47 protein-coding genes, 1 tRNA gene and 1 pseudogene (1 of these 49 running past the window's edge) are annotated in these 57,671 nt (G+C 67.2%); 27 read left to right on the top strand and 22 right to left on the bottom strand.

The genetic code is table 11. From position 1 onward, the window contains the following. Together PNO31109_RS09660 and PNO31109_RS09655 are read left to right on the top strand one after the other, a co-directional pair. Positions 1-96 carry the end of a beta-keto acid cleavage family enzyme gene (locus tag PNO31109_RS09660; protein ID WP_150555399.1) on the top strand. Its footprint begins 747 nt before the window's first position, so only the last 96 of its 843 coding nucleotides appear in the window; its start codon lies beyond the left edge, outside the window; it ends in the stop codon at positions 94-96. A 276-nt stretch (positions 97-372) separates the two neighbouring features. Beyond that, positions 373-1,110 carry a glutathione S-transferase gene (locus PNO31109_RS09655; protein WP_150555398.1) on the top strand — a complete coding sequence of 246 codons (738 nt, stop codon included), beginning with the start codon at positions 373-375 and terminating at the stop codon, positions 1,108-1,110. Positions 1,111-1,193: 83 nt separating this feature from the next. Here the strand turns inward: PNO31109_RS09655 and PNO31109_RS09650 are convergent, their stop codons facing one another. The 9 genes from PNO31109_RS09650 to PNO31109_RS09610 form a co-directional block, all read right to left on the bottom strand. Then, entirely contained in the window at positions 1,194-1,709 is a 516-nt protein-coding gene (locus PNO31109_RS09650; protein WP_150555397.1) for a GNAT family N-acetyltransferase, read from the bottom strand. 329 nt (positions 1,710-2,038) lie between these two features. Continuing rightward, entirely contained in the window at positions 2,039-3,460 is a 1,422-nt protein-coding gene (locus PNO31109_RS09645) for a TAXI family TRAP transporter solute-binding subunit (RefSeq protein ID WP_241014038.1), read from the bottom strand. An 83-nt stretch (positions 3,461-3,543) separates the two neighbouring features. After that, positions 3,544-5,046 (bottom strand): M81 family metallopeptidase, encoded by a 1,503-nt coding sequence (locus PNO31109_RS09640; protein WP_150555396.1) that lies wholly within the window; start codon positions 5,044-5,046, stop codon positions 3,544-3,546. Continuing rightward, complete coding sequence (locus PNO31109_RS09635; protein ID WP_150555395.1) at positions 5,043-6,305, bottom strand: Zn-dependent hydrolase; 1,263 nt, start codon at positions 6,303-6,305, stop codon at positions 5,043-5,045. The genes PNO31109_RS09640 and PNO31109_RS09635 overlap by 4 nt, the downstream gene beginning before the upstream one ends. A 120-nt stretch (positions 6,306-6,425) precedes the next feature. Continuing rightward, on the bottom strand, positions 6,426-7,127 hold the full coding sequence (locus PNO31109_RS09630; RefSeq protein WP_150555394.1) for an ABC transporter ATP-binding protein: 702 nt from the start codon (positions 7,125-7,127) through the stop codon (positions 6,426-6,428). Continuing rightward, positions 7,124-7,891 (bottom strand): ABC transporter ATP-binding protein, encoded by a 768-nt coding sequence (locus tag PNO31109_RS09625; protein ID WP_150555393.1) that lies wholly within the window; start codon positions 7,889-7,891, stop codon positions 7,124-7,126. The genes PNO31109_RS09630 and PNO31109_RS09625 overlap by 4 nt, the downstream gene beginning before the upstream one ends. Next, a complete protein-coding gene (locus PNO31109_RS09620) occupies positions 7,888-8,874 on the bottom strand; it encodes a branched-chain amino acid ABC transporter permease (protein ID WP_150555392.1) in 987 nt (328 codons plus the stop codon). The genes PNO31109_RS09625 and PNO31109_RS09620 overlap by 4 nt, the downstream gene beginning before the upstream one ends. Then, positions 8,874-9,731 (bottom strand): branched-chain amino acid ABC transporter permease, encoded by an 858-nt coding sequence (locus PNO31109_RS09615; RefSeq protein ID WP_150555391.1) that lies wholly within the window; start codon positions 9,729-9,731, stop codon positions 8,874-8,876. The genes PNO31109_RS09620 and PNO31109_RS09615 overlap by 1 nt, the downstream gene beginning before the upstream one ends. Before the next feature lie 142 nt (positions 9,732-9,873). After that, positions 9,874-11,079: an ABC transporter substrate-binding protein gene (locus PNO31109_RS09610; protein ID WP_150555390.1), complete on the bottom strand. Its 1,206-nt coding sequence runs from the start codon at positions 11,077-11,079 to the stop codon at positions 9,874-9,876. Between the two features lie 252 nt (positions 11,080-11,331). Between PNO31109_RS09610 and PNO31109_RS09605 the strand changes: the two genes are divergently transcribed. Further along, complete coding sequence (locus PNO31109_RS09605) at positions 11,332-12,399, top strand: FCD domain-containing protein (protein WP_150555389.1); 1,068 nt, start codon at positions 11,332-11,334, stop codon at positions 12,397-12,399. 60 nt (positions 12,400-12,459) lie between these two features. Here the strand turns inward: PNO31109_RS09605 and PNO31109_RS09600 are convergent, their stop codons facing one another. From PNO31109_RS09600 to PNO31109_RS09590, 3 genes are all read right to left on the bottom strand, one after another. Then, positions 12,460-13,083, bottom strand: a complete 624-nt coding sequence (locus PNO31109_RS09600) for a molybdopterin-dependent oxidoreductase (RefSeq protein WP_174966346.1) — start codon at positions 13,081-13,083, stop codon at positions 12,460-12,462. A gap of 180 nt (positions 13,084-13,263) precedes the next feature. Beyond that, complete coding sequence (locus tag PNO31109_RS09595; RefSeq protein WP_150555387.1) at positions 13,264-17,025, bottom strand: AfsR/SARP family transcriptional regulator; 3,762 nt, start codon at positions 17,023-17,025, stop codon at positions 13,264-13,266. A gap of 339 nt (positions 17,026-17,364) precedes the next feature. Then, positions 17,365-18,432 (bottom strand): aliphatic sulfonate ABC transporter substrate-binding protein, encoded by a 1,068-nt coding sequence (locus PNO31109_RS09590; protein ID WP_150555386.1) that lies wholly within the window; start codon positions 18,430-18,432, stop codon positions 17,365-17,367. Positions 18,433-19,069: 637 nt separating this feature from the next. Here PNO31109_RS09590 and PNO31109_RS09585 point away from each other — a divergent pair. Next, positions 19,070-21,295 carry a TonB-dependent receptor gene (locus tag PNO31109_RS09585; RefSeq protein ID WP_150555385.1) on the top strand — a complete coding sequence of 742 codons (2,226 nt, stop codon included), beginning with the start codon at positions 19,070-19,072 and terminating at the stop codon, positions 21,293-21,295. A 162-nt stretch (positions 21,296-21,457) separates the two neighbouring features. Continuing rightward, complete coding sequence (locus PNO31109_RS09580) at positions 21,458-22,144, top strand: Fe2+-dependent dioxygenase (protein WP_150555384.1); 687 nt, start codon at positions 21,458-21,460, stop codon at positions 22,142-22,144. 149 nt (positions 22,145-22,293) lie between these two features. Here PNO31109_RS09580 and PNO31109_RS09575 read toward each other — a convergent pair whose 3' ends face one another. After that, a complete protein-coding gene (locus PNO31109_RS09575; RefSeq protein ID WP_150555383.1) occupies positions 22,294-22,872 on the bottom strand; it encodes a Spy/CpxP family protein refolding chaperone in 579 nt (192 codons plus the stop codon). Positions 22,873-23,106: 234 nt separating this feature from the next. Further along, positions 23,107-23,514 carry a DoxX family protein gene (locus PNO31109_RS09570; protein ID WP_150555382.1) on the bottom strand — a complete coding sequence of 136 codons (408 nt, stop codon included), beginning with the start codon at positions 23,512-23,514 and terminating at the stop codon, positions 23,107-23,109. A gap of 411 nt (positions 23,515-23,925) precedes the next feature. On the opposite strand from PNO31109_RS09570, the gene PNO31109_RS09565 reads away from it, so the two are divergent. Together PNO31109_RS09565 and PNO31109_RS09560 are read left to right on the top strand one after the other, a co-directional pair. Then, complete coding sequence (locus PNO31109_RS09565) at positions 23,926-24,327, top strand: PaaI family thioesterase (protein ID WP_150555381.1); 402 nt, start codon at positions 23,926-23,928, stop codon at positions 24,325-24,327. A gap of 48 nt (positions 24,328-24,375) precedes the next feature. After that, positions 24,376-25,296 (top strand): patatin-like phospholipase family protein, encoded by a 921-nt coding sequence (locus tag PNO31109_RS09560; RefSeq protein WP_241014095.1) that lies wholly within the window; start codon positions 24,376-24,378, stop codon positions 25,294-25,296. Positions 25,297-25,369: 73 nt separating this feature from the next. Here PNO31109_RS09560 and PNO31109_RS09555 read toward each other — a convergent pair whose 3' ends face one another. Continuing rightward, the gene (locus tag PNO31109_RS09555) at positions 25,370-26,380 is read right to left on the bottom strand and encodes a D-2-hydroxyacid dehydrogenase family protein (RefSeq protein WP_150555380.1); all 1,011 of its coding nucleotides are present in this window, start codon (positions 26,378-26,380) and stop codon (positions 25,370-25,372) included. A 563-nt stretch (positions 26,381-26,943) separates the two neighbouring features. Here PNO31109_RS09555 and PNO31109_RS09550 point away from each other — a divergent pair. Further along, a complete protein-coding gene (locus tag PNO31109_RS09550) occupies positions 26,944-28,830 on the top strand; it encodes a phosphoenolpyruvate carboxykinase (GTP) (protein WP_241014096.1) in 1,887 nt (628 codons plus the stop codon). A 315-nt stretch (positions 28,831-29,145) separates the two neighbouring features. Here the strand turns inward: PNO31109_RS09550 and PNO31109_RS09545 are convergent, their stop codons facing one another. Together PNO31109_RS09545 and PNO31109_RS09540 are read right to left on the bottom strand one after the other, a co-directional pair. After that, positions 29,146-29,778 (bottom strand): response regulator, encoded by a 633-nt coding sequence (locus tag PNO31109_RS09545; RefSeq protein WP_150555379.1) that lies wholly within the window; start codon positions 29,776-29,778, stop codon positions 29,146-29,148. Further along, positions 29,775-31,157: a cache domain-containing protein gene (locus PNO31109_RS09540; RefSeq protein WP_150555378.1), complete on the bottom strand. Its 1,383-nt coding sequence runs from the start codon at positions 31,155-31,157 to the stop codon at positions 29,775-29,777. Before PNO31109_RS09540 ends, PNO31109_RS09545 begins: the two co-directional genes overlap by 4 nt. Positions 31,158-31,556: 399 nt before the next feature. Between PNO31109_RS09540 and PNO31109_RS09535 the strand changes: the two genes are divergently transcribed. Next, a complete protein-coding gene (locus PNO31109_RS09535; RefSeq protein ID WP_150555377.1) occupies positions 31,557-33,623 on the top strand; it encodes a carbon starvation CstA family protein in 2,067 nt (688 codons plus the stop codon). Positions 33,624-33,640: 17 nt separating this feature from the next. Then, a complete protein-coding gene (locus tag PNO31109_RS09530) occupies positions 33,641-33,850 on the top strand; it encodes a YbdD/YjiX family protein (protein WP_150555376.1) in 210 nt (69 codons plus the stop codon). Between the two features lie 104 nt (positions 33,851-33,954). On the opposite strand, the gene hemN is transcribed toward PNO31109_RS09530, so the two are convergent. Then, the gene (gene hemN, locus PNO31109_RS09525; protein WP_241014097.1) at positions 33,955-35,436 is read right to left on the bottom strand and encodes an oxygen-independent coproporphyrinogen III oxidase; all 1,482 of its coding nucleotides are present in this window, start codon (positions 35,434-35,436) and stop codon (positions 33,955-33,957) included. Between the two features lie 430 nt (positions 35,437-35,866). On the opposite strand from hemN, the gene PNO31109_RS09520 reads away from it, so the two are divergent. Continuing rightward, positions 35,867-36,835, top strand: a complete 969-nt coding sequence (locus PNO31109_RS09520; protein WP_150555375.1) for a LysR family transcriptional regulator — start codon at positions 35,867-35,869, stop codon at positions 36,833-36,835. Between the two features lie 150 nt (positions 36,836-36,985). Here PNO31109_RS09520 and PNO31109_RS09515 read toward each other — a convergent pair whose 3' ends face one another. From PNO31109_RS09515 to dprA, 3 genes are all read right to left on the bottom strand, one after another. Beyond that, positions 36,986-39,682: a DNA topoisomerase III gene (locus tag PNO31109_RS09515; protein WP_150555374.1), complete on the bottom strand. Its 2,697-nt coding sequence runs from the start codon at positions 39,680-39,682 to the stop codon at positions 36,986-36,988. Between the two features lie 230 nt (positions 39,683-39,912). Continuing rightward, on the bottom strand, positions 39,913-40,299 hold the full coding sequence (locus PNO31109_RS09510) for a thioredoxin family protein (RefSeq protein WP_150555373.1): 387 nt from the start codon (positions 40,297-40,299) through the stop codon (positions 39,913-39,915). Positions 40,300-40,503: 204 nt separating this feature from the next. Continuing rightward, the gene (dprA, locus tag PNO31109_RS09505) at positions 40,504-42,009 is read right to left on the bottom strand and encodes a DNA-processing protein DprA (protein ID WP_244958154.1); all 1,506 of its coding nucleotides are present in this window, start codon (positions 42,007-42,009) and stop codon (positions 40,504-40,506) included. A gap of 53 nt (positions 42,010-42,062) precedes the next feature. Here dprA and def point away from each other — a divergent pair, with 53 nt between their 5' ends. The 16 genes and pseudogenes from def to PNO31109_RS09430 all read left to right on the top strand — a co-directional run bounded on the left by def (position 42,063) and on the right by PNO31109_RS09430 (position 56,310). Continuing rightward, positions 42,063-42,566 (top strand): peptide deformylase, encoded by a 504-nt coding sequence (gene def, locus PNO31109_RS09500; RefSeq protein ID WP_150555372.1) that lies wholly within the window; start codon positions 42,063-42,065, stop codon positions 42,564-42,566. A 140-nt stretch (positions 42,567-42,706) separates the two neighbouring features. Then, a complete protein-coding gene (locus PNO31109_RS09495) occupies positions 42,707-44,428 on the top strand; it encodes an ArnT family glycosyltransferase (protein ID WP_150555371.1) in 1,722 nt (573 codons plus the stop codon). A gap of 61 nt (positions 44,429-44,489) precedes the next feature. Further along, the gene (fmt, locus tag PNO31109_RS09490) at positions 44,490-45,473 is read left to right on the top strand and encodes a methionyl-tRNA formyltransferase (protein WP_150555370.1); all 984 of its coding nucleotides are present in this window, start codon (positions 44,490-44,492) and stop codon (positions 45,471-45,473) included. Beyond that, positions 45,470-45,598, top strand: coding sequence for a hypothetical protein (locus PNO31109_RS22305; RefSeq protein ID WP_277396704.1), 129 nt, complete (start codon positions 45,470-45,472; stop codon positions 45,596-45,598). The genes fmt and PNO31109_RS22305 overlap by 4 nt, the downstream gene beginning before the upstream one ends. 88 nt (positions 45,599-45,686) lie before the next feature. After that, positions 45,687-46,547 (top strand): zinc metalloprotease HtpX, encoded by an 861-nt coding sequence (gene htpX, locus PNO31109_RS09485; RefSeq protein WP_150555369.1) that lies wholly within the window; start codon positions 45,687-45,689, stop codon positions 46,545-46,547. Positions 46,548-46,739: 192 nt separating this feature from the next. Further along, positions 46,740-48,053 carry a 16S rRNA (cytosine(967)-C(5))-methyltransferase RsmB gene (rsmB, locus tag PNO31109_RS09480; protein ID WP_150555368.1) on the top strand — a complete coding sequence of 438 codons (1,314 nt, stop codon included), beginning with the start codon at positions 46,740-46,742 and terminating at the stop codon, positions 48,051-48,053. Further along, positions 48,050-48,652 (top strand): annotated as a pseudogene (locus PNO31109_RS22140) (DUF4390 domain-containing protein); the annotation flags it as partial. The gene rsmB and the pseudogene PNO31109_RS22140, both read left to right, overlap by 4 nt. 352 nt (positions 48,653-49,004) lie before the next feature. Further along, entirely contained in the window at positions 49,005-51,290 is a 2,286-nt protein-coding gene (locus PNO31109_RS09470; RefSeq protein ID WP_277396705.1) for a sensor histidine kinase, read from the top strand. Next, positions 51,291-52,031, top strand: a complete 741-nt coding sequence (locus PNO31109_RS09465) for a response regulator (RefSeq protein ID WP_150555365.1) — start codon at positions 51,291-51,293, stop codon at positions 52,029-52,031. A gap of 141 nt (positions 52,032-52,172) precedes the next feature. Continuing rightward, positions 52,173-52,248 (top strand) — tRNA-Phe (locus PNO31109_RS09460). A 216-nt stretch (positions 52,249-52,464) separates the two neighbouring features. After that, on the top strand, positions 52,465-53,196 hold the full coding sequence (queC, locus tag PNO31109_RS09455; RefSeq protein ID WP_150555364.1) for a 7-cyano-7-deazaguanine synthase QueC: 732 nt from the start codon (positions 52,465-52,467) through the stop codon (positions 53,194-53,196). A 22-nt stretch (positions 53,197-53,218) separates the two neighbouring features. After that, positions 53,219-53,854, top strand: coding sequence for a 7-carboxy-7-deazaguanine synthase (queE, locus tag PNO31109_RS09450; protein ID WP_150555363.1), 636 nt, complete (start codon positions 53,219-53,221; stop codon positions 53,852-53,854). 12 nt (positions 53,855-53,866) lie between these two features. Further along, positions 53,867-54,307, top strand: coding sequence for a 6-carboxytetrahydropterin synthase QueD (gene queD / locus PNO31109_RS09445; RefSeq protein ID WP_420874503.1), 441 nt, complete (start codon positions 53,867-53,869; stop codon positions 54,305-54,307). A 200-nt stretch (positions 54,308-54,507) separates the two neighbouring features. Next, positions 54,508-54,966, top strand: a complete 459-nt coding sequence (locus tag PNO31109_RS09440; protein ID WP_150555361.1) for a hypothetical protein — start codon at positions 54,508-54,510, stop codon at positions 54,964-54,966. Between the two features lie 71 nt (positions 54,967-55,037). Then, positions 55,038-55,460: a DsrE family protein gene (locus PNO31109_RS09435; RefSeq protein ID WP_150555360.1), complete on the top strand. Its 423-nt coding sequence runs from the start codon at positions 55,038-55,040 to the stop codon at positions 55,458-55,460. 127 nt (positions 55,461-55,587) lie between these two features. Next, entirely contained in the window at positions 55,588-56,310 is a 723-nt protein-coding gene (locus PNO31109_RS09430; protein WP_241014098.1) for a tetratricopeptide repeat protein, read from the top strand. Positions 56,311-56,349: 39 nt separating this feature from the next. Here PNO31109_RS09430 and rodA read toward each other — a convergent pair whose 3' ends face one another. Continuing rightward, positions 56,350-57,498 carry a rod shape-determining protein RodA gene (rodA, locus tag PNO31109_RS09425; RefSeq protein WP_150555515.1) on the bottom strand — a complete coding sequence of 383 codons (1,149 nt, stop codon included), beginning with the start codon at positions 57,496-57,498 and terminating at the stop codon, positions 56,350-56,352. Between the last annotated feature and the right edge of the window lie 173 nt (positions 57,499-57,671).

Genomic DNA, 57,671 nt, shown 5'->3' with positions numbered 1-57,671 from the left:
GGCAACGAGGCTTCGCTGCGCGCACTCACTGCCGCCGCGGTGCCCCTGGCGCTCGCGCCCATGACGGCCGACGCGCTGCGCGAACTCACGCGCTGACCCCAAGCCCGCGCGGCCTTCGCCGCATCGTTTCAGACACGGAACGGAATACACGGCCTGCCCGGCGCCGCCCGACCAGGCCGCTGTAATAGAATCGGCGTAGCCTCGAAGAGGCTCGCGGCGCCGGGGCCGCGCGCGCACGGGGCATCGACTTCGCCCGTCGATCGGGTGATCGAGCCGGCGGATCTGGCGCTGTATCGCGCCAGGCGGCAGGGCAAGCACCGCGCGGAGATGCCGCCGGGCGGTTGGGGGCCGAGAGGGCTCCAGGGAGGACGCATGACCTTCGAGCTGTTCTACTGGCCGGGACTGCAGGGGCGCGGCGAATTCGTCCGCCTTGCATTTGAAGCCACCGGCACGCCGTATGTCGAGATCGTTCGCGGCACCGGGCCCGGACAGGGCCTGGACGGCCTGATGCAGACGATGGACGACCCCGACTGCGTCGATCCGCCCTACGCGCCGCCATTCCTGCGCGTGGGCGACGAACTCATCGGCCAGACGGCCAACATCCTCGCGTATCTCGGGCCGTTGCTCGGGCTCGTCGGCGAGTCGCCGCGCACGCGCCGCTGGGTGAATCAGCTGCAACTCACGCTTGCCGATCTCGTTGCCGAAGTGCATGACGGCCACCATCCGATCGCGAGCCGCCTGTACTACAGCAATCAACGTGCCGAAGCGCGCCGGCGCACGGCCGATCTCATCGAATACCGGCTGCCCAGGTACTTCGACTACTTCGAGCGTGTGCTGGCCCACAACCCCGAGGCCGGCGGCTGGCTCTCCGAAGGGGCGATGTCGTATGCGGATCTGTCGTTGTTCCAGGTCATCGCCGGGCTCTATTACGCATTTCCGCGCGCCATGTCGGGCTTCGCCCGGGCATACCCGCGATGTCGCGCCGTGCATGACGCCGTTGCCCGCCAGCCGCTCGTGGCGGCGTATCTGAAGTCGCCACGCCGCATCGCGTTCAACACCACGGGAATTTTCCGACACTACAAGGCACTGGACCGCACCACGCCGTTCTGAAGCGCGGCGTGGGCGGCGGCTGCCGGATTCGCCGGCAAGGCGGCGCCCGGCCGGTCTTGCCCGCGAGATACGCGCAAGTCGCCCTACTCGGGAAGTGTCGCGTCGCCGGCGTTGAGCGGGCGTTGCATGAGAACAGTATCGACCCAGCGGCCGAACTTGAAGCCGACCGACGCGAGCGTGCCGGCATGCCGGAATCCGCACGCGGCGTGCAGCGCCAGCGATGCGGCGTTGCCGCTGTCGCCGACGTTGGCGATGAGCTGCCGCCACGGCCCGTTCTCGCAGCGCGCGATGAGCGTGAGGAGGAGCGCCCGGCCAACGCCCTGCCCGACGGCGTCCGCGGCGACGTACACCGAGTCTTCGAGCGTGAAGCGGTAGGCCGAGCGCGGCCGGTAATGCGTCGCGTAGGCGTAGCCGAGCACCCTGCCCTCGCGTTCGGCGACGAGATACGGCAGCCCCGCCTCGCACACTTTTGCACAGCGCGCGCGCATCTGGGCCTCGTCCGGCGGCACCTCTTCGAACGACGCCGATCCCGTGAGCACGTGATGCGCATAGATCGCGGTGATCGCCGGCAAGTCGGCGTCGCGCACGGGGCGCACCATGCATGCGTTGCGCGCGAGTTCGGTGCCCGGGCGTTGCGCCGCGGCGGGCGCGGCGGGCCCGGCGGACGCAGGAGCGGAACGCGAGGACGGGGACGAGGACGAGGACGAGGACGGGGGCGAGGACATACGAACGGGCCGGCGTGTCGGGTTTCAGGAAGGTGTCAGGAAGGTTCCTGGACGAGTTCAGGACGATCGCGGGACGATCGGATGGCGGCGTTGCATGTGCCGCACGGTTGCCCGCGAATCCTCATTGGGGGCAGTTTGCACCCCGCCGACCCATAAGGGAAGCTTGTGTTCGTTATGAGATGCATAAGCTTTACTTTGAGACGTCAGACGGGTCTTTCACTGGCGGCGCCGGCAGACGCCGCCGCACGCGGCGTCTGCGCGTGTGCGTCGTCGGAAGACTGGCCCGCGTTCATGGCGTCGAGCCGCTGTCGCACAAAGCCGATGTGTTCGCGCAGCACGTAAAACTGGTCGGCATACGCGAGCGGAATCTTCAGGCGATTGACGGCCGCCTCGATGGCGTCGAGCCGATGACGCAGACTCTTGTATTCGATGTGAGCGTCGTCGGCGAGCGCTTCGCGTTCGAGCGCAATGAGCGCGCCGTACCAGCGATAGAGCCGCGACTTCACGCGCCAGCTATACAGCGACGGCACCAGCCGGAACGCCGGAATCAACACCACGATGATGGGCACGAGCAGCACGATGATGCGGTCGGCCAGGCTCGCGATCCAGAACGGCAGATGGCGGTACAGGAAGCCCTTGCCCGACTGGTAGTAGCGCGCGGCGTCGTCCGAGAGCGGGAATTCGTGCACTTGCGACGACGGAAATTCCCCGGCGCGCTGCAGCAGGTTCGCCTTGCCGTGCACCTCCCGAGCGGCTTCGATCAGCAGATCGGATAGCGCCGGATGCAGGCTGTCGCGCGCGACGAGCTCGACCGTGGGACTGATCACGTGCACCGGCTGCGCGGGCAGGTTGCGCCCGAGGTCGAATACGCCGCGAGGCAGCGTCAACGGGTTCAGATAGGTGAAGCGGCGCGTGTAGGCGTCGGCCTGCGCGAAGTCCATCAGGCGCACGCCCGGCGTGCGGATGAGCTTGCCCATCGTCGGGCCGGTCGCCGTGTCGCCGGTGAGCATCGCGGCGTCGACGCGGCCGTCGATGAGCGCCTGCGCGGCTTCCTGTCCGTCATACGCCGTGAGCGTGGTTGGCCCGCCCGGCTCGATGCCGTTGGCCTTGAGCAGCGTGAGGGCGAGCGCGCGAGCCCCGCTTCCTTCCCGGCCGATGGCGATGCGCTTGCCCGCGAAGTCCGACAGCTTGGTGACGCGCTCGCCGCGATAGAACACGGAGATCGGGGCGTAGAAGACGCTGCCGAGCGAGACGAGGCCGTCGACGTCGAGCCCGGCGGACACGCCGCCTTGCACGAGGCCCAGATCGACGTTCTGGCGGGTGTCCGCGAGGCGCTCGATATTCTGGCGCGAGCCCTCCGAACTCAGCACGTTGAGCGTGATGTCGTTGCGCGCGAGGATCTCCTTGTAACGCTGCGCGGCGTTCCAGAAGGAGCTGCCTTGCGGCCCTGCGCTTATCGTCACGGTGCGCGGCGGCGCCGGCTGCACGAGCCACACGGCGAGCCAGATGGCCGCGATCGCCACGAGCACGACGGGGCCGAACGAGACGGCGAGATCTCGCCACGAAATCGCCACGAAGCGCGCGCGCAATCGCCGGTGAGCGGGTGGAGTCGAGTCGGTCGTCATTGAGAAGGCGGGCTTGTCCAACACCCGGCTGATCATACGCCATCCGCGGACTTAACCGGACACGCGCGGCGCGAGCCGCCGCATCAGGAAAGATCGAACACCACGTCCCGGTCGAGCGGATACACCGGGCGTCTTACCCGCGAGAACGGAAACAGCGCGTAGTTCGAGCTCGTCACGCCGTTGCTGTCGCACTCGACCAGCCCCGCGGAAATGGGCACGAACACCGGCCGGCAGTACATGCGCGACTTGAGCAGCAGGAAGCGCTCGCTGCGCGGATCCAGCCCGACGCATGTGAACACGCCGTGATCCCACGGCTCGTGGGTGCGCTCCGTCACCACGATGCGAGCCGGTCCAATGTCGAACAGCACCGTGCGCCCCATGCAGCAGCGCTGGCCCGTGTACGTCGGTCCGGTGACGACGTATTCGCCGTTGCTGATCTTGCGCACGATGCCGGTGAGCACGGGCGGCGTCTTCGTGATGCCGAGCTGCGTGAGCGGCCGCTTGTTGCCGAGCGCGAGCGTGACTTCGGCGCCCTCGCCCGCGGCGATCAGCGTCGCCACGGCTTGCGGGTCGCACAGCGGGCCGACACCGATGCCCGTGAGGCCGCCGGCGAGCGCGGCCTCGAGCACGTCCATCGTGTCGCAGGTGCCGCCCGACATGCAGTTGTCGCTGTGATCGAGCAGCAGCACCGGCTTGTCGGCGCCGTCGGCCAGTCGCTTCGCTTCGGCAATCGATTCGGCGAGCGGTGCGCTGCGATAGACGAAGCCGTCGCGCTCGTCCCACGCCTGTGCCGCGATCCGGTCGGCCACCGCTTGCGCGCGCGCCACGCCGTCTTCGCCGTCCGGCGCAGTCACGACGACGCTGATGCAAGGCGCGGCAATGTCGGCGAGCGAGAAGCCCGAAAATACCGAGACGGCCGGGATACCCTCCTCGGTCTCGGCACGTCGCGCGGCGTCCAGCGCGCGCTTCATCGCTCCCCCGTGGCTCGTGCTGCGCAGCGAGTGCACCATCAGCGGCGGCTGGCGCCACACCACCTTCGGGCGACGCTTGCCCGCCAGCATTTCGAAGAGCAGCCGGGCGGCGTGCTCGCCCGTTTCGTACATGTCGACGTGCGGATACGTCTTGAAGCCAACGACGATATCCGCGTTCGCGACGATCTTCGGCGTGACGTTGGCGTGCAGGTCGAGCGCCACGGCAATCGGCGTGCCGGGCGCTGCCGCGCGCACGCGTTCGAGCAGGTCGCCTTCGCCGTCGTCGCTGTTCTCGGCGACCATCGCGCCGTGCAGGTCGAGCAGGATGGCGTCGACGCCGCGCGCGGCCGCCACGATGCGCCGGCACAGTTCGTCATAGGCGCTCGCCGCCACCGGACCGCTCGGGTTGGCGCTGGCGGAGACCGGCGTCACCATCTCGGCGCCCGCGGCGTGCGCGAGGTCGATGAAAGCCGACATTGCCGTGCGCATGCCCTTGTTGTCGCGATACGCCTGCTCGTCGTAGGCCGGCCCGTGGTTGCCGAACGCTTCGAGCGGCGTCGGCACCGGAGAGAACGTGTTCGTCTCGTGGTTCATCCGCGCGATCATCACTTTCATGCGACACCTCCCGCGCGTTGCAGCATGGCCTGCAGCAGCACGTTGCAGCCGGCCTCCAGGTGCGCCGGATCGGCGTCCTCGATTTCGTTGTGGCTGATGCCGTCCTTGCACGGCACGAAGATCATCGCCGCCGGCGCAATGCGCGCCAGGTAGACCGCGTCGTGCCCCGCGCCGCTAATGGCGTCCATCGACGAGAGGCCGAGGGCCTGCGCGCCCGCACGGACCGCCTCGACGAGCGCCGGCGCGAACGGCTGCGGCGCAAAGTACACCACCTGCTCGATGGCCACGTCGATGCCGTTCGCACTCAACGCCTTGCACTCGGCGCGCAGCTTGTCGTCGAGCGCGTCGAGCGTGGCGTCGTCCGCGGCGCGCAGGTCGACCGAGAGCTTCACGCGCCCCGGGATCACGTTGCGCGAGTTCGGATAGTTGTCGACCCAGCCGACCGTGCCGCGCGCATGCGGCGCGTGCTCGCACGCGATGCGATTGACGGCCTGAATCAACTGCGCGGCCGCGAGCAGCGCATCGCGGCGCAGCGCCATCGGCGTGGGCCCGGCGTGGGCCTCCATGCCGGTGACGGTAACGTCGTACCAGCGCTGGCCGAGCGCGCCCTGCACGACGCCGATGGTCTTGCCATGCGCTTCGAGCACCGGCCCCTGCTCGATGTGGGCTTCGAAGTACGCGCCCACGGCGCCCGGCTGGCCCACGGCCGGCACCTTGCCGGCATAGCCGATCGCGTTCAGCGCTTCGGACACGCTCACGCCGTCGCGGTCCTTCTGCGCGAGCGCATGCTCCAGGGTGAACGCGCCGGCGTAGACGCCCGAGCCCATCATCACCGGCACGAATCGCGAGCCTTCTTCGTTGGTCCACACGGCGACTTCCAGCGGCGCTTCCGTCACGATGCCGTTGTCGTCGAGCGTGCGCAGCACCTCGAGGCCGGCCAGTACGCCGTAGTTGCCGTCGAACTTGCCGCCGGTCGGCTGCGTGTCGATGTGGCTGCCGGTCATGACGGGCGGCAGCGCGTCGTTGCGGCCGGCGCGGCGCGCGAAGATGTTGCCGATGGCGTCGATGCGCACCGTGCAGCCGATCTCTTTCGCCCACTTCACGAAGAGGTCGCGCCCCTGCCGGTCGAGATCGGTCAGGGCCAGGCGGCAGACGCCGCCCTTGGCGGTCGCGCCGATGCGCGCGAGTTGCATGAGGCTGTCCCACAGGCGCGCGCCGTCGACGCGCACTGCGGCAGCCGGTTGATCGAGACGTTCCATGTTCATGAGTCCTTCAGGGCACGCGCGGCGCTCTCGCGTTGCGCCGACGCATGCGTTGGCCAATGGCGCGCCCGCCCTACGGCTGGAAGCGGCGCGCCGGGGAAGCGACAAGCGCGCGGATCACGCAACGCCCACGCCCAGGTAACGGTCCTTGACGACCTCGTCGGCGAGGAACGCGGCGTTGTCCGCGCCATACACGATCACACCCTGCTCGACGATGTAATGCCGGTCGGCGAGCTGGGTGCAGACTTCCAGATTCTGTTCGACGAGCAGGATCGCCACGCCCGCCTGCTTGATGAGCTTTAACTGCGCCACGATTTCCTCGACGATGACCGGCGCGAGACCTTCGACCGGTTCGTCGAGCATGAGCAGGCGCGGATGGTTCATGAGCGCGCGGCCGATCGCGAGCATCTGCTGTTCGCCGCCCGAGAGCTGCGCGCCGCCGTTCTTGCGGCGCTCCTGCAGGCGCGGGAAGATGCGATAGATGTCCGCGAGCTGCCACGGTGAATCGCGGCGCGCGCCGAGCTTGAGGTTCTCTTCGACCGTGAGCAGCTTGAAGATGCCGCGATGCTCGGGCACGAAGCACACGCCGCGCGCCGCGATGCGATGCGCCGGCTGCCCAGCGATGGGCTTGCCGAGAAACGAGATGCTTCCCGCCCGGGGCGCGACCACGCCCGCGATGCTCTTGAGCGTGGTGGACTTGCCGGCGCCGTTGCGACCGAGCAGCGTGACGAGCTCGCCGTCGCCGACATTGAGCGAGACGCCCTGCAGGATGTGGCTCTTGCCGTAATAGCTGTGAATGCCTGCGACCTCGAGAATCATGCACGGCCTCCGGTGATCATGTTGCCGAGATAGGCGGCGCGCACGCGGTCGTCGGCCCGAATGGCGTCCGGCCGGCCCTCGACGAGCACCCGCCCCTGCTGCATCACGGTGATCGTGTCGGAGATGTCCATTACGATGTTCATGTTGTGCTCGATGAGCACCACCGTATGGTCCTCGCGCAGGCCGCGGATGAGCTGCTTCATGTCGTCCAGATCGTCGATGCCCATGCCGGAGGTGGGCTCGTCGAGGAAGATCGCCTTGGGGCGCGCGGCCAGCGCCATGCCGACTTCGAGCCGGCGCTGCTGCCCATGCGAGAGCGAGCCTGCCGCCGTGTCGGCGTGACGCGTGAGCGCGAGACGTGTGAGCACGTCGTCGACCACCGACGCGCACGCACGCGGGCCGTCGGCCTTGCGCCAGCACGAGAGGGCCTGACGCGGCGTGACACCGAGCGCCGCGAGGCGCAGGTTCTCGCGCACCGACAGGTTCTGGAACAGTGCCGTGACCTGGAACGAGCGGGCGATGCCGCGCTGCACGCGCCGATAGTCGGCCTCGGTGGTGACGTCGTGACCGTCGAACAGGATGCGCCCGCCCGAGACAGGCACCGTGCCCGTGAGCATGTGAAACAGCGTGGTCTTGCCGGCGCCATTCGGGCCGATGACCGAATGCACCGTGCGCGGCGCCACGCGCAGGTCGACGCCGTGCAGCGCCGTGAACTTGCCGTAGCGCTTGACGATGCCCGAGGCGTCGATGAGGGCTTCGCTCATGTCGGGTCTCCCTGCGAGGTCTGCGGTTCGAGTTTGCCGCGCTTGCCGCTCACGCGCTGCCACAGCGATTCGCCCACGCCCCACAGGCCGCGGTGCATGAACAGGCTCACGGCAATGAGCAGCAGGCCGAGCAGCAGCAGCCAGCGCGGCCACAGCGTGGACAGCCAGTCGGCGGCGAGCACGTAGAATGCCGCGCCCAGCACCGATGCGAACAGATTGCCCGTGCCGCCGATCACGGTCATCACGAGAATCATTTCGCTCGCGTGGTACTCGATGTTCGACAGCGGCGCGATGCCGGTCATCAGCGCGTGCAGTGCGCCGGCCAGGGCGGTGACCGCGCCCGAGATGGCGAACGCCACGAGCTTGAACGTCTTCACGTGATAGCCGATGGCCGCCGCGCGCGTTTCGTTGTCGCGAATGGCGAGCAGCGTGCGGCCGAACACCGAGTCGGCCACGCGCAGCAGCACGGCGAACACGATGAGAAAGATCGCCGCCACGAAGGTGTAGTACTGCCACGGCGTGTCGAGCGGCACGAGCGTCTGTCCGCCGATCGCGAGCGATTTGCGCGGAATATCGAGCAGCCCGTTGTCGCCGCCGGTCCAGTCGGTTGCCGTATAAGCGAGGAAGTAGAACATCTGGGCGCAGGCGAGCGTGAGCATCACGAAGTAAGTGCCCTTTTGCCGGATCGCGAAGCTGCCGACGAGCGCCGCGATGAGCGCCCCCAGCACGATCGAGGCGATGAGCGCGACCGGCATCGGCAGCGCCGTGCGGGTGAGCAAAATGCCCAGCGTGTAGCTGCCCAGGCCGAAGAAGATCCCCTGCCCGAACGACAGCAGGCCGGTGTAGCCGAGCAGCAGGTTGCAGCCGAGGGCGGCCAACGCGTAGACCAGCACCTCGGTGGCCAGCGTGCCCGACGAGAGCGTGAGCGGCAGGATCAGCGTGACGGCGGCCGCGAGCAGCCAAAAGCGGTAGCGTTGCAGCATCATCCCCTCCCGAGCAGGCCGTGCGGGCGCATGAGCAGCACGGCCGCCATCGCCACATAGATCATCAATCGTGCGCCTTCGGGCCACAGCGTGCTCATGAGGCTCTGCACGATGCCGATCACGAGGCCGCCCACGAGCGCGCCCGCGAAGCTGCCCATGCCGCCGATGACGACCACCACGAATGCAATGCCCAGTGCTTCGATGCCCATGAACGGCTCGACGCCGCGCACCGGCGCCGCGAGCACGCCCGCGAGGGCCGCCGTGCCGGCGCCGAGTCCGAACGCAAGGCTGAACACGCGAAACACGTTGATGCCGAGCAGCGACACCATCTCCGACGATTCACTGCCCGCGCGCACGGCGCTGCCAAGGCGCGTGCCTTCGAGCAGCCACCACAATACCGCGGCGAACGCGGCGGTAAAGCCGATGAGGAAGAGCCGGTACTTCGGATAGATGAAGCTGCCCCACATCACCACGCCGTCGAGCGTTTCGGGCACCGCGACGTTATCGCCGAGCGGCCCCCACACGATGATGACGAGCTCCTGCACGACGAGCGCCAGTCCGACGGTCACGAGGATGTGGAATTCGTGCGCCTTCTCGTAGATGTGCGAGAGCAGCACCTTCTCGGCGATCCATGCGATGGCGCCGACGACGATCGGGCACACGATCAGCGCGAGCCAGAACGACAGGCCCCATTGCAGCGCCTGATAGCAGAAATAGGCGCCCAGCAGATAGAAGGCGCCGTGCGCGAAGTTCACGAAGCGCAGCAGCCCGAAGATGATGGACAACCCGACGGCGAGCAGGAAGTACAACATGCCGATCCCGACGCCGTTGATGACTTGCAGCAAATAGACGTTCATGCGCGTCCCGTAAAAACTTGGGTGGACGTGGAACCCCGTGCGCCGTCCGCTTGCGCGGGCCGCACAGACGGCGCATGCGGGTGCGCCGGAGCGTCCCCGCGTGCGGTGGTGCCAGTATTGCCGGTACGGCGGCGTGAGGCCGTCAGGCCATCTTGCACTCGGTCTTGTCGAGCGGCAGGAACGACTTGCCCGCACTCACGATGTCGGCGTAGTCGTCCGCATTCTTCATCTTCGACTTCGGCTTGCCCTTGAGCAGATAGTAATTCTTGAGCACCTGGTGATCGCCCTTGCGAATCTCTTCGGGGCCGGTGAGGCCGTCGTACTTCATGCCCTCCATCGCCGCGATGACCGCCTTGGGCTCGGCGCTGCCCGCCTTGACCATCGCGTCGAGCATGAGCTTCGAGCAGATGTAGGAGCCCGCCAGGCTGTAGTTCGGGTTCTGCTTGAAGCGCTCCTGCGTGCGCTTGACCAGATCCAGGTTCAACGGCGAGGCGACCGCGTGCCAGTACTGCGCACCGAAGTACACGCCGTCGCACAGGTCCGCGCCGAGCGTCTCGAACTGCTCCAGGCCCGAGGCCCAGGCCATCAGGATCGTGCAGTTTTTCTTCATGCCGAAGCTTACGGCCTGACGCAGCGTGTCGGACGACTGCGAGCCGAAGTTCAGGATGAGCAGCACGTCGGGCTTGGCGGCGGCGGCGTTGGTCAAGTAGCCCGAGAATTCCTTCTCGGTGAGCGAGTGGTAGCTGTTGCCCACATGCTCGATGCCCTTTTCCCGGAAGATGTTCTTCGCGGCGGTGAGCAGTCCTTCGCCGAACACGTATTGCGGCGTGATCGTGTACCAGCGCTTGGCCTTGGGCATCGACTCGATGAGCGGGCGCACCGTCTGCTCGATCGCACCGAAGGTCGGCACCGACCAGCGGAACGTGGCGCTGTTGCAGTCCTTGCCGGTGATCTCGTCGGCGCCGGCCGTGGTGATGAAGATGCCGCCGGCCTTCTCGGCTTCCTTGCCCATCGCCAGCGCCTCGGACGACAGAATGCCGCCCGCGAAGAAGCGCGCCCCCTTCTGTTGCGCGATTTCCTGCACGCGGCGGATGGCCGTGGCGGGCTTGCCCTCGGTGTCGAGCGTGGTGTAGGCGAGCGGGCGGCCGAGCACCTTGCCGTACTGCTCGACGATGAGTTTCATGCCGAGATCGGCGAACTTGCCGTTGGCGGCGAAAGGCCCCGACATCGGCACCGGGCACGCCAGCTGAATGGCGCCGGCGCCCTGTGCGAACACGTCGCGAGCGGAGAATAGGGAGGCAGGCAAAGACGCTGCGGCGGCGAGCTTCAACAGTTCACGACGATTCAATTTGGTCTCCAGTGAGGGAGCGATCGTTCAGCGGGTGCAAACGTGCAGCGCGTCACGCGCGAGCCGGCCGGCGCCCTGGAAAATCGACTGAGGCGCGAGCTGACAGTAACGGCTTGCAACGTCCGGGGCCTTATCCCTATTCGTCATATTTATAATGATAAATAGGATGAAATCGATCGTAGGTATAATGCCCCGGAGTGTCAATCGGAAAAAATTCCGGGTCGGCACGGCCGACAATGAGCGAGGCGCCACATGGCATTGGATCCGCAAACGATGCGTGAGCCGTTGGAAATCAAGCAGCAAAAGCGCGGCGATCTCGTCGCCGAATCAATCAAGCGTCTGATTACCGAAGGCAATCTGCTGCCCGGCGACCGGTTGCCGCGCGAAGTGGAATTGCAGCAGATGTTCGGGGTATCGAAGAGCACCATTCGCGAGGCGCTCAAGTCCCTCGAGGTCCAGGGGCTCATCAAGGTGAGCACGGGGCCGTCGGGCGGCGGCATGGTGGTGGAGGTGCCGCTCGAGCGCACGTTCCAGCTCATGCAGAACTATCTGTTCTTCAAGGAAGTGAGCATCGACGACATCTATACGGTGCGTCAGCTGCTCGAGCCGGAACTCGCGGCGGGCGCCGTACCGCATCTGACCGAGGCCGACTTCGCCGCGCTCGAACACAACATGGCGTGCTGCAGTCCGGCGTCGCACGATCGGCGAGAACTGCTGCGCCAGCGTCAGGCCGACGTGGACTTCCACGACATTCTCGCGGCCGCCAATCCGAACAGCTTTCTGCGCTTTACCTGCGAGCTCGTCAACGAGATGATTCGCCAGCTGATCGTGTTCGGCAACGAGACGCCGCGCCGCGAGCACGAGAAGTTCGGCACGGCCAACGTCAACATCCATCGGCAGATCACCGACGCGGCGCGTGCGGGCGACGCGCAGCGCGTGCGCGAACTCATGCAATTTCACATGCAGGAGGCGCGCACCTACATCAAGCGGATGAACGGCAAGCTGCGCGGCCGACTGATTCTCGACTCGGACATCGCCGACATGCAGCAGCGCGTGCGCTCGCAACTCGGCAACGGGACGGCACAGAAGGCGCGCCGCAAGCCGGCGGCGGCAAGCGAGGCGCGCAAGACGCCCGCCAGGCGCAAGGGCTCCGAAGCGCTCGCCGTAGACGTTGGTCCAAACGCTGCCACCGGAGTCGCGTCCAAGGCCGCACCAAGAGGCGTCCCAAAAGCGGTCCCGAAAACAGTCACAAAAGCAGCCTCAAAAACAGTCTCAAAGGCCGTCTCAGGGGCGTCCCGCAAGCGCGCGGCGGCGGACTGAGGCCGCGCCGCGGCGCGCACGGGACGGTCAGCCGATCGGTCCATCGATTGCGATGGGCGATCAACGCGCGTGCGCATCGGCCAGATGAACCGTCAGGCGCTCGAGTGCCCGCACCTGGCGCAATGCCACGCGAAGGTCGCACGTCGAGATCAGGCCGATGCCGCCTTCCTCGTCGCCGAGCGGCTGTCCGTCCCGTTCGTAGACGACGAGCGCACCCACGCCCACCGGCGTGTTGTAGAGCTCGTGCCACGAGAACATCACCGCATAGCCGTCGGCGCCATGCGCGAGCACGTAGGCGCGAGTGAAGTCGCGGGCCTGCGGCAATCGCCACTGCGCAAGGTCGAGCAACGCGGTGAGCCGCACGCCCTTGTAGTCGCCCGCGCCGCGCACCTTCCTTCCCGACAGGCATACCACCTCGAGCGGGCCGGTCAATTGGGTTGGCAGGCGCATGAGCGCACAGAGATCGAACGAGTGGCGTCGCTTGACGCAACCGGAGACGATCACTTCACGCGAGACGCGAGCCGGGCGCGAGGACGCAGGGGAGCAAGGCGAGGCAGGGGCCGCCGCGCACGGCAGCGCACGCGGTGTGTTGCCGGCGGCGATGCGCGGCGCATCGCATGGCGCCGGCGAACGGGGCGAATCGAGAGAGAAGCCGGCGTGCGCGCGCGGGCGGTCGAGAGACATGTCGGGTTCGGCGTATGGGCCTGGGGGCACGGGTCGCCCCAATATAGCGGGCCGGTCCCGTGTGGACATACGAGCCGCCTGATAGGGGCTATTCGCATGTCCACGCCCGTCCACCATCACCACCATCGCTTCCATCGCCAGCGGGGCGGCGCGCCCGTGCGTCGTCCCGAGACTCGTTGCTCAGCTCCCGTACCGCGCCGCTTGCGTTTGCGGCGCGCGCGCCGCCACGTCGGCCAGCCGGGCGCGCGCTTCCTGCACGTCGGCCAGCGTCTCGCCGCCTTGCAGCGCGTCGAGCGCGCCACGCAGCACCGCCACGCATTCGGCATCGAGGGCGGGGTCGTTGCCTTCGAGGCGCAGCAGACTGAGCGCGGCGCGCAGCGCGAGCATCGGCGAGCCCTGGGCTCGCGCGGTCTGCAGCGCCTGCTGCAGCCACGGACGGACGGTGTCGTCGGGATGATGGCCCGCGCGCAGGAAGTCGCCCTTGTGTCGCAGGAACTCGGCTTGCCAGTGGGCATCGCTGCGGCGAGCCGCCACGTGCGCGCCGCGCTCGGCGGCGTGCAGCCCGAGGGCGATGTCGCCGGTGCCGGCGCAGGCTTCCACGAGCAGCCCGAAGAAGATGCCTTCGACGCCGCCCATGATCTCGCTCAGACGGCCGACACTGTCGGTGATGCGCTCGAGTCCGCTCACGTCGCCGCGCGAGGCCAGCGCCCAGCCGCGAATCGTCTGACCGGCGAGCGCCCACAGCGCGACGCCGGTCTCCGTCGCCACTTCCGTGGCTTCGCTCGCCAGGGCTTCGGCGGGGGCCACTTCACGGCGCAAGCGGCGCAGCATCGCCGCGAACACGAGCGCGAACGAGAAGGAGTAGCGCCGGCCCTGCTCGCGGCCCATTGCCAGCGCTTGCTCGCTCGCGGCGAGCGAGGCGTCGTGGCGTCCCGTGAACCAGTACGCCCACGACAGGAACGACAGGCCCGTGATGCGGGCGTCCTCGCCCAGCCCGGTGTCCGCGCTCTCCGGCCGGTAGTGCGACAGTCCGGTCTCCAGCGCGGTGACCGCCCCGGCGAAGTCGCCGTGGCAGCACAGGCTGTTGCCCAGCGCATAGTAGGCGTGGGCGAGCAGCGGCGCGGCGTTGGCCTGTTCGGCAATGTGAATGAGCTTGCGGGCGAGCTCGATGCTGCGCTCGAAGTCGCTCCACGAACTCGAACCGAGCCACAGGCCCCAGTACACCGGGAACAGCGCGACGTCGTCGCCCATGGGCTGGGCGAGCGCGAGCGCCGTCTCGAAGTTGTGCCGAGCCGGTTCCGAGCCATAGCCATGCAATGCAACGAGCGGTACGCCAAGCGCCATGCGCAATTGCAGTTCGCGCTGTGCCGTCTGCGCGATGGTGCCGGTCTGACGCAGCACGTCGAGCGCGCTCTGGTAGTGCGCGCACGCTTCGCGAAACGCCTGGCGTCCCGTCGCATACTCGCCCGCGAGGCGATAGTGTTCGATGGCGGCGTCGGGCTCGTCGGCCTGACGGAAGTGCCAGGCAAGCACTTCGGGTTCGGTCTGCACGGCCGTCTCGTCGTGCTCGCGCATGGCGATCGCGATGCGGCGGTGCGCGTCCTGACGGCGCTCCTGCGGCTGCGCGTCGTAGGCGGCCTTGTGCAGCAGCGCATGACGGAAGACATACCGCCCGTTGTCCTGGCGCTGCACGAGGGCACAGGCGACGAGCGTGTCGAGCGCACGTTCGACGAGCGCCATCGAGCGTCCGCTCGCGCGTGCGAGCACGTCCGCCTGGAATTCGGGCCCGAGGCACGACGCGAAATGGGCGACCGGCTTGGCGCTGCCCGCGGCGTCGATGCGCGCCATCATCAGTTCCTGCAGGCTCGCCGGCATGGGCATGGCGCCGCCGGTGCCGCGCCCGCCTTGTTGCGCCGCCGTCGCGCGCGCAAGTTCCTGGAGGAACAGCGGCACGCCTTCGGCCAGATGCACGATGCGCTCGCGCAGGGCCGCCGGCAGCGCCACACGCGGCGTGGCCGCGCGGACGATCGACGCGGCCGCGCCGGCGTCCAGCGGTGCGAGATCGATGCGTCGCAAGCCCACGGTGTGGCGCCACGGCAGCTCGAATTCCGGTCGCGCGCAAATGAGCAGCAGGCGTCCGCCCGGCGGATTCTCCGCCATGAGCGCGAGCAACTCCTGCGTGGAAGGATCGGCCCAGTGGGCGTCGTCGAGCATCAGCACGCCGCCGTCGGGCAGCAGTGTCGCGAGCAGGCGGGGCGCTTCGTCGAGCACGACCTGCTTCCACGCGTGCGGCACGTTGCCCTCGGCGTGCATGTCGAACAGCTCGCGCAGGCGACGATGCGCGAGCAGGGCGGGTTGCGGCATCTGCGAGGCGTCGGCGGCCGACTGGGCGCGCACCCAGCGGGCGATGGGATGAAACGGTGTGCCCGCGCCATCCTGGGCGCAGGCGAGATCGATCGCGCGCAGACCGCGCGTTTGCACGAAGTGGCGCACCAGCGCCGACTTGCCGATGCCCGCCTCGCCGATCACCAGCGCGAGCACGCCCAGGCCAGTGCTCTCGTCGCGCACGGCGGCATGCGCGGCGGCGAGTTCGGCAAGCGCGCCGTCGCGGCCGAAGAGCATGGCCGCGCGGCGGCGCGAGCGGCGCTCCGGCGTGGGGTCGGGATTGACGCGATGCACCGCGATTTCGCGATTGGCGTGGCGCTCGCGCACGCTGCCGTGCGGCGTGGTGGCGATGGCCACACCGATCAGGCGCTGGGTGGCGTCGCAGATCAGCACTTCGCCCGGCAGCGCCATGTCGGCGAGCTGCGCGGCCGCGCGCGAGACGCGCCCGCCGGTGTCGGGGCTGTCGTCGGCCACCGAGCTGATCACGAGGCCGGTGTGAACGCCCACACCGATGCCAACGCGCGCGGTACTCGCCTGCACGCAGCGCATGGCGGCCTCGACCGCATGCCGTCCCGCGCCTTCGAGCGCGGTGGGATAGCCGAAGTAGCCGAGCAGGCCGCCGGTCGGGGTGCGCACCGTATAGCCCCACGACTGGCGCAGAATCGTTTCGCACTGCACGAGCGGCGGGCGCATCATGCCGGCGAGTTGATCGGGATCGTCGATGCCGTTGGGCGCGAGTTCGATGGCGACCACGGTAAGCTGGCGACGTTCCGGCCCCGCGGCGCGCTGTTCCATGCGTGCGGGCGGCGTTTCGAGCAACTGCCTGAGCGCCTGGCCGGGCGACTCGCCCAGTTCCTCATGGAGAATGTCGCACAGGCGGCGATATTCGGTTTCAGCGTCGTCACGGCGGCCGGCGCGCAGCAGCAGCGCGAGCAGGCAGTGCCAGCCCGATTCGTCGAACGGGGCGAGCGCGACGAGCTGGCGGGCGTGCGCGAGCGCCTGATCGAGATCGCCCAGGCGCGCGTAACCGTCGGCAAGCAGACGCTCGCCGAACACGCGGCGGCGCTGGTATTCGTCGCGCTGCAGTTCGATCCACTGTTCGAGATCGGGCGTGTCACGCACGGAGAGCCCGTGCAGGAACGGCCCCTGGTAGAGCGCGACGGCGTCGGCCAGGTGCTGCAGGTGCGCCGCGAGATCGAGGCCGGTGACGGTGTCGAGCGTGCGGCTGGCCTGCTCGATCATGCTTGCGAAGACATGCGCGTCGATCCACAGGCCGGTCTCCGGGCGCAGCCGCACCACCTGACGGTCGGATTCGAAGAGTTCGTCGCCCAGCGTGTCGCGCAGATGGAAGAGCATGCGCTTGAGCTTGTCGCGCCCGCCCTGACCGTCTTCGTCGGGCCAGAAGAGATCCGCGAGCGCACCGCGCGTGTGATAGCCCGGTTGCAGAGCGAGATACGCGAGCAGGCCGCGCGCTTTCGTGTACTTCACGGCGCACGCCTGTTTGCCTTGTTCGACCCGCATCGGTCCGAGCAGGTAGAGCGATCTGGTGGGTTGCATTGTCCCTGGACGGCCAATAGGCAACGCCGGCGCGCTCGCATGAGAGGGGCGCACCGGCGCTGCCGATTCGATGATGTCGTCGTGCCAGGCCGACGCGTCCGGACGATCCGCTCAGCGCGGCATGTGCTGCGCTCGGGTTCGAACGGCCGGCACTCTGGCACTACGCCAAGGCCGTTCCGGGGGGGCTCCGGCCGAATGCTTTATGAATTGCAGGTCCAAGTATAAACATGTGCATGAATTCCGTCGGAAATACCTGAGAAATTCGCAAGAAATTGTGGGCATTGCGCCCACGCGGCCGCCGTCGCGCGGGAGGCGCCGAATTCCCAGGCGAGCGCCAACTCAGGCCGGCGCCTGCCAGATCGTGGCGTCGGCCGCATCCACGCGCCTGGGCAGCAGGCCGGCCTGCGTGAAGACGTCGGCAATGCGCTGTTGCTCGGCAATCGCTTCGCGCACCACCGGCTGCACGTCGTAGCTGCGGCGGCGGTTGGCGGCCTCCACGGTCGCGGCGTCCAGCCCCCAGATGGGCGCGAGCCGGGCTGCGGCTTCGCGCGGATTGGCGCGCACCCACTGACCGGTTTCCCGCAACGTCCGGTACAGCTCGCGCAGCACGGGGCCATGATCGCGCGCGAATGCCGGCGTGGCGAGGTAGTAGCGCTGATAGCCGGCCAATCCGCGTGCGGTGACGAGCGTGCGCACCTTGTCCTGACGCTCCACGCTCGCGAAGAACGGGTCCCACGTCACCCAGGCGTCGACGTTGCCGCTGGCGAACGCCGCGCGTGCGTCGGCCGGCGTGAGGTACGCCGGCTGCACGTCACCGATACGCAGTCCTACGCTTTGCAGCGCCACGATCAGCAGGTAATGCACACCTGCGCCCTTGGTGACGGCGATGCGCTTGCCCTTGAGGTCGGCGAGCGTGCGGATCGGCGAGGCTTCCGGGACGAGGATTGCCTCGGCGTCCGGCGACGGTGTTTCGCGCGCGACGTAGGCAATGCGCGCGCCGGCCGCTTGCGCGAACACCGGCACGGTGTCGGCGACGTCGGCCGAGAAGTCGATGCTGCCGACGTTGAGCGCTTCGAGCAGCGGCAGCCCGCTCGTGAACTCGTGCCAGGTCAGCGTGACGTCATGCGGGGCGAGCGCCTGCGCCAGCGTGCCGCGCGCCTTCGCGAGGACGATCAGCGTGGACGACTTCTGGTAGCCGATGCGCAAGGTGAGCGGACCGTTCGCCGCGTGCACCGGGGCGCTGCGCGTCACTGCGCCCGCAACGCCCAGCGCATGGGCGCCGCCCGCCAGCGCCGCGACGCCGGCGCGCCGAAGGAACTGCCGGCGACTCGGATGGACGGTGAGGCTCGAGGTGGCGACGGCTACGGTTTGGGAAGCGGGCAGGACGCGGTCGTTCTTGATGGACATGGGGCGGGTGGCAAGGGCGAAGGATGACGGAATCGATGGCGGCGGCCGGCAGGCCGCGATGGCGCTCGGCTCGCGCGAGGCGCGCCTCCCACTTGTATCGCGATGCGCGGCCGGTTCGCCAATAAGCGATTCGCCTTTGCTTATCGCGAGCCGCGTCATATCGGTATGACGTCGTCGCGCGAAGCGGACGGGGAGCAAAGGGGACCGGTGGGCAGGCAAACGGACGAAGGAGGCCCGGCCGCTTTGGGCAATCCAGAGGAATCGTTGGCTGTCGTTGCGCCGGCGGTCCTAGGGGAAACCCGTATTTTCGCGGCAAATCGGGGCCCATCAGCGATTCATGGTCGGCAAATCAAACGTCTTGCTTTCATCGCCTTACTGACGGCTCGCACTGGATTGGTGCGCACGTATTACGCCGTATTACAGGAAATCTGGCGATTTCCCGGCGTTGCCCGCCGATCCCAGCCTTGTAATGAAAATCATTCCTATTTATATTCGCCGCCCATGCCCGAGGCGGGGAGTGTCGTAGCGAAGCGGAAATTGCCATCCCGCCCGGTTCGCACCGTCGCCGGCGCCGCGGACACCGCTTCCCGTGCGTTGTCCGCATTTTCTCTGTCCACGACGCACTTCGAACTCGATCATGATGCAACGCAAGCCGCTCGCTCTCGCCATGATGGCGCTCTTCGCCGCACCTCTGGCCGTCACCTGCGCCACGCCGGCGATGGCGCAAAGCGCCGCGGACGCTTCGTCCCCGAGCGGGACGCAGTCGCCCGCCGCGACCGCGTTGCCGCAAACCGACGTGAGCGGTGCGGCGGTTCGCGACGACTATCAGCGCGACGTGGCCACCGTCGGCGCCAAGGTGCCGACCGCAATTCGCGACATTGCGCAGTCGGTCACGGTGATCGACAAGGCAGTGATGCAGGCACAGGGGGCGACGTCGTTCGCCGACGCGCTGCGCAACTCGCCGGCCATCACGCTCGGCGGCGCCGAGGGCGGCCAGATCGGCAACAACATCAATCTGCGCGGCTTCACGGCGCGCACCGACATCTACCTCGACGGTTTTCGCGATCGTGGCCAGTACTATCGCGACACGTTCTATCTCGACTCGATCGAAGTGCTCGAAGGGCCATCGTCGATGCTCTTCGGCCGCGGCTCGACCGGGGGCGTGATCAACCAGGTGAGCAAGCAGGCAAACCTGAAGCCGCTCAACGAAGTGTCGGGCACGATCGGCACGAACGACCGCTATCGCGGCTCGTTCGACTTGAACCGGCCGCTCTCCGACACGGCGGCGTTTCGCATCAACGGCTTCGCGCAGGACATCCACACCACGCGCGACGTCATGAACAACCAGGACTGGGGCGTCGCGCCCACGCTCAGGCTGGGCATCGGCACGCCGACGCAGATCACGCTCTCGGCGCTCATCGAACACAACCGCGACATGCCGGACTACGGCACGGTCGGCTACAACGGCAGCCCGCTGCCCATCTCGAAGCATCAGTTCTACGGCCTGACCACGGACCGCACGGTGCAGGACGTGATGAGCTTCACGGCGAAGATCGAGCACAAGGTCGACGACACGCTGAAGATCACCAACCAGACGCAATACAGTCGCTATGTGATCGACGCGATCGAGACCTCCGCGCATGCGGTGGGCGTGCCCAACGGGAACGGGGCGAGCGGTTTCACCACGCTGCCCACGGGCCCGACGGCCGGCATTCCGTCGTACTCGCTCGACCAGCTCTGGGTGCAGTTGCAAAGCCACGATCGCAAGCTCACGGACTCCGCGCTGTACAACCAGACGGACGTCGTGAAGTCGTTCGCCACGGGACCGTTGCGGCACACGCTTGTCGCCGGCGCGGAGCTCGGGCGCGACACTTACGAGAACCAGACCTATCTGCGCACCGGAGCGGGCCAGGCGTCGGGCTTCCTGGGCTGGATTCCGGCGGGCAGCACCGCGTACTACGCGAACCTGCCGAACGTGACGACGACCCAGGGCAACTTCGCGCAGGGCACAGCCGAGACGGTGGCGCTCTACGCCAACGACACGATCGAGCTCACCCGGCAGTGGAAGCTCGTAGGCGGGCTGCGCTGGGACCGGTACAAGGCGCAGCTCTCCAACACGATCAGCTCGCCGGGCTACGCCACGCAGACCGTCAACTATACGAGCGTGCGCACCGGCGTGATCTACCAGCCGAGCGAGGCGCAGTCGTATTACTTCTCCTACGGCACGTCGTTCAACCCGTCGCTCGAAGCGCTGACCGTCACCAACAACACGCAGGCCTTGCCGCCCGAGACGAACGAGTCGTTCGAAGTCGGCAGCAAGTGGAATCTGCTCGACGACAATCTCGCGATCAACACGGCCCTGTTCCAGATCACGAAGAACAACGCACGCACGCAGACCGGCACCTCCGGGCAGTACACGAGCGCGGGCAAGGTGCGCGTGCGGGGCGCCGAAGTGAGCGCCACGGGGCACATCACGCCGAACTGGCAGGTGATGGGCGGCTACATGTTCCTGAATTCGCGGGTGCTGCAGGCCAACGACGGCACGCAGGGCAATGTGCTCGCGAACACGCCGAGGCACTCGGTCACGCTCTGGTCGACGTACACGCTCGGTCATTGGGAGGTGGGTGGCGGCATGAACTACATGTCGATGCGCTATGCGGCAAACACCAACCTCATCCGGGTGGGCGGCTACACGCGCTGGGATGCGACCGTGGCCTATCATCAGCCGAAGTACGACATTCGTTTCAACTTGCTCAACGTCTTCGACAAGACATACTTCGACGGCCTGATTCAGTCCGATGGCGGCCGCGCCGCGCCGGGCATCGGACGCACGGCGCTGCTCACGGGAACGTACCGGTTCTGACCCGCGCGGCGGTGCCCGGCCGCCGCGAGGCTTGCTTGATCCAGCGCAGGCCGGCCGCGCCGGCGTTGAACCGGACGCCGGCAAAATAACGCACAATACGAGGCGCGAGCGGGCAGGCGGCCCGACTCGCGCTTCGCTTTTTTTCACGAGGAACGCTCGCCGATGTTGCTGCATATTCCGAATGTCCTCAGCGCCGACCAGGTGCGCTGGGTCCGCGCCAGGCTCGACGGCGCAGGCGACGCGTGGGTCGACGGACTGGCCACGGCCGGCTACCAGGGCGCACCGGTCAAGCAGAACCAGCAGATCGACGAGCGCGCACCGATCGCCCGCGAACTGGGCGACGTGATCCTCGGCGCGCTCGAGCGCAATCCGACATTCATCAGCGCAGCGCTGCCGAACAAGGTCTACGCGCCGATGTTCAACCGCTACGGCGAAGGCATGCACTTCGGCAATCACGTGGACGGGGCGATCCGCCTGCAGCCGGGCAGTGGCATGCGCATTCGCACCGACGTCTCGGCCACGCTCTTTCTGGCCTCGCCCGACGAGTACGACGGTGGCGAGCTCGTGATCGAGGATCAGTACGGCGCGCACCAGGTGAAGCTGCCCGCCGGCGATATGGTGCTGTATCCGGCGACGAGCCTGCACCGCGTCAATCCGATCACGCGCGGCGCGCGCGTGGGGTGCTTCTTCTGGGTGCAAAGCCTGGTGAAGGACGACACGCAGCGCACGCTGCTGTTCGACATGGACAACGCGATCCAGCGCCTGAACACGACCGACGCCGACGAGACGGCGCGCCGCACGCTCATCGGCTGCTATCACAACCTGCTGCGCATCTGGAGCGAGACCTGAGTGGCGCGCAAGGCTGCCCTCCAGGACTCTCACGCTCTCGTAATCTCGTAATCTCGCGAACTAAAAAAACGCCCGGCCCCTGACTGCACCCAGGGGCCGGGCGTTGCACCATGTGCCGGGCGGGGCGCCCGGCAGCGCTGGCCGCGCGCTTATTGCGACTGACCCGTGGCCGGTGCCGCGGGCGGGTTCGGGGCCTGCGACGGCGCGCCCTTGTGCATCTGCCCGCGACGCTGCGCCGCCTTGTCGTGCCAGGCTTTCATCTTGGCCCAGCGCGCCTTGATGGCGTTGCTCACGAGCGTCTTTTGATCGTTGTTCAGGCCGTTGTACACGTTGAGCCACGCGTCTTCGGTCTGGCTGCGCAACTGCCGGTTCTGATCGAACACCTTCTCGCGCGCGGCGCGCATGCCGGCCAGGTCGAGCACTTGCTGGTCCTTCGCCTGCGCGATCATCTGGCGGAATTGCTCGCCGTTCTTGCGCATGGCGTCACGGTTCTGCCTGGACGTGTTCACCGCCTGCTGCCAGGCTTGTTCCTGCTGCGCATCGAGCTTGAGTTCGTCGTGCAGCTTGCGAATGTCACCGAGCCCCCAGGGGCCGTGCTCGCCGCGCATGTGGTGCATGGCGGCGTGAGGACCCGTGGCCGGCGCGGCGGCGTCGGCGGCATGGGCAACGCCGAACATCGAGGTGGCGATGAGGACGGCCGACGCGGCGGCGATCTTCAATTTGCGCATGGTGTTGACTCCTTTTGATGTTGCCGGAATTGGCAGTCTCAGAGTAAGTCATTGCCGCGGCCAACACGTTGCAAAGTGCTACGGCCGTATTACCTGGCGTTACCACAGCGGGAATTCGCAACATCTCGAAACGACTCGGCCCGCCCATGCCGTCGTTCGGCGGGGCGGGCCGTTGTGCCGGACGGCGCGACACGAGGCCCGCCGTTCGGTTCCCGAAATAAATGCCGCCGGCGATCAGTCCCAGGCGCCGCGGCCGCCCGACACACTGTAGCGGCCCGCGCCGAAGAGCATTACGCAAAGGCCTGCGAAGAGGTAGAAGCCCTGGAGTTCGAGCGCCCAGCCGCCGGTCTTCGCCAGATCGCCGAGCTGGTGCAGGTGGACGAGCGAGAACGCGACGAGCATGTTGGCCACGACGAGCAGGCCGCCCAGGCGCGTGAGCACGCCGAGGATGAGCAGCACCGGCGCGAGCACTTCGCCCAGATAGGCGCCGTATGCGAGGAAGCCGGGCAGCCCATGCGAGGTGATCATGCCTTCGATGAAGCCGACGCCATTGATGACTTTGCTCACGCCGTGGAACAGCAGCAGGATACCGAGGGTGAGGCGCAGGATCAGTTTGCCGAGATCGTCTCTGGTGCTCTGCATGGTGATGGCTCCTTCTTGGCTCGCGGGTTCGCGTAAGGGGGCTGACGGATAACGGGGTGGTGCGTCCCGGGTACGGCGCACCGGCCAAATGGGCATCACTGTATCAAATCGTTACGGCGCTGTCTGCGGGGGGACGGCAATCGGGCGTCGGTGTCGTCACAGCGGATGCAGGCCGACGTGCCGGGCAACGTCGGCCCGGAAAAGCGCATTGCGCAAGGCGAAGCGGCCGGCATGCGCGCAGCATCGAGAGAATCGCCAACGCCGGCGCATTCTTCGCGACAAGACGACCGGCAGAATTGCGCGACGACCCTCGAGCCGTCCCCGGGGCCCATGTGCGCGCCGCTCCATGCGGGTGGCGCGCGCGTTTTGGGGCTATCATCGGCGACACGACAAAACAGGAGGACGATCAGGATGGAGTTGGCGCAAGCGCAGAAGATGCTCGAAGAACTCGTGGCCCCGTGGGTGCGGCAGCTTGACCTGCAGGTCGAGGCGGTCGGGCCGGACGAGAGCGAATTGCGGCTGCCGTTCGACGCGGCGTTGAAGCACGGCGGCGGCGTCATCTGCGGACAGGTGTTCATGGCCGTGGCCGACACGGCGATGGTGGTCGCGCTCTCGGCCGCGCTCGGCGGCTTTCGCCCGATGACGACGGTCACGCTGAACACCCACTTCATGCGCCCGGTGAGCGAGGGCGACCTGCGCGTGATTGCGCGCCTGCTTCGTCGCGGCAAGAACCTGGTGTTCGGGGAGATCGAAATCTTCGACGCTTCGGGCAAGATGGCCGTGCACGCGACGACGACTTACGCGCTGCTCTGAACGGAACACGGCGCCTGGCCGATTGCGGGCCGGGCGCGGGGAGGCACCATGTTCGATCAGATCGTATTTGCCGGCGGCGGCAATCGCTGCTGGTGGCAAGCGGGTTTCTGGGAGCGCGTGACGCGCGAAGTCCCGCTGCGCCCGCGCGTCATCGCCGGCATTTCGGCCGGCGCCGCCACGGCGTGCATGCTGCACATGCGCGAGTCCGACTGGGTGATGGCCTACTACCGCAAGGCCCTCGCGGACAATCGCAAGAACGCGTACTGGGGCAACCTGCTGCGCCGTGAGCGCGTGTTTCCCCATTACCGCATTTACCGGCAGGCGTTGCTCGATATCTATGACGGGCAACTGGACAAGCTGGCCGCCGGGCCGGAGATTCGCGTCGGCGTCTCGCACATCCCGCGCTGGCTCGGGCCGCGCACGGCAACGGCGGCCGGGCTCGTGGCGTACAACATCGACAAGCACGTGCGCCGCACGCTGCACCCGACACTCGCGCGGCGGCTCGGCTTTCGTCCCGAATTTGTTCGCGCCCAGGATTGCACGAGTACGGCCGAGCTCGCGGACCTGATGCTGCAGTCGTCGTGTACGCCGCCGTTCACGCCGATCCTGCGACGCGACGGGCGCGCGGTGCTCGATGGCGGCATGGTCGACAATGTCCCTGTCGATGCGCTCGACGCCACGCCCGGACAGGTGCTGGTGCTCGTCACGCGGCGCTATCCGCGCCCGCAGATCTTCACGCGGCATCACGCCGGACAGGACCGGCTGTACGTGCAGCCCTCCGCGCCCGTACCGATTTCCAGCTGGGATTACACGCGCCCGGACATGATGGCCCCGGCCTTTGAGCTGGGCCGCAGGGACGGCGAAGCGTTCCTGCGGCATCTGGACACGATAACGCCGCGGCGAGGCCCGGCGCTCGCGCATGATGCACGCGGCGCCCAAGACTCCCATGACACGCATGACAGCGCATGACAGCGCATGACTTTCGCGGGTGGGGCAGCCGCAGGAGGCGGCCGTCAGGTCCGCGGCCTCAGGCCGGCAGCGCTTACCGCCCGAAGCCGAGCAGCGCGGCCGGGTTCACCACGTGGGCGCGATCGCCGTTCAGGAAATCGACGATGTTCTGGAATGCCACGCGGAAATACAGTTCGTAGCTCTCGCGCTCGACGTAGCCGATGTGCGGCGTGCACACGCAGTTCTCCAGGCGCAGCAACGGGTTGCCTTGCAGGATCGGCTCGCTCTCGAAGACGTCGATCGCGGCCATGCCCGGCCGGCCGCGATTGAGGGCCGTGATCAGCGCATTTTCTTCCACCAGTTCCGCGCGGCTCGTGTTGACGAACAGCGCCGTCGGCTTCATCTGCAGCAGGTCTTCGAGCTTGACGATGTGCCGCGTCTCGTCGTTCAGGCGCAGGTGGAGCGACAACACGTCGCTTTGCGAGAACAGCGCTTCCTTGCTGTCGGCCACGCGCAGGCCGTCGGCCGCAGCCGCTTCGCGCGAGCCCTCGCGGCCCCACACCATGACTTCCATGCCGAACGCCTTGCCATAGCCCGCCACGAGCCGGCCGATCTTGCCGTAGCCCCACAGGCCGAGCGTCTGGCCGCGCAGTACCTGGCCCAGGCCGAAGTTCGGCGGCATGCTCGAGGACTTCAGGCCCGACTGCTGCCATGCGCCGTGCTTGAGGCTGGAGACGTATTGCGGAATGCGGCGCTGGGCGGCCATGATCAACGCCCAGGTAAGTTCCGCGGGCGCCGTGGGCGAGCCCACGCCTTCGAGCACGGCAACGCCGCGCGCGGTGCAGGCGTCGATGTCGATGTGGTTGCCCGCACGGCCGGTCTGACTGATGACGCGCAGGCGAGGCAGTTTGTCGATGAGCTGCGCGGTGATGGCGGTGCGTTCGCGAATGAGGACGAGGACTTCGGCCTCGCCGATGCGGGCGGTCAACTGGCCGACGCCCTTGACCGTGTTGTTGAAGACTTTGACGTCATGGCCGGCTAACAGGGAGAAACAATCGAGCTTGCGAACGGCGTCCTGATAGTCGTCGAGAATGGCAATTTTCATGGCAAAGCGTAATCGGATCGGCGCGACACGAGGACATGCCGCGCAATCGGTACATAAGTCTGAGGCCGCCGCGACGGCGGGCGTACTGGTCGTTGACATGGCCGGTGCGCAGTGGGGCAAACCCCAGCCGACCTTGTTGCGACGCAGCACCGGCGCGGTTTGCGCGGTGGTATGCTGACGCCTCGTTTTGCATAGTATGGCAGGTGTCCTGGCAACCATGGCGAAACCGCCTCAACACGATGGCAAAAAATCGAACCCACCCCGCAAAAACAAGTCGGACCCGGTGAGCGAGACGCCTGATGCGCACCGATCGGTGTGCCCGTTGCCCCCTGCTTTCTCGCGCGTGCCGCAAGACCTGCGACGCGCTCCATGTTTCACGCGGCCTCGGTTCGCGCGCGCCGGTCATCCGGGCGCGGCGGACCTTCGTCGGGGCGGTGACGCCCGCCCGGTATCCCCAACCGGACGGATCGCCCGGCGAAACCAGCCGGAAGGCAAAAAGGCGCCCGCGCGACGGACGGTCGTCGTCCGCTCCGATTTACCGACTCTGCATGGAGACAACCCCCATGACTCAAGCCAGCCTGAGCGCCAACGCGCTCAACGCCTCCTCCTCGTCCAACGTCGCCACTCGTGATCTGCCCTCGTGGGTGCGTCACCGCAAGCTGATCGACTGGGTGTCGCGCATCGCGGCGATCACGCAGCCCGAGCGCGTCGTCTGGTGCGATGGCTCCGAGCAGGAGTACGACCGCCTGTGCGAGCAGATGGTCGCCGCCGGAACGATGAAGCGGCTCAACCCTGCCAAGCGTCCGAACTCGTTCCTCGCGCTGTCCGACCCGTCGGACGTCGCGCGTGTGGAAGACCGCACGTTCATCTGCAGCGAGAAGCGCGAAGACGCCGGGCCGACGAATCACTGGATCGATCCTCGCGAGATGCGCGGCACGCTCGACGGCCTGTTCCAGGGCTGCATGCGCGGACGCACGATGTACGTGGTGCCGTTCTCCATGGGGCCGCTGGGCTCGCCCATCGCCCACATCGGCGTGGAGCTATCCGATACGCCATACGTGGCCGTGAACATGCGCATCATGACGCGCATGGGCCGGGCGGTGTACGACGTGCTCGGCGAAGACGGCGAGTTCGTGCCGTGCGTGCATTCCGTCGGCAAGCCGCTTGCCGCCGGCGAGAAGGACGTGGCGTGGCCGTGCAACAGCACGAAGTACATCGTTCACTTCCCCGAGACGCGCGAAATCTGGAGCTACGGCTCTGGCTACGGCGGCAACGCGCTGTTGGGCAAGAAGTGCTTCGCGCTGCGCATTGCCTCGAAGATGGGCCGCGACGAAGGCTGGCTCGCCGAGCACATGCTGATCCTCGGCGTGACGTCGCCCGCGGGCCGGAAGTACCACGTGGCCGCGGCGTTCCCGTCGGCGTGCGGCAAGACCAACTTCGCGATGCTGATCGCCCCCAAGGGCTTCGAGGGCTGGAAGGTCGAGACCATTGGCGACGACATCGCATGGATCAAGCCGGGCAAGGACGGGCGTCTGTATGCGATCAACCCGGAAGCGGGCTTCTTCGGCGTGGCGCCCGGCACGAGCCAGAAGACCAACCCGAACGCGCTCGCCACGCTCGGCGAGAACGTGATCTTCACCAACGTGGCGCTCACCGATGACGGCGACGTGTGGTGGGAAGGGCTCACCGACACGCCGCCGGCGCATCTGACCGACTGGCAAGGCAAGGACTGGACGCCGGAAATCGCGAAGGAGACGGGGCGCAAGGCGGCGCATCCGAACTCGCGCTTCACGGTGAGCGCGTCGCAATGCCCGTCGATCGATCCCGACTGGGAGAACCCGGCCGGCGTGCCGATCGACGCCTTCATCTTCGGCGGCCGCCGTTCGACCACCGTGCCACTGGTGACCGAAGCGCGCGACTGGACCGAAGGCGTGTACATGGCGGCGACGATGGGCTCCGAGACGACCGCGGCGGCGGCGGGCCAGCAAGGCGTGGTGCGTCGCGATCCGTTCGCGATGCTGCCGTTCTGCGGCTACAACATGGCCGACTACTTCCAGCACTGGCTCGACACCGGCGCGCGCCTGGACAAGATGGGCGCAACGCTGCCGAAGATCTACTGCGTGAACTGGTTCCGCAAGGGCGCCGACGGCAAGTTCGTGTGGCCGGGCTTCGGCGAGAACATGCGCGTGCTGGCCTGGATGCTCGGCCGTATCGACGGCACGGCAAAGGGCGAGGAGAACGCGTTCGGGATCACGCCGCGTTACGAAGATCTGAACTGGAATGGCCTGTCGTTCACGAAGGCGCAATTCGACGAGGTGACGTCGATGGACCCGGCAGCATGGCGCGAAGAGCTCAAGCTCCACGCCGAACTCTTCGAGACGCTCAGGCACCATCTGCCGCAAGCGCTGCTCGACACGAAGGCCGAGATCGAGCGTCGCCTGAACGGGTGACGCCGCGCGCAGCGTCGATCGTCAGGCGCGAGCCATGATCGCGGCCGGGTGAGGCCGCATCGATTGCCGCATGTCACCACCACCCTCCCATCGAAGGCGACTTCGATGGGATTTTTTATGGAGTGCCCGCCGTCTCGGCGCGGGGGCCGCGGCTCATCGTCGTCGCGCGCCACGTCGGGGAGTTTCGCAACACGGGTGTGGAAGAGGTAGACGCCGTTTCCTCATTGACCGGCGAGCCGGCTGCCGCGCGTGAGCGGGCTTTCAATGCCGTGAAGACGCTCAAAGCGCTCAAAGTGTTCAAAGCGCTCAAAGTGTTCAAAGCCGGTTCTCCACCGCGAACTTGATCAGCTCGGCCTGGCCTTCGATGCCGAGCTTGCGCTTGATGTTGAGCCGATGCGTCTCCACGGTTCGCACCGACAGATCCATCTCCGTTGCAATCTGCTTGTTCGCCAGTCCGCGAGCGATGCGGGAGAGGATTTCACGCTCGCGAGGCGTGAGCGAATCGATCGGCGCGTGTGTCGTCGATGCCTGCACCACCCGCGCGGCGATCGCGGCGCTGTAATAGGCGTCGCCGCGCGCGACGCGTTCGATGGCCGTCACGATCTCGTGTGCGGGCGCGTCCTTGAGCACATAGCCGCGCGCGCCGGCACGGACCGCCTGACGCACGTACTCGGCGTTATCGTGCATCGAAAGAATCAGCACGGCGATATGCGGGAACTGCTCGCGAAACAGCGCGGTCAGCTCGATGCCGTTCGTGCCACGCATGCTGATGTCCATGAGCGCGAGATCGGGCGACGCCGTCCGGGCGCGCGCCAGCGCTTCCTGTGCGTTGCCGGCTTCGCCGACCACTTGCAGGTTGGGGGCCGCCTCGAATCGTGCGCGCAGGCCGTCGCGCACAAGCGGATGGTCGTCGATCAACAGCAGTCGGATAGGGTGAGCTTGCGTCATTTGCTGGAGGTGGCACGAAGCGCCGCTTTCGCGGCGGGCGTAAGCGGCACCCACGCACTGATGGTGGTGAGGCCGGGCCAGGACTGGATGCCGAGAACACCGCCCACGGCGTCGAGGCGTTCGCGCATGTTGCGCAGGCCGATGCCGTGCCGCGGATCGTGATGCACGTCGGTCACGTCGAAGCCGCGTCCGTCGTCGGCGATCGACAGATGAATGCCGTCGGGCTTGAAGATGAGCAGGATCGACACGCGCGAAGCCTGCGCATGCCGTTCGATATTGGTCAGCGCTTCCTGCGCGATACGGAACAGCATCGTCTTGATGTTGTCGTCGAGTGCCGGCGCTTCGCCTTCGACGTCCATCTCCACAGGCAGCCCCGCGTGAGAGCCGAACTCCCGCGCCAACTGGTCGATGGCCGCGGCAAGGCCCAGATCGTCGAGCATGGCCGGACGTAGCGCCTGCGAGATGCGCCGGACTTCACCGAGCGTGCCGTTCAGGCGCTCGATCGCCACGCCAAGCGTCGTGCTTGCCGCCGCCGGCGAGCCAGGCAGGCGCATCGACGCCGACTCGAGCAGCAGCTTGACCGAGACGAGCAGCTGGCTGATGCCGTCGTGCAGTTCGCGCGAAATCCGTGCGCGCTCGATCTCCTGTGACTCCACGACCTGGCGCGCGAGCTGGCGCAGCTTCGCATCGGCCGTCTTCAGCTCGGTGATGTTCACGACGAGGCCGCACAACCCCACGATTGCCAGGCACGACGAAGCGATGAGCGTGATCCAGATGAGCGTGCGGTCGATGTTGGCCTGTGCGCGATCGTCGGACTGGCGCAGCGTGGCTTGCACATCGTCGAGGTAAATGCCGGTGCCGATCATCCAGTTCCAGCGCGGCAGCGCGATCACGTAGCCGAGCTTGGGCGCCATGTGTTGCAGCGACGGCTTCTCCCACGCGTACTGCACGTAGCCGCCGCCGGAGCGAGCGGCGCCGATCAGGCGCTGGATCGTGGGTGCGCCGGACTCGTCCTTGAGCGCCCAGAGGTTATGACCGACAAGCTCGGGCTGGCGCGGATGCATCAGGCTCTTGCCGTCGAGGTCATAGACGAAGAAGTAGCCGTCCTTGCCGAACTCCATGCGCGCGAGCGTGGCGAGCGCCGCGTCGCGGGCGGCGGGGGTGTCGGGGCCGTTGTAGAGCGGCTCGATGGCGTTGCGCGCGAGGCCCACGTAATGCAGCAGCTCGGCGCGCTTGTTGGCCAGCAGCGCCGTCTGCACCGCTTCGTGTTGCGCGCGCGCGAGCTCGTTGCCCTGGTAGCGCACGGCCAGTGCGATGGCGACCATCGCGAGCGCGACGGGCAGCAGCGCCAGGACGAAAAATTTCTGTCGGAGGTTCATGGCATTCGAAAGGCCTGCAATGCCCCCGCATGCTGCAGGGGGCATCGGGCAGGCGTTCGCTACGTAATAGCACGTAGTTCGCCTGCGTAGTTCCGCGCTTGTGGCACGGCGGGCAAACGCCAATACTACACGGCGAATCGTGGCTGGGGCCCCCAGGCGCGTCCGCTGGACGCATTCAGGAGCCCAACGTTCGCTTCCGCACATTGCGTACTGGCTATGTCGCCTCGTCGACTTTCGCCGCCCCGCACCCCCGCAAAGAGGGGCTAAAGAGGCGCAATACGAGGGCGGATGTGTCGCGGTTCACGGCGTCGTCGCGGCGCCGGTACAAGAGGCGGGACGGTGCCGCAACGGCACGGTCCCGGGGTTGCTGCCCGAAGGAGGCAGTTCCGAGGAGAGACAATGAATCGCATCTGGCAACAACTGCCCTGGGCAGCGGTGGCCATCGTCGGCGCGTGCGCGCTCGGCACGGTGGCTCTATCGCGCGGCGAAACCGTCAGCGCACTCTGGATCGTGATCGCAGCCGTCTGCGTTTACCTGATCGCCTATCGTTTCTACAGCAAGTTCATCGCCACGCGCGTCGCGCAGCTCGACGGCACGCGCATGACGCCGGCCTGGCGCCATAACGACGGGCTCGACTACGTGCCGACCAACCGCTATGTGCTGTTCGGCCACCATTTCGCCGCCATTGCCGGCGCCGGCCCGCTCGTGGGCCCGGTGCTTGCCGCGCAGATGGGCTACCTGCCCGGCATGCTGTGGATTCTGGCGGGCGTGGTCTTCGCGGGCGCCGTGCAGGACTTCATGGTGCTGTTCATCTCCACGCGCCGCGACGGCCGCTCGCTGGGCGACCTCGTGAAGTCCGAGCTCGGCATGATTCCCGGTGTGATCGCTCTGTTCGGCGCATTCCTCATCATGATCATCATCCTCGCGGTGCTCGCGCTGATCGTGGTCAAGGCGTTGACCGGATCGCCGTGGGGCACGTTCACCGTCGGGTTGACCATTCCGATCGCGCTTTTCATGGGCGTGTACACGCGTTTCATTCGCCCGGGCCGCATCGGCGAAGTGTCAGTCATCGGCTTCGTCATGCTCATGGCCGCGATCTACTTCGGTCAGAACGTGCACGACAGCGCCACGCTCGCACCGCTGTTCACGTTCGACGGCAAGCAACTGACCTGGATGCTGATCGGCTATGGCTTCATTGCGTCGGTGCTGCCGGTGTGGCTGCTGCTCGCGCCGCGCGACTATCTGTCGACGTTCCTCAAGATCGGCACGATCCTGGCGCTCGCCATCGGCATTCTGGTCGTCGCGCCGGAGCTGAAGATGCCCGCGCTCACGCAGTTCGTGGACGGCAGCGGTCCGGTCTGGTCGGGCAAGCTGTTCCCGTTCCTCTTCATCACGATCGCGTGCGGCGCCGTATCGGGCTTCCATGCGCTGATCTCGTCGGGCACCACGCCCAAGCTGCTCGATAACGAAGTCAACGCGCGCTTCATCGGTTACGGCGGCATGCTGATGGAGTCGTTCGTGGCGATCATGGCGCTCGTGGCCGCGTCCGTGATCGATCCGGGCGTGTACTTCGCCATGAACAGCCCTGCCGCCGTGATCGGCACGACGCCGGAAGCCGTGGCGCAGGTCGTCTCGGGCTGGGGCTTCACCATCACGCCGGACGTGCTCACCGCAACGGCGCAGGCCGTGGGCGAGCACACGATCATCTCGCGCGCCGGCGGCGCACCGACGCTCGCCGTGGGCATGGCGCACATCCTGCACCAGGTGGTCGGCGGTGAAGCGATGATGGCCTTCTGGTACCACTTCGCGATTCTGTTCGAAGCGCTGTTCATCCTGACGGCCGTCGACGCCGGCACGCGCGCCGGACGCTTCATGCTGCAGGATCTGCTCGGCACCTTCGTGCCGTCGCTCAAGCGCACCGAATCGCTGCCCGCGAACCTGATCGCGACGGCGCTGTGCGTGGCCGCCTGGGGCTACTTCCTGTATCAGGGCGTGGTCGACCCGCTCGGCGGCATCAATACGCTGTGGCCGCTGTTCGGCATCTCCAACCAGATGCTCGCCGCCATCGCGCTGACGCTCGCTACGTGCGTGCTGTTCAAGCTCAAGCGCGAGCGTTTCGCCTGGGTGACGATCCTGCCCACGCTGTGGCTGCTCGCCTGCACGCTCACGGCCGGCTGGCAGAAGATGTTCGATCCGGATCCGAAGGTCGGCTTCCTTGCTCACGCCGCGAAGTACCAGGCCGCGTTGGCCGACGGCAAGCTGCTCGCCCCGGCCAAGTCGGTGGCGCAGATGCAGCAGATCGTGTTCAACGATTACGTGGACGCGGCGCTCTCCGGTGTGTTCATGTTCGTGGTGGTGGCCGTGGTGGTCTTCGGTCTTCGCACGGTCATCGTGGCACGCAGCGCGAGCAAGCCGACGGCCAAGGAGACGCCGTTCGAGCCGATGCCCGCGGGTCGTCAGGTCTGAGGCGAACGGGAGACGCCATGCTCGACGAAGTCGGCAACGAACTCGGCAAGGTCGGTCGATATCTGGGCCAGGCCATGCGGTTGATGGTCGGCCTGCCCGATTACGACACTTACGTGGCGCACATGCGCGCCACGCACCCGGATCGGCCGATTATGAGCTACGAGGCGTTCTTCCGGGAACGCCAGGAGGCGCGCTACGGCGGCAAGAGCGGCGGACGCTGCTGCTGACGCCCGCCGTGCGCGCTGCGTCGGCCATGAAGAACGCCCGGGGGGCTTCCCCCGGGCGTTTTGCGTTTGGGGGCGCGGCCATCGCGCCCCGTGTGGGCACTCGCTCACATCACCTTCGCGCAACGCGCGTTGGCGGCGCTTTGGCGATAGGCGTCGAACACCTGGGCGACGACGCGCACCAGCAGGCGTCCGGCCGGCAGCACTCGCAAGCCCCGTGCGTCGAGACTCACGAGACCATCGGCGGCCAGATCGGCCAGCTCACCCAGTTCGTTGGCGAAGTAGGCGACGAAGTCGATGCCGTGCATCTGCTCGACGGCCGTGAAGTCGAGCGCCATATGGCACATCAGACGCGAAATGACGTCGCGCCGCAGCCGGTCGTCGTCGGTGAGCCGAACGCCGCGCGCGATCGCCAGGCCGCCGGCGTCGATCGCGTCGTAGTACGCCTTCAGGGTCTTGGCGTTTTGCGCGTAGCTGTCGCCGACCCGTCCGATGGAGGACATGCCCACGCCGATGAGGTCGCAGTCCGCGCGCGTGCTGTAGCCCTGGAAGTTGCGCTGCAGCGTGCCGGCCGCCTGGGCGCGGGCGAGTTCGTCGTCGGGACGCGCGAAGTGGTCCATGCCGATGTAGACGTAGCCGGCAGCGCTCAGCCGCGCGATGATCGTTTGCAGCAGCTCGAGCTTGCGCGCACCGTCGGGCAGGGCGTCGGGCAGGCAGCGCTGCATCTTGAATTGCTGTGGCAGATGCGCGTAGCTGAACACCGACAGGCGGTCGGGCGCCATCTCGATCACGGCGTCGAGCGTGCGGGAGAAGGACTCGGGCGTCTGGTAGGGCAGCCCGTAGATCAGATCGAAGTTGACCGAGCGAAAGCCGCTGCTTCGCGCGGCTTGCAGCGTGGCTTCGACGAGTGCGCGCGGCTGAATGCGATGAATGGCTGCCTGCACGCGGGGGTCGAAGTCCTGCACGCCAATCGACAACCGGTTGAAGCCGAGCGCGCGCAACGCCCGGATCGACGCCGGACCGGCGCTGCGCGGGTCGATTTCGATGGCGTATTCGGCGCTGTCGTCGCTTGCCATCACGAACTGGCGGGCGATGGCGTCGACGAGCGACGCAATCTGTTCCAGCGAGAGAAACGTGGGCGTGCCGCCGCCCCAGTGCATCTGCGCGAGCGCGCGACCCGCGCCGAGCAACGACGCCTGACGTGCGATCTCGGCGTGAAGCCGCTCGACATACGCCTGCGCGTGCGCGCGATTGCCGGTGACGATCTTGGTGCATGCGCAGTAGAAGCACACGGTGTCGCAGAACGGCACGTGGACATAGAGCGACAGCGGCTTGCCGGTGCGTTTGGACTGCGCGGCCGCGCGGGCATAGTCTTCGACGCTGAAATCGTCGCGGAACTGCAGCGCCGTGGGGTAGGACGTGTAGCGCGGGCCGCCTACGTCGTAGCGGCGCAGCAGCCGTGCATCGAAGTGCAGGGGGGCGCATGGCGCAGCCCCGTGCGAATGAGCGGTCGAATGGGCAGTCGAATGGACGGTTTGCGCCGCCGCGGCGCGGGCGCCGCGCGGCGGCATCAACGGCAGGGGATTCATGACGATGCCGGCCCAAGGCCGGTGACGAAGGTGACATGGCACTGTAGCGTCGCGATGAACGCGCCGCCCTGACCTGCGTCAAACATCCGCCGCCGGGACCCGGACGCGCGCGAATGGCGACCGGGTCGGGCCGGTCTGCGTGACATTGCGCACCGCGCCGGCATGCAGATATCGCCGTGCGCCGGCCGCGCGGCGCTCATGCGCCGAAAGCCTTGCCACGTCAGGCAAATTTTGGCCGTGTACGGTAAGCTAACGCCTTATCGAAGTCTCCGCCGCGTCGACAGCCCTGGAGGCACGCGCGGCGCGCCCCCGAACGGTTCGGGGCGGCGGTCCGTCCGATGCCTGCGGGAACCCGCAGAACCGGGGAATCCCCGGCCCGCCCCAGCTGGTCTTTGCCGGAGCGACGCGGCACATCACGATTGGAAACAACATGGACCGTCTGCAATCGATGCGCGTTTTCGTCAAGGTGGCCGATAACGGGAGCTTTGCCCGTACCGCTGCCCAGATGGATCTGTCGGCCGCTGTGGTCACGCGGCACGTCGCGGAACTGGAATCGCACCTCGGTGTTCGTCTGCTCAACCGCACCACGCGCAGCCTCTCGCTCACCGGCGCGGGGCAGGTGTATCTCGAGCGCTGCCGTCAGATCATCGATGAAGTGGACGAGGCCGACGCGCTGATCTCCAGCGCCTCGCGCGACCCGAAGGGCACGCTCAAGGTGGTGGCGCCAGTGTCGTTCGGTTTGCGCAACCTCGCGCCGCTCGTCAAGAAATACCAGGAGATGCACCCGAAGGTGGTGGTCGACCTCACGCTGACCGATCGCGCGATCGATCTGGTGGAAGAGGGCTACGACTGCGGCATTCTCCTCACGCGCATGATCAACAGCGAAAGCCTGATTTCGCGCGTGCTCGCCGAGACGCGCGTGATGTTGTGCGCTTCGCCGGCCTATATCGCCGAGCATGGCGAGCCCGTCACGCCGCAAGAGCTGGGTGAGCATGGCGTGCTTGGCCTGCCGAACGATTTCTGGAGCGACGAGCGCGTATTCTCGGGTCCGGACGGCGAAGTGCGCGTGCGGGTCCAGAACAAGTTCATCTGCAACAACACCGCGCTGCTGCGTCAGTCGGTGCTGCTCGGGCACGGGATTGCGTTTTTGCCGTCGTACCTCGTGGGCAACGACGTGCGCGACGGCGATCTCGTTGCGCTGCTGCGCAACTTCACGCAAACGCCGGTCGACGTCTCGCTCGTCTACCCGAGCCGCAAGTATCTATCGGCGAAAACGCGCGGTTTCATCGATCTGACCGTCGAATATTTCCGCCAGAACGAAGGGATTTCCGCCGCCGAGCGCTGGGTGCCGCCCAAGCTGCCGTCGCCGACGACCCCCAATACGGAAATCCCGGTGTGAGGCCGCGCCAAGGGTGAGGCGCGGCCCGGACCCGTCGCGTCCGCGAGCGTCCGACCTTGCAACCGGACAACAAAACGGCCACTGCCCATAAGGGAGTGGCCGTTTTTCATTGTCCCGCGCGACGGGGCGGGCTCATACGGTCAAGCGCGCTCAGAACGGCGCGTCGTCGTCGTCGAACGAGGCGTCGCCGGACGGTGCCGGCTTGCTGCTCGTCGTCTTGGACTTCGCCGTTGTCTTGCGTGCTGCCGCCTTCTTGGCGGGCGCCTTCGTGGCAGCGCTCTTCGCCGGCGCCGTCTTGCGCGCCGGCGTGGCCTTCTCGTCACCGTCGCCATCGGCTGCCTTCGCGGCTGCCTTCGCGGCGGTCTTCTTCGGCGCCTTTGCTTCGAACTCGAAGCCGATGGTGCCGTCCTTCTGCTTGGCCAGATAGGCCTTGAACGTGCGGCCCGTGCGCGATGACTTGAAGTTCGTCAGCAGATCGGTCTTCCCTTCGGTAAGCAATTTGTGAATCTGCTCGCGCGAAATTTCCTGCTGCAGGATCACCTTGCCCGAAGTGAAGTCGCATGTCTTCGGGTTGGCCACGGCGTTCTCGCACACGTAACGCATGCCGTGCTCGAACACGCGGCCGCCGCACTTCGGACACTTGCCGACCGGCTCCTGCCCCGTGAAGTCCGGCGCTTCGCCGTCTTCGTCGCCGCTGTCCTGGCCGAAGTCGAACTCGAGCTTGTAGCCCATCTCGTCGTCGGGCGAGAGCTTGAGGATCGCCGAGAACGGACGGCCCATCTTGCTGCGAAAGCCCGAGAGCGGCCCGATCGTCTTGTTCTTCAGCAATTCCTCGACTTCCGGGATTTCGAACTGGCGTCCGCCCGGAATCTTCGAGATCGAGAAGCTGCAGTTCGTACAGGCGAACCGGCGGTAGTTTTCCTTGACCACACCGCCGCAATGCGGGCATGGCGTGGCGAGAGTGGCGTAGTCGCCCGGGATCGTGTCCGAATCGTATTCCTTCGCGCGCTTGACGATGGTCTGCGTCATCTGCGCGATCTCGTGCATAAATTCGTCGCGCTTGAGGCCGCCGCGCTCGATCTGCGAGAGCTTCGCTTCCCACTCGCCCGTGAGTTCGGGCAGCGTGAGTTCGTCCACACCCAGCCCGCGCAGCAGCGTCATGAGCTGGAACGCCTTGGCCGTCGGATGCAGTTCGCGCCCTTCGCGCACGAGGTATTTCTCGGTGAGCAGGCCTTCGATGATGGCCGCGCGCGTGGCCGGCGTGCCGAGCCCCTTGCCCGCCATGGCCTCGCGCAACTCGCCGTCTTCGACGAGCTTGCCCGCGCCTTCCATGGCCGAGAGCAGCGTCGCTTCGCTGTAGCGTGCGGGCGGTTTGGTCTGCAGGCCCACGGCTTCGACCTTGTCCACGCCGACTTTCTCGTCCTTGGCGACCGGCACGAGCGTCGGCTGGTCGTCCTTGCCTTCCTTGCTGTCGCCGGCACTCTCCCTGCCATAGACGGCGAGCCAGCCGGCGTTCACGAGAACCTTGCCCTCGGTCTTGAAGTGGTGCCCCACCACTTCCGTGATGCGGGTCGTCACCTGATACTCGGCCGCCGGGAAGAACACGGCGAGGAAGCGCTTGACGACGAGGTCGTACAGCTTCTGTTCCGGCTCGGAGAGATTCTTCGGCGCCTGCAGCGTCGGGATGATGGCGAAGTGATCGCTGATCTTGCTGTTGTCGAAGATCCGCTTGTTCGGCTTGACCCAGTCCTTGCTCAGGACCTGGTTGGCGAACTGGTGATAGTTGTTGCTCTCCTTGAGCACGGCCATCGTCTCCTTGACGGTGGCCAGATAGTCTTCCGGAAGCGCGCGCGCGTCGGTACGCGGGTACGTGAGCACCTTGTGCTTTTCGTACAGCGCCTGCGCCAGACCCAGCGTGTTCTTCGCGGAGAAGCCGAAGCGGCTGTTCGCTTCGCGCTGCAGGCTCGTCAGGTCGAACAGCAGCGGCGAGAGTTGCGTCGACGGCTTCGATTCTTCGGTGACCGTGCCGTGCTTGCCGCGCACGGCTGCCACGACCGATTCGGCTGCCGCCAGGCTCCACAGACGCGAGTCGCGCTGCTCCGGGTCGAATTCGTTGCGCTTGAAGTTCGGGTCGAACCAGCGGCCTTCGTAGAAGCCCGCCGAGGCGACGAATTCGGCCTTCACTTCCCAGTAGTCGCGCGAGACGAACTTGCGAATCTTCTCTTCGCGCTCGACCACGATCGAGAGTGTCGGCGTCTGCACGCGGCCGACCGTGGTGAGGAAAAAGCCGCCGCCCTTGCTGTTGAAGGCAGTCATGGCGCGCGTGCCGTTGATGCCGACGAGCCAGTCGGCTTCGGCGCGGCTGCGCGCGGCGTCGGCGAGCGGCAGCATGTCGTCGTCGCTGCGCAGGCGCTTGAAGCCGTCGCGGATCGACTGCGGCGTCATCGACTGCAGCCACAGGCGCTTGATCGGCTGCTTCGCCTTCGCGTGTTGTGCGATCAGGCGGAAAATCAGTTCCCCTTCGCGCCCCGCGTCACAGGCGTTGATCAGCAAGTCGATGTCCTTGCGCTTGATGAGCTTGGTGAGCACCTTCAGGCGCGACTCGCTCTTGGCGATCGGCTTGAGGTCGAAGTGGGGGGGAATTACGGGAAGGTTGGCGAAGCTCCACTTGCCGCGTTTGACTTCGTAGTCTTCCGGCGCGCCGATTTCGACGAGGTGGCCAACCGCCGACGAGACGACGTAATCGTCGCTCTCGAAGTACTCGTCATGCTTGGTAAAGCCGCCCAACGCCCGCGCGATGTCGTTCGCGACAGACGGTTTCTCGGCAATGATCAGAGCTTTTGACATGACGTTAGGTAATGTTGAGGGGGGTGTCGCCAGGCGACATTCGTTGGCTTTATAACATATAGCCAATCCGGCGTTGCCGTCGGATCGGGCACAAGGCGTGCCCGAAAGCGGCACATCATAAGCGCGCCGCAAGCCGGCGGCAAGGCCGTGCGCCGCCCGGAGGCACCCGTCCGAGGAGATGTTGCGCGCGCGGGCTCGCCACGCGCGAAGGCGGCCCGGCGCGGCCGCACTCAGCCGAGCAGATGCTCGCGCAGTGCGGGAGCGGCGACGGTGGCGTCGCCCAGCACGCGGGCGTCGAGCATGCGCTCCAGCACCCCGCTGGCCGGCAGCACCGGCCCGAAGAACCGGGCGTGCCGGGCGTGCTGATCGGCGTCCTGCACCAGAATGGTCGGAAAGTTCTCGATGTCGTGATCGTCGAGCCAGTCGGCGTGCGTCTCGATGTCCACCCAGACGAAACACAGTTCGGGATGTTTCGCAGCCAACTGTTCCAGCGTCTCCCGGTATTCGCGGCACGTGCCGCACCACGCCGCACACAGGCAGGCCACGAGGCGCGTAGTGCCATCGGCCAGCACGGCGGCCAGCGCGGATCGGTCGGCGACGGGATCAAGAACGGGCATGGTGTCTGTGGTGTCGTTTCGTGCGGCGTTGGGTGTCCGGCGTCCGGTGTCCGGCGTCCAGTGTCAGGCGCTGGGCGTTGGGCTGGCGGTGCGTTGCGGCGCCGTTGCTGGCCTCGGTCGCCGATCACCGATCGCATCGCTCGCCGACGGTCGGGCCGGCGGTGGCCGGCAGCAGCCCCCCGCGTCGCGACTCCCTTCGCGCGCTCAGGCCTGCCGCCCGTCGAGCCGGGCAAACCGGCCGCCCGGTACGCGAACGACCTGTCCGCCGAGTTCGAGCCGCCCGAGTTGCGCGAGCACCTGGGCCACCGGCAAGCCGGTGCGCTCGCACAGGGCGTCGGCGCTGACCGGATCATAACCCAGCGCTTCGAGAACCGCCGAGGCCGCCGGCGACATCATGCTGGCATGGACCCCCGGCGGGCTCGATGCGTTCCCGGCGGGCGGGGCGAGGTCGGCGGAGGCCACGGGGGCGGCGGTACGCCCGAGGTCGTGGGCGTCACGCCGGTTGCTGCGCCGCGCGGGCCGGAGCGCGCCCGCCCGCGCTTCGCTGACTACGCCTGCCGCGCCGGTCGACGGCGGTTCGACGCCCAGCGCCTCGAGAATGTCATCGGGTGAGGTGGCGAGTATGGCGCCGTCGCGAATCAGCGCGTGGCACCCCCGGCTTTGCGGCGCGTGAATGGAGCCGGGCACGGCCAGAACGTCGCGCCCCAGTTCGCCGGCCAGCCGCGCGGTGATGAGCGAGCCGGATTGCGTGGCCGCCTCGACCACCACGGTGCAGCGGGCGAGCGCTGCAATCAGGCGGTTGCGTTGTGGAAAATGTTCGGGCCGGGGTGGCGTGCCGATCGGGAAAGCGGAGATGACGAGGCCGCGCTCGGCGATGCGTGCCGCCAGCTCGCCGTGCCGGGCCGGATAGACGATGTCGGCGCCGGTGCCGACGACCGCGCATGTGCCGCCCGCGGTCTGCGCGGCGCCTTCGTGGGCCGCCGCGTCGATGCCGGCGGCCAGGCCGGAGACCACGGTCACGCCGGCGTCGCCCAGCGCGCGGGCGAAATGCCGGGCGTTCTCCCGCCCTTGCGGCGTGGCCCGGCGGCTGCCGACGATGGCCACCGCCGTCGCGAGAGCGCGGTTGGGCAGGCAAGCGTCGCCGCGGCAATAGAGAATGGGCGGCGCGTCGCCCATCGCCAGCAGCGCGTGAGGGTAGGCGGACTCGCAGAACGTGACCACCGCACAGCCGGGCTGGCTCGCCCACTCGAGCGTGCGGGCGATCTGCCCGTCGAGCTGCGCCGACGCCGGTGCAAGCAGCCGCGCCACCAGTGGCGCCGGGAGAATGCTGCCAAGCCGCGCGGCGGATGTCCCGAAGATGACTTCCGGGGGGCCGAAGACCGTCAGCAGGCGACGTACCGCGGCGGCCGAGATGCCGGGCGTGTGGCAAAGCCGAAGCCAGTTCTTGATTTCCGCGCGGCTTGCCCCGATGTGTGGCGTATCGGGCGCGGCGCGCGCTTGCGCATCGACGTTCGGCCCGCTCTGCGTCTCGGCAGGCGCGCCGCCGGGATCCCCGCCGGGCAAGGCCGGCGAGGCGGGAGCGCCCGTGCCGCGCGCCAGCGGGAGCCGGGGCGCTATGTTAAAATTTTTCATTATCCGGTAAGCATTGACCGGGGGGCCAGGGCTGGCAGAACCGGCGGCGCGGATATCGCGACGCAGCAGCCATTTCACGATTGTGTAATCGCGGCCCACGCGAGGCAATGCGGCGAATTCCCGTTTTCATCATGGCATTACTGACAATTCTTCAATATCCCGATCCGCGTCTGCACAAGGTCGCCAAGCCCGTGGCCGAAGTCGACGACCGGATCCGCCAGCTCGTCAAGGACATGGCGGAGACCATGTACGACGCGCCCGGCATCGGTCTTGCCGCCACGCAGGTCGACGTGCACGAGCAGGTCATCGTGATGGACCTGTCGGAGACGCGCGACGAACTGCGCGTCTTCATCAACCCGAAGATCGTCTGGCGCAGCGACGAGCAGAAAGTCTACGAAGAGGGCTGCCTCTCGGTGCCCGGCGTCTATGACGAAGTCGAGCGCGCCGATCGCGTGCGCGTGCGTGCGCTCAACGAAAAGGGCGAGGAGTTCGAACTGGAAGCCGACGGCCTGCTCGCCGTGTGCATCCAGCACGAGATGGATCACCTCAAGGGCCGCGTGTTCGTGGAATATCTCTCGCCGCTCAAGCGCAACCGCATCAAGCAGAAGATGAAAAAGCAGGCCGTGCGCGCCTGATGCCGGGGGCGCGCCGCGTGGGCGCGTCCGGTAAAACCCTCTATACTTGCAGCGCTCGCGGACCTTGCGTCCGCTTTCTGCCGCTGCGACGGGGCGTCTCGAACGTCTGCCGTCGGGCCAATTCCCGACCGTTTGCCGAGATGTCCATCGCCATTTCCTCGTCGTCGTCCCGCACCCGCACGATCTATTGGCTGAGTGCCGCACTGCTGTTCGCCTTCCTGCTGGCGGGGCTGTTCGACCGCGACCCCTGGAAAGCCGACGAACCGTATTCCGTCGGCATGGTGCTCAACTTCTTCCGCGGCCACGACCTGATCGTGCCGCATGTGGCGGCCGACCCGTTCGTCGAGAAGCCGCCTGTCATGTACTGGACGGGGGCGATCTTCGCGCGGCTCACCGCGGGCGTGCTGCCGGTCTTCGACGGCGCGCAGCTCGCCGTGCTCGCCTGGCTCGTCGTGGCGGCGCTGTGCGTGGGGCGTCTCGCGCAACGCCTGTATGGTTCGCAGTACGGCTCGCAGAACGGGCACGATACCGAGACCTTCCAATGGCTCGCGCCGATGCTCATGGTCGGCAGCTTCGGCGCCATCGAAAACATTCACAAGCTCACGGCCGACGTGCCGCAACTGGCCGGCGCCGCGCTGGCTCTCGCCGCGCTCGCGCGTCTGGCGCGCGCGCAGAATTCCGCACGGCTGTGGGGGTGGCTCTTCGGTACGGGCGCGGGCATTGCGTTCCTCAGCAAGGGGCTGCTCGTGCCCGGCGTGCTCGGTCTCACGGCGCTGGCCGTGCTCGCCGTGCCCGCCTACCGCACGCGCCGCTATGGCGCCGCGCTCGCGTGGGCGGTGCTCGCCGCACTGCCGTGGCTCATCGTGTGGCCGGTGCTGTTCTGGCATGCTTCCGAGCCGCTTTTCGTCGAATGGTTCTGGGACAACAACTTCGGCCGCTTCTTCGGCTTCGTTCATCTGGGCGGCGAGCGCAAGTCGTACTGGAACGACCTCACGAGCCTCGTCGGACTGACGTTCCCGGCCGGATGGCTCGCGCTCGGCGCGCTGATCGCGCAACTGCGCGACGGCGGCGTGCGACGCTTCGCGAGCGCGCGTCCCGAGCTCGCCATGCTATGGCTGTACGTGGTGCTGTTCGTGCTCACGCTCGTCGTGTCGTCGGCCATTCGCGACATCTACATGCTCTCGCTGTTTCCCGCGATCGCGGTGCTCGGCGCGGGCGTGCGCCTGCCGGCGTGGCTGGAGAAGGCGTGGTCCGGCGTCGCGCTCGTGCTCATGAGCGTGCTCGGTCTGCTCCTGTGGGTGCGCTGGGGGCTGCAACTGAGCGGTAACGGTCACGTGGCGGCCGGGCCGATCGGCAAATGGCTGCCGCTCGACTATGTCCTGCCATTCTCGCCGGGCCTTGTGCTCGCGGCGGTGGGCATTGCCGCGCTGTGGGGAACGGCCATCGTCTGGCGCCGACAACTGGGCGCGCTGGTGTTCGGTTTCGCCGGGCTGCTGTTCGTGTGGGGCACGCTCTCGACGCTGCTGCTGCCCTGGGTGAACGAAGCGCGCAGCTATCGCACGCCGTTCGCGGCGCTGCATGCGGCGCTCGCGCGCAACGCGCCGCTTGCGGCCGGCGCCTGCGTGGGCTCGTTCAACGTGGGCGAGTCAGAGCGCGCCATGCTCGACTATTTCATCGATTTGCGTCCGGTACAGCTGCCCGATCTCGCGCAGGCTTCGCGCTGCGGCGCGCTGCTCGTGCTGGACAAGGCCGGCGCGCGCGTCGACGCGCCGCACGGCTGGCGCGAGATCTGGCAGGGCGGGCGCGCGGGCGACACCAACGAGCGCTTCCGCGCGTTCGTCGCACCGGGCGCCGGGCGCTGAGCCGGGACGCGGCAAGCCCGGGCCCGTCCCGTCCAGTCACAGCGTTAGCAGGAGGAAGTTCATGACGCTTCGCATCGTTTTCGCCGGCACGCCGGAGTTCGCGCAGACCGCGCTCGCCGCCATCGACGCCGCAGGTTTTTCCGTTGAGTTGGTGCTTACTCAACCCGATCGTCCCGCAGGGCGGGGCATGAAACTGCAGGCCAGCCCAGTCAAACGCTATGCGCAGGCTCACGGGATGCCGGTCGCGCAGCCGCCATCGCTGCGTCGCGGCGGCAAGTATCCCGAGGCGGCCGTGGCGGCCATCGAGCAGTTGCGCGCGCTCGCGCCTGACGTGATGGTGGTGGCCGCCTACGGCCTGATCCTGCCGCAGGAAGTGCTCGACTTGCCGCGCCACGGCTGCCTGAACATCCACGGCTCCCTGCTGCCTCGATGGCGCGGGGCTGCGCCCATTCACCGCGCCATCGAGGCCGGCGACGCCGAGACCGGCATCACGATCATGCAGATGGACGCGGGGCTCGACACCGGCGCGATGATCCTGCGCGAAGCGATGCCGATTGCCGAGGACGACACCACGGCCACCTTGCACGATCGTATGGCGACGCTTGGCGGCAAGCTGATCGTCGACGCCCTGCGGCAGCTCGCGCGCGACGGCCGGCTGAGCGCCGAACCCCAGCCCGACGTCGGCGTGACGTATGCCGAGAAAATCGCCAAGCACGAAGCGGCGCTCGACTGGACCCGGTCTGCCGCGACGCTCTCGCGCCAGGTGCGCGCCTTCGATCCGTTTCCCGGGGCGCTGGGTACGGTGCACGACACGCCGGTGAAGCTGTGGCGCGCAAGTCCCGTGGCCGGCAAGCCGGGGGCCGCGCCGGGCACCGTGCTGGAAGTGAGCGCTGACGCAATCGTCATCGCGTGCGGCGACGGCGCGCTGCGCGTGACGCAATGCCAGAAGCCCGGCGGCAAACGGCTCGCGGTGCGGGAATTTCTCGCCGGCTTCACGCTCGCACCGGGCGATGTGTTCGCGTCCGCCGGCGCACGGGACCGATGATCGCCGCGCGCCATGCCGATTTCGCGCCACAAAATGGTGCGCAAACCGCGCAAAACGTCGGTGAAATCGACGGCAACCGGATGGAAACGTCCGAAAAACATCGAAATGGGCAGGATCGCCGTTGAATTTTCGTCGGCCGCCGCCATCTAACGCCCGAGGACACGCGCTGTGCGTGCATTCCTCGAGTCATCAGGATTTGCAGAGGAGAACACCATGTTCAATTGGATGAAGACCACCCTGCTGATGGCGGCCATCACCGCGTTGTTCATGGTGGTCGGCGGCATGATCGGCGGCCGGCAGGGCATGATGCTCGCGCTGGCGTTCGCGCTCGCGATGAATTTCTTTTCGTACTGGTTCTCGGACAAGATGGTGCTGCGCATGTACAACGCGCAGCAGGTCGACGAGACGAGCGCGCCGCAGTTCTACAACATGGTGCGCGAGCTTTCGCAGCGGGCCGGGTTGCCGATGCCCAAGGTGTACCTCATCAACGAGGACGCACCCAACGCGTTCGCCACGGGGCGCAATCCCGAAAATGCCGCCGTGGCGGCCACGACCGGCATCCTGCGCGTGCTGTCGGACCGCGAGTTGCGCGGTGTGATGGCGCATGAGCTCGCGCACGTCAAACATCGCGACATTCTCATCTCGACGATTTCCGCCACGATGGCCGGCGCGATTTCCGCGCTCGCGAACTTCGCGATGTTCTTCGGCGGACGCGACGAGAACGGCCGTCCGGCGAACCCGATCGCGAGCATTGCCGTGGCGATTCTCGCGCCGCTGGCCGCGTCGCTCATCCAGATGGCGATTTCGCGGGCGCGCGAGTTCGAAGCCGACCGGGGCGGCGCGGAGATCTCCGGCGACCCGCAGGCGCTCGCGATGGCGCTCGACAAGATTCACCGCTACGCGCAGGGCATTCCGTTCGAGGCCGCCGAGCAGCACCCGGCCACCGCGCAGATGATGATCATGAATCCGCTCTCGGGCGGCACGATCGCGAACCTGTTCTCGACGCACCCCGCGACCGAAGAGCGTATCGCACGACTGATGGAGATGGCGCGCACCGGCCAGTATCCGGTCTGACGCGGCGCTCGCCGCGGCCGTCCCGGGTAACGGCGCTGTCGAAGTGAGGACTTGCCTCGCCTGAGGCGGCGCTCGAAAACCGGACGGCGCCTCGCCGGGCCGACGCGCGACAGTCTGCTATCCTGTCGCCCGACAGCCGTCCGATAGCCCCCATGCCCGCCGTCGCGCGGGCATGTTTGTTTGCAGAAAGCCATGCCGCAACCGAGCCTGCCCTCCGAATCCCTGGCCTATGCGCTGCAGCGCGCCGCGCAAGCCCTCGAAGCCGTCCAGAAGGGCACCGCGTTGCCGCAGGCGCTGGCGCAAGCCACCGCGCAGTGCCCGCCCGCCGTGCGCGCCGCCGTGCAGGATCTGGCCTATCGCGCCGTGCGGCGCCTGGGCAGCAGCCGCGCATTGCTTGCCCTGCTCGTCAAGCCGGCGCTGCAGGCCCGCGTGCGCGACATCCTGTTGTGCGCGCTCGCGCTGCTGCAGGACGACGCCAAAGATGCTGCGTACACCGAATTTACCGTAGTCGATCAGGCCGTCGAGGCCATTGCCGCCCAGCGCCGCACCGTGGCGGCGAAGGGGCTGGCCAACGCCGTGCTGCGGCGCTTTTTGCGCGAGCGCGAGGCGCTCATGGCCGAGATCGCCCGGCAGCCGCAGGCGCGCTGGAATTACCCGACATGGTGGATCGACACGGTGCGCGAGGCGTATCCGGACCGATGGGAGACGTTGCTCGCCGCAGGCGAGAGCCGTGGACCGATGACGCTGCGCGTGAATACCCGCCGCATCAGCGTGGCGGCCATGAAGGCGTGCCTGGAGGTTGCCGGCATGGCGGCGGAGGTCATCGGCCCGGTAGCGCTGCGGCTTGCGCATGCCGTGCCGGTGGAACGCCTGCCGGGGTTCGCCGAGGGCTGGGTGTCCGTGCAGGACGCCGGCGCACAGCTCGCCGCGCCCCTCGTGCTCGGCGAGAACCCGCGTGCGGGCATGCGCGTGCTGGACGCCTGCGCCGCGCCGGGCGGCAAGACCGGTCACCTGCTGGAGATGGCCGACGTGCAGGTCACGGCGCTCGAGTCGGATCGCACGCGCGTGCCGCGCATCTACGAAAACCTCGAGCGGCTCGGATTGAGCGCCGACGTGCGCATCGGCGACGCGGGCAACCCGTCGAAGTGGTCCGGCGGCGGGTGGGACGGCGTGCCGTTCGACCGTATTCTGGCCGACGTGCCATGTTCGGCGGCGGGCATCGTGCGGCGTCATCCGGACATTCGCTGGCTGCGCCGGGCGGCCGACATCGACGCGCTCGTGCAGGAGCAGCGCCGCATTCTGCTGGCGCTGTGGGACACGCTCGCCGTGGGCGGCGAACTGGTCTATGCCACGTGTTCCGTCTTCCCCGCGGAAAACGAAGCGCAAGCGCAATGGTTTGAACGTGTTCGCACAGATGCGGTACGATTGGACGCTCCCGGGCAATTGCTGATGACCCCTGGCGGCGCCCACGACGGCTTCTATTACGCTCGCTTCCAGAAACGGTGACTTTCTCCCAACGGCTACTGGCTTGTCTGCTGCCGCTGCTGCTGGGCGCACTTGCGCTCGGCTTTGCAGGCTCCGCGCGCGCCGACAACGAAATTCAGGTGCGCGAAGCCCGGCTCGAACCCGCCGACGGCGGCTGGTCGCTGGACGCGCGCTTCGCGTTCGAGCTCAACAGCAGCCTCGAAGACGCCGTCAACCGCGGCATCTCGCTCTATTTCACCACCGACTTCGAACTTACCCGCTCGCGCTGGTATTGGTTCGACGAGAAGGTTGTCTCCACGTCGCAGAGCGTGCGGTTGTGGTTCCAGCCGCTCACGCGCCAGTATCGTGTCTCCAGCAATAACGGCAACAGCAGCAACGGCGGCCTGCAATTGGGCTTCGGTTCGCTGCGCGAAGCGCTGGCGCTCGTGCGCAACGTGAGCGGCTGGCGCGTCATCGACAAGGGCGTGGTCAAGCCGGGCACGCAGTACCAGGCATCCGTGCGCATGCGGCTCGACAACGCGCTCATGCCCAAGCCGTTCCAGATCGACGCCGTCAACAACCGTGACTGGAACCTGAGCTCCGACTGGGCGCGCTTCATGTTCTCGCCCTCGCAGTCCGCCGCCGCGGCGAACACGCCGGTCAGGACCGCCATGGCCGCCATGATCGCCGCAACCGCCACGACTGCCACGGCGGTGGCCTCGGCGGCTGCCGCGAACCATGCGAGTCCGCCGGGTTCGGCGGATTCAGCGGATTCGGCGGCAAGCACCGCGGTGAACCTGCTGCCGGCCGACACTTGGGCGCGAGGCGCCATGTCGGGGCTGACGGCTACGGCTACGGCCGCCGCCGTGGGCGCGCGTTCGACCGGCAGCCTGCCGCTCGCCTACAGCGCGGCCCTGCTGCCTGGAGCCGCCCGTGTCAAATAATGGCGGCGGCCTGCTCAAGCGCATCGTCATTCGCACGCTGATCGTCACGATGGCGCTCGTCGCCATCGGATTGTTCGGTCTGCTCGCACTTGCCTCGGCCAACACCGAATTCTTCGATCGCTACTATTCGCTGCTCTATACGGCCAACATCGCGGTCGCGATCATCTTCGTCTTCATCGTCGGCGCGCTCGTCTGGATCATTCTCGTGCGGCTGCGCCAGCGCCGTTTCGGCACGCGCCTGCTCGCCAAGCTCGCGATCTTCTTCGCGCTGGTCGGCGTGCTGCCGGGCGGCATCATCTATCTGGTGTCGCTGCAGTTCGTCTCGCGCAGCATCGAATCATGGTTCGACGTGCGCGTGGAGACCGCGCTCGACTCCGGGCTCGAACTCGGCCGCGCGATCCTGAACAACGGTCTGTCCGATCTGAGCGCCAAGGCGCAGCTCGTCGCCGATAACCTGACCGCCAGCGGCGACAAGGGCGCTACGCTCACCTTGCTGCGCATGCGCGATCAGTTCGGTTTGCAGGACGCGACCATCGTTGACGGCAATGGCCGGGTGCTGGCGTCCGCCTCGGGCAACTTCAACGCGCTCGTGCCCGATCTGCCCACGCCGCTGATGCTGCGTCAGGCGCGCGCGCAGTCGCGCGGCTACACCGCGATCGAAGGGGGCAGCGAGGGCTACGACAAGCACCAGGGCACCGATCAGCTGCGCTGGCGCGTGGTGATGCGCATACCGTCCGGCTTCTCGTCGTCGCTGCAGGACGAAGAGCGGTTCCTGCAAGTCACGCAACTGGTGCCTGCCAACCTGGCGCAGAATGCGGAAGCGGTGCAGAGCGCCTATCGCGAATACCAGGAGAAGGCGCTCGGTCGCACCGGCCTGCGCAAGATGTACATCGGCACGCTCACGCTCTCGCTCTTTCTCGCCACGTTCGTGGCGATGATGCTCGCGCTTGCGCTGGGCAATCAGCTCGCGCGGCCACTCTTTCTGCTCGCGCGCGGCACCCAGGAAGTCGCGGCGGGCGATCTTTCGCCCAAGGGCGAAGTGCGCACCAACGACGAACTGGGCTTCCTCACGCAGGCCTTCAACGCGATGACGCGCCAGCTCTCGGACGCGCGCGCGAGCGTCGAGCGCAATCGTCTGGCGCTGGAGAGTTCGAAGGCGCACCTCGAGAGTATCCTGTCGAGTCTGACGGCAGGCGTTTTCGTGTTCGATCGCGACTTCCGGCTGACGACGGCCAACGCGGGCGCCGAGCGCATCTTCAAACAGAGCTTCCAGGGCGAGCTCAACCGCTCGCCGGCGCATATTCCGGCGCTGGTGGAGTTCGGCGAGGTGCTGCGCCGCGCCTTTGCCGATCGCGACGCGAACGCCGACCTCGGCCCGGGCGGCCACTGGCAGCAACAGATCGGCCTCACGCTGCCGGGCGAGACCGACGCCGTGACCCTGCTCGTGCGCGGCTCGCATCTGCCCGAACCGATGGTTGCGGTGGCGGGCGTGCCCACGCGTGCCGGCGGCGGCTATGTGGTGGTGTTCGACGACATCAGCGACGTGATCTCCGCGCAGCGCTCGGTGGCGTGGGCCGAAGTCGCGCGCCGTCTCGCGCACGAGATCAAGAATCCGCTCACGCCGATTCAGCTCTCGGCCGAGCGTCTGCAGATGAAGCTCTCCGACAAGCTGCCGCCGGCAGACGCCGAAGTGCTGCGCAAGGGCGCCACGACCATCGTCAACCAGGTGGCGGCGATGAAGCGCATGGTCGACGACTTCCGCGACTATGCGCGATTGCCGCCGGCGATCATGCATCCGCTGCAGCTCAACGATCTGATCGGCGAGGTATTGACGCTCTACGGCGTCGATGAAGGGCGCGGCGCGATTCGTCCCTACCTCGACGCCGACCTGCCGGAGATTCGCGGCGACTCGACGCAATTGCGGCAGGTTATTCATAATCTGCTGCAGAATGCTCAAGATGCCGTGAGTGGAACCGAAAACCCTCTTATCACGGTGGAAACGAAGACAGTAGAATACGCAGGAACGGAGTCCGGCGAACCGAAGCGCACGGCAGTGCGTCTGACGGTCACGGACAACGGGCCCGGTTTCCCGGCACGCATTCTGACCCGCGCATTCGAGCCATACGTGACGACCAAGGCGAAGGGCACCGGACTCGGGCTGGCGATGGTCAAGAAGATCATCGACGAACACCAGGCACGCATCGACATTCGAAACCGGTCACTTCCCGAGGGCGAAGGCAGTGCAGGCGCACAGATTTCGATCTTGTTTACTCAATTGGCTGACGACCAGGACCTGTCGCGCAACAAGCCGGCAGAACACACGAAGGTAGCGTAAATGGCAACCATTTTGGTGGTGGACGACGAAATGGGGATCCGGGAGCTGCTCTCGGAGATTCTGAGCGACGAGGGGCATGTCGTGGAGGTGGCGGAGAACGCGCAGGAAGCGCGTGCCTATCGCGCCACCAACACGCCCGACCTCGTGCTGCTCGATATCTGGATGCCCGATACCGATGGCGTGACCTTGCTCAAGGAGTGGGCGGCGCAGCAGTTGCTGACCATGCCCGTGATCATGATGTCGGGCCACGCCACGATCGACACCGCCGTTGAGGCGACCAAGATCGGCGCGCTCAACTTTCTCGAGAAGCCCATTGCGCTGCAGAAGCTGCTGCAGGCGGTCGAGCAGGGGTTGGCGCGCGGCAAACGCGATGCGTCGGGCGGCGCCCCGAGCGCGTTCGATGCGGGCGATGAAGCGCTCGAAGCGGGCGTCTTCGGCGAGAGCGAGTCGCGTCACGCGGGCGCAGGCCTGAACGGCTCGGCGAGCCACCACGCCTCGCTCGGCGCGCACGACAACGAGGGCGGCGCGGCCGCCGCGGCCGTGGGCGTGTCGTCGGACATCTCGTTCGACGTGCCGCTGCGCGAGGCCCGCGACGCCTTCGAGCGCGCCTACTTCGCCTACCATCTGGCCAAGGAGCACGGCAGCATGACGCGTGTGGCCGAGAAGACCGGGTTGGAGCGCACGCACCTGTATCGCAAGCTCAAGCAACTCGGCGTGGAGCTGTCCAAGAGCAAGACCTGACGGCGATGGCCGCGAAGGGACGCACGTCGCCGCGCCCACGCGCCGATGCGGCCGCGCGCCTCGCGCCGCCGGTTTCCAGCAGGTTTTTTCGACAAAAAGCTTGCGCAAAGCGCATTCAGTCTCTATAATCGCTTCTCTCTTGGCCCGGTAGCTCAGTTGGTAGAGCAGCGGATTGAAAATCCGCGTGTCGTTGGTTCGATTCCGACCCAGGCCACCAAATTCGAAGGGCTTGCGCATCTCGCAAGCCCTTTTTGCGTTTGACCCTGAACGCGCTGCCCGATGGTGGGTATCACGTCCCGGCGATGGCGCCCGGACACATCGCGGTTCAAAATCGCGTGAGTTATCCCGCACGCAGGTTGCCCGGCGGCAACCACACGCGCGTGCCCGGCCCCCGTCGCCCCGACGGCGAGGGCGATACTGCTAGCGCACGATCATGACGACAAGCACCGATTCCGCTCTCGTTCTGTTCTCCGGCGGACAGGATTCGACTACCTGCCTCGCGTGGGCGCTCTCGCGCTACGCGCGCGTGGAGACGCTGGGCTTCGACTACGGCCAGCGCCACAGCGTGGAGCTGGAGTGCCGCACCGACGTGCTCGCCAAGCTGCGCCAGCGCTTCGCGCAATGGGCGCCGCGTCTGGGTGACGACCACATGATCGACCTGTCGATCCTGGGGCAGATCAGCGAGACGTCGCTCACGCGCGAGACGACCATCGCGATGGCGGCAAACAACCTGCCGAATACCTTCGTACCGGGCCGGAACCTGCTGTTTCTGACGATCGGTGCGACCATTGCCTATCGGCGCGGGCTGCGCGTGCTCGTGGGCGGCATGTGCGAGACGGATTTTTCGGGCTATCCCGACTGCCGCGACGACACGATGAAGGCCCTGCAGGTGGCCCTCAACCTCGGCATGGACCAGCGCTTCATCATCGAGACGCCGCTCATGTGGACCGACAAGGCCGACACATGGCAGATGGCGCAGGATCTTGGCGGCGACACGCTCGTCGAGACCGTGCGTGAAGACACGCATACCTGCTATCTGGGCGAGCGCAGCGTGCTGCATCCGTGGGGCTACGGCTGCGGCGAATGCCCGGCGTGCCAGTTGCGCCAGCGCGGCTACGAGCAGTGGCGTGCGCGCGCCGGCGGCCAGGATCGCGGCGCGGCCTGACCCTTCGAGAATCGAGACCATCATGACGTACACGGTAAAGGAAATCTTCTACACCTTGCAGGGCGAGGGCGCTAACGCCGGACGCCCGGCGGTGTTCTGCCGGTTTGCAGGCTGCAACCTGTGGACCGGGCGTGAGGAGGACCGTGCCGAGGCCGTCTGCCAGTTCTGCGATACGGACTTCGTCGGCACCGACGGCGAGAACGGCGGCAAATTCCGCTCGCCGGCCGATCTCGTGGCCCGGATCGTGGCGCTGTGGCCCGCCGACGACCGTGCCAATCGCTTCGTCGTGTGCACGGGAGGCGAGCCGCTGCTGCAGCTCGACACGCCGCTCATCGACGCGCTTCACGCCGAGGGCTTCCGTATCGCCGTGGAGACGAACGGCACGCAGGCCGTGCCCGACGGCATCGACTGGGTGTGCGTGAGCCCGAAGGCCGACGCGCCGCTCATCGTCACGCGTGGCGACGAACTCAAGGTCGTGGTGCCGCAGGATCGTCAACGTCTGGCCGAGTACGAGACGCTCGACTTCTCGCATTTCTATCTGCAGCCGATGGACGGTCCGCTGCGCGACATCAACACGAAGCTGGCCATCGACTATTGCAAGGCGCATCCGCGCTGGTCGCTGTCGATGCAAACGCACAAATACCTGAACATTCCCTGAGCCGTTGCCGTGATTACGATTACCCGGAAACTCGAATTCGACGCGGGCCACCGCATACCCGATCACCGAAGCCAGTGCCGCAATCTGCACGGGCATCGCTATGTGCTGGAAATTACGCTCGCCGGCGAGGTGAGCCGTGAGAGCGGCGCGTCGGACAACGGCATGGTGATGGACTTCGCCGACGTGAAGGCGCTTGCCAACGAGCATCTCGTGTCGGTGTGGGACCACGCGTTTCTCGTCTATGAAGGCGACACGGCCGTGCGCACGTTCCTCGAGACGATGCCGGACCACAAGACGGTGGTGTTCGATCGCGTGCCGACCGTCGAGAATCTGGCCGCCGCGGCATTCGAAAAGCTGAGCGGCGTGTTCGACGCGCACTATGGCCGCGATCTGCGACTCGTGCGCCTGCGTCTGTACGAGACCCCCAACTGCTGGGCCGAAGTCACGGCCTGATGCGGTGCCGGCCAGGCCGGCCGCCGGTGCAACGACCGCTCGGCCGCGCCACGCCGGCCGCCTCTTGCTGGGAGCGAGCCCAGAACCGCCCGATTTCGATACTTCGCACCTGAAGTCGACGCCCTGCGTCGGGCCGATGACCGAAAGTGGCAACCCGCCAGACCCGGCGTTTTGGCGGGTTTTTCATTTTCGGAGGGGGTATGACACGAATTTCAGCGTCCAACGGCATTGTCGCGCTCGACGATTCGACACACGTTCGCATCACCCGAATTCACCGCGTGGGTTCGCACGAAGCCCTGCCCATGCTCGAGGGCGTCGCGAACGGCCCCCCTGCCGGCCGCGCAGTGGGGGCATCTTGCGCATCGCGGGCAGGCCCGTCGGGCGCCGCGCGCGAAGCGTTCGGGGACGATCTGCGTGCGGTGCGGCCGCTCGCCGAGTCGAAGTCCCGAAGCCCGCTGCTCGGCGTTGCGCCGTCGTCGTCACCGGGCGCCGACGACCCGCCGCCCCCGTATTCGCCGCCAGGGACGCGCGCTCCGTATCTGCCCGCGAGTCCGCCGCCGCCCTATTCGCGGAGTTCGCAGGATTCGCCGGGCGAGATGCACGAGGCGCCACCGATCTATCTGCCGCCGGGCGTCGACGGCTTGTCGGGCGAGACCTGACGCCGGGGCATTTGCGTCTCTGGCGCGCTATGATGCGGACTGCACAACGCAACTAACAGGGGACTCCTCACATGAAGATGCTGCTACGCGGCCTGTTGACCGCATTCCTGTTCTCCGCTTTTGCACTGCCCGCCACGTCCGCGTTCGCGCGCGACCAGGTCGTGTATCACATCAACGATGCCGAGCATCAGGCGCTTGCCGCGCTGCGCAACATCCGCAATCAGCTCGACACCGTGCCCGACAGCGACATCGTGGTCGTCGCCCATTCGCAGGGCGTCGATTTCCTGATGGAGAACTACAAGGACGCCGCAACGGTAGGACCGCTGATCTCGGCGCTGCACGCGCGCGGCGTCAAGTTCGAGGTGTGCGAGATCACGCTCAAGCAGCGCAACTTCAAGAAGGATCAATTCGTGCTCGACGCCGATTTCACACCGTCCGGCGTGGTCGAACTCACGCGCTTGCAGCAAAAGGGCTACGCGTACATCAAGCCGTAAGCCCGTTCGATGCGAGCACCGCCAGACCCCGGCCGCGCGCCGGGGTTTTTCGTTGCCGCAGACGGCCGGACCGCAGGCATTTCCCGTTTGGCGCACAATACGCGAGTGCTCGCTTCGGAGGTGCGCCATGTCGATGCCTTTCGCCGTGCGCCGGCTCATGGCCGGATCGGCCGTCACGCTCGTGAGCGTGGCGTGCCAGCCCACACCGTGCGCCCTCGCCGCCGCGCCGGCGCCGGCCCAGGCCCTCACCGACGAGGCCGTGCATCACTACGAGGCCGGCCAGCAGACGCAGGCGCTCGACGAATTCCGCCGCGCCGCCGAGCAGGGCAACCGGCTGGCGCAGTTCGACTACGCCATGATGCTGCTCAATGGAGAGGGCGTCGCCCCCGATCCGCGCGGCGCCGTGCAATGGCTCGAGCGCGCGGCCAACGCCGGCATGTCGCAGGCGCAATACGTCTACGGCAAGATGTTCGACGACGGCTATGTCGTCGACAAGTCGATTTCGCAGGCCAATCGCTGGTACGAAAAGGCAGCGAAGCAGGGGCACGTGCAGGCGCAGGCGGCCATCGCCAACGAGTACTTCATCGGACGCGGCGTACCGCGCGACTACAGGATCGCCTTCGGCTGGTACGAGAAAGCCGCGCAGGGCGGCGACCTGCCGTCGCAGTACATCGTGGCGAGCTATTACGAGCGCGGCTATGGTGTGGTCACGCCGGACCCGCAGCGTGCACGGCGCTGGTATGAAAAAGCGGCCGCGCAGGGTGACGTGGCCGCTCAGGGAAAGCTCGAAGCAATGAATCGCGAGCGTGCCTTGCCGCCGGCAGCGGCGTCCGCGCCAGCCGGACGGTAGCGGAACGATACCCGAACGATACTCGAATGACAGGGGCCGCTAGCTCTGCATGAGCCGCTTCTCGCGTGCCACGCTCATCAGAATGCCAACGCCGAGGCCGAGCGTCACGAGCGCCGTGCCGCCGTAGCTCATGAACGGCAGCGGCACGCCGACCACCGGCAGGATGCCGCTGACCATGCCCATGTTCACGAAGGCGTAGGTGAAGAAAATCATGGTGACAGCGCCCGCGAGCAGCCGTCCGAACAGCGTCGCGCCGCTTGCCGCGATCATCAGCCCGCGCGCCACGAGCAGCAGATACAGCACGAGCAGCACGCCCTCGCCAACCAGCCCGAATTCTTCGGCGAAGACCGCGAAGATGAAGTCGGTGTGCTTTTCCGGAATGAATTCGAGGTGCGCCTGTGTGCCCTTGAGCCAGCCCTTGCCCATGGTGCCGCCCGAGCCGATCGCGATCACCGACTGGATCGTGTGGAAACCCTTGCCCAGCGGGTCCGAAGTCGGGTCGAGCAGCGTGCACACGCGGTGCTTCTGATAGTCGTGCAGGATGTGCCATTCGACGTCCGGCTGACAGATCCTGTCCTCGAGCGCGAGGATCGTGCCGATGCCGAGCACGCCGGCAATGAGCACCGGCAGGATCAGCTTCCAAGACAGCCCCGCCAGATAGATCACGTACAGGCCGGCCGCGGCCACCAGCAAGCCGGTGCCGAGGTCGGGCTGCTTGGCGATCAGCCCGACGGGCACGCCGAGCAGCGCGAGCGCCGCGAGATAGTCGTACCAGCGGATATTGCCCTCGCGCTTCTGGAAGTACCACGCAAGCATCAGCGGCATGGCAATCTTCATGATCTCGGACGGCTGGATCACCATGCCGACGTTCAGCCAGCGCTTCGCGCCCTTCTTCGTCAGGCCGAACATCGCGACCGCGACGAGCAGCGCGACACCGGCCGTGTAGAGCGGCACCGCAAACTTCATGAGCGTCTGCGTGGGCAGCATGGCGAGCACCCACATCAGCATGAACGTGAGCACGATGTTGCGGATCTGGTCTTCCACGCGGCCCGGCACGTCGATGCTGGCGCTGTAGAGCGTGACCAGACCCACGCACAGCAGCAGGAAGACGATCAGCGCGAGCGGTTTGTCGAAGGCGACGAACAGGCGCTTGACCTGCTCTTTCCACGTATGTTTGTCGAGCGCCATCATGGCGTTCCTCCTTGCGCGCGGATGGCGGCGCGATGGCGGGCTTCGTCGGCGACGGTCGGGCTCACGGCGGGCTGGCGCTGCGGGGCATTCGGCGCTTTCGGCGCGGAGCCGCCGGCCCCGCCCGCCGCTCCCTGCGCCGGCGCGACGCCCGCGGCCGAGGCCTTGCCGTC

The sequence above is a fragment of the Pandoraea nosoerga genome (assembly GCF_902459585.1).
Taxonomy (GTDB): Bacteria; Pseudomonadota; Gammaproteobacteria; order Burkholderiales; family Burkholderiaceae; genus Pandoraea; species Pandoraea nosoerga.
This window is presented reverse-complemented; position numbering and strand designations above follow the sequence as displayed.

Excerpts from the sequence above, each read along its gene's own strand:
- PNO31109_RS09655 (WP_150555398.1), top strand. The coding sequence starts at position 373 with ATGACCTTCGAGCTGTTCTACTGGCCGGGACTGCAGGGGCGCGGCGAA.
- PNO31109_RS09650 (WP_150555397.1), bottom strand. The coding sequence starts at position 1,709 with ATGGTGCGCCCCGTGCGCGACGCCGACTTGCCGGCGATCACCGCGATC.
- PNO31109_RS09645 (WP_241014038.1), bottom strand. The coding sequence starts at position 3,460 with ATGACGACCGACTCGACTCCACCCGCTCACCGGCGATTGCGCGCGCGC.
- PNO31109_RS09640 (WP_150555396.1), bottom strand. The coding sequence starts at position 5,046 with ATGAAAGTGATGATCGCGCGGATGAACCACGAGACGAACACGTTCTCT.
- PNO31109_RS09635 (WP_150555395.1), bottom strand. The coding sequence starts at position 6,305 with ATGGAACGTCTCGATCAACCGGCTGCCGCAGTGCGCGTCGACGGCGCG.
- PNO31109_RS09630 (WP_150555394.1), bottom strand. The coding sequence starts at position 7,127 with ATGATTCTCGAGGTCGCAGGCATTCACAGCTATTACGGCAAGAGCCAC.
- PNO31109_RS09625 (WP_150555393.1), bottom strand. The coding sequence starts at position 7,891 with ATGAGCGAAGCCCTCATCGACGCCTCGGGCATCGTCAAGCGCTACGGC.
- PNO31109_RS09620 (WP_150555392.1), bottom strand. The coding sequence starts at position 8,874 with ATGCTGCAACGCTACCGCTTTTGGCTGCTCGCGGCCGCCGTCACGCTG.
- PNO31109_RS09615 (WP_150555391.1), bottom strand. The coding sequence starts at position 9,731 with ATGAACGTCTATTTGCTGCAAGTCATCAACGGCGTCGGGATCGGCATG.
- PNO31109_RS09605 (WP_150555389.1), top strand. The coding sequence starts at position 11,332 with ATGGCATTGGATCCGCAAACGATGCGTGAGCCGTTGGAAATCAAGCAG.
- PNO31109_RS09600 (WP_174966346.1), bottom strand. The coding sequence starts at position 13,083 with ATGTCTCTCGACCGCCCGCGCGCGCACGCCGGCTTCTCTCTCGATTCG.
- PNO31109_RS09595 (WP_150555387.1), bottom strand. The coding sequence starts at position 17,025 with ATGCAACCCACCAGATCGCTCTACCTGCTCGGACCGATGCGGGTCGAA.
- PNO31109_RS09590 (WP_150555386.1), bottom strand. The coding sequence starts at position 18,432 with ATGTCCATCAAGAACGACCGCGTCCTGCCCGCTTCCCAAACCGTAGCC.
- PNO31109_RS09585 (WP_150555385.1), top strand. The coding sequence starts at position 19,070 with ATGATGCAACGCAAGCCGCTCGCTCTCGCCATGATGGCGCTCTTCGCC.
- PNO31109_RS09580 (WP_150555384.1), top strand. The coding sequence starts at position 21,458 with ATGTTGCTGCATATTCCGAATGTCCTCAGCGCCGACCAGGTGCGCTGG.
- PNO31109_RS09575 (WP_150555383.1), bottom strand. The coding sequence starts at position 22,872 with ATGCGCAAATTGAAGATCGCCGCCGCGTCGGCCGTCCTCATCGCCACC.
- PNO31109_RS09570 (WP_150555382.1), bottom strand. The coding sequence starts at position 23,514 with ATGCAGAGCACCAGAGACGATCTCGGCAAACTGATCCTGCGCCTCACC.
- PNO31109_RS09565 (WP_150555381.1), top strand. The coding sequence starts at position 23,926 with ATGGAGTTGGCGCAAGCGCAGAAGATGCTCGAAGAACTCGTGGCCCCG.
- PNO31109_RS09560 (WP_241014095.1), top strand. The coding sequence starts at position 24,376 with ATGTTCGATCAGATCGTATTTGCCGGCGGCGGCAATCGCTGCTGGTGG.
- PNO31109_RS09555 (WP_150555380.1), bottom strand. The coding sequence starts at position 26,380 with ATGAAAATTGCCATTCTCGACGACTATCAGGACGCCGTTCGCAAGCTC.
- PNO31109_RS09550 (WP_241014096.1), top strand. The coding sequence starts at position 26,944 with ATGACTCAAGCCAGCCTGAGCGCCAACGCGCTCAACGCCTCCTCCTCG.
- PNO31109_RS09545 (WP_150555379.1), bottom strand. The coding sequence starts at position 29,778 with ATGACGCAAGCTCACCCTATCCGACTGCTGTTGATCGACGACCATCCG.
- PNO31109_RS09540 (WP_150555378.1), bottom strand. The coding sequence starts at position 31,157 with ATGAACCTCCGACAGAAATTTTTCGTCCTGGCGCTGCTGCCCGTCGCG.
- PNO31109_RS09535 (WP_150555377.1), top strand. The coding sequence starts at position 31,557 with ATGAATCGCATCTGGCAACAACTGCCCTGGGCAGCGGTGGCCATCGTC.
- PNO31109_RS09530 (WP_150555376.1), top strand. The coding sequence starts at position 33,641 with ATGCTCGACGAAGTCGGCAACGAACTCGGCAAGGTCGGTCGATATCTG.
- hemN (WP_241014097.1), bottom strand. The coding sequence starts at position 35,436 with ATGAATCCCCTGCCGTTGATGCCGCCGCGCGGCGCCCGCGCCGCGGCG.
- PNO31109_RS09520 (WP_150555375.1), top strand. The coding sequence starts at position 35,867 with ATGGACCGTCTGCAATCGATGCGCGTTTTCGTCAAGGTGGCCGATAAC.
- PNO31109_RS09515 (WP_150555374.1), bottom strand. The coding sequence starts at position 39,682 with ATGTCAAAAGCTCTGATCATTGCCGAGAAACCGTCTGTCGCGAACGAC.
- PNO31109_RS09510 (WP_150555373.1), bottom strand. The coding sequence starts at position 40,299 with ATGCCCGTTCTTGATCCCGTCGCCGACCGATCCGCGCTGGCCGCCGTG.
- def (WP_150555372.1), top strand. The coding sequence starts at position 42,063 with ATGGCATTACTGACAATTCTTCAATATCCCGATCCGCGTCTGCACAAG.
- PNO31109_RS09495 (WP_150555371.1), top strand. The coding sequence starts at position 42,707 with ATGTCCATCGCCATTTCCTCGTCGTCGTCCCGCACCCGCACGATCTAT.
- fmt (WP_150555370.1), top strand. The coding sequence starts at position 44,490 with ATGACGCTTCGCATCGTTTTCGCCGGCACGCCGGAGTTCGCGCAGACC.
- PNO31109_RS22305 (WP_277396704.1), top strand. The coding sequence starts at position 45,470 with ATGATCGCCGCGCGCCATGCCGATTTCGCGCCACAAAATGGTGCGCAA.
- htpX (WP_150555369.1), top strand. The coding sequence starts at position 45,687 with ATGTTCAATTGGATGAAGACCACCCTGCTGATGGCGGCCATCACCGCG.
- rsmB (WP_150555368.1), top strand. The coding sequence starts at position 46,740 with ATGCCGCAACCGAGCCTGCCCTCCGAATCCCTGGCCTATGCGCTGCAG.
- PNO31109_RS09470 (WP_277396705.1), top strand. The coding sequence starts at position 49,005 with ATGGCGCTCGTCGCCATCGGATTGTTCGGTCTGCTCGCACTTGCCTCG.
- PNO31109_RS09465 (WP_150555365.1), top strand. The coding sequence starts at position 51,291 with ATGGCAACCATTTTGGTGGTGGACGACGAAATGGGGATCCGGGAGCTG.
- queC (WP_150555364.1), top strand. The coding sequence starts at position 52,465 with ATGACGACAAGCACCGATTCCGCTCTCGTTCTGTTCTCCGGCGGACAG.
- queE (WP_150555363.1), top strand. The coding sequence starts at position 53,219 with ATGACGTACACGGTAAAGGAAATCTTCTACACCTTGCAGGGCGAGGGC.
- PNO31109_RS09440 (WP_150555361.1), top strand. The coding sequence starts at position 54,508 with ATGACACGAATTTCAGCGTCCAACGGCATTGTCGCGCTCGACGATTCG.
- PNO31109_RS09435 (WP_150555360.1), top strand. The coding sequence starts at position 55,038 with ATGAAGATGCTGCTACGCGGCCTGTTGACCGCATTCCTGTTCTCCGCT.
- PNO31109_RS09430 (WP_241014098.1), top strand. The coding sequence starts at position 55,588 with ATGTCGATGCCTTTCGCCGTGCGCCGGCTCATGGCCGGATCGGCCGTC.
- rodA (WP_150555515.1), bottom strand. The coding sequence starts at position 57,498 with ATGGCGCTCGACAAACATACGTGGAAAGAGCAGGTCAAGCGCCTGTTC.